The sequence below is a fragment of the Prevotella sp. P3-122 genome, from assembly GCF_002251365.1.
Lineage (GTDB): Bacteria > Bacteroidota > Bacteroidia > Bacteroidales > Bacteroidaceae > Prevotella.
Genome location: NZ_NPJH01000007.1, coordinates 57,672 through 115,342, shown reverse-complemented (window position 1 = coordinate 115,342; position 57,671 = coordinate 57,672). Strand labels below are relative to the sequence as shown.

Genomic DNA, 57,671 nt, shown 5'->3' with positions numbered 1-57,671 from the left:
GAGGCACGGAAATGCTCCGGCCACGGTCTGTCGACATTATAATCGCAGTATGCCCTAATCTCTGCTGCTCCCGTGGAAGCATAGTCGGTCACGAGCATCTTCGGTCCCTCATAGTAGTGGCATCTAACCTCATTTGCGCGCATGGTTGCCCATTCACCCTCATTCTCAACTGCGCTCCAATAGTTGTCGGTGTCAGGCAAGACGAGCGGCAAGAACGCCTTGGCACACCAGAATACGGAACCGCGGCAACTGTAGCCCTGGAGCACGGGGTCGAAAAGCCCGTAGAAGCCAGGTGTAGGCACGCCGTCGTCATAGAGAAAATCAGGATGCTGTATGAACTGAAGCAGACAGCCTGATGCTATTCGGCGCATCCAGCCATGGTTGCAGTTGTCACCCCATGCAAGAGGAGCTGTAGCGGCAAACCGGTACATATTTGACCTTCCCCACATAGGCATTTTCCCATCGCGCCCGAAAAGGTTTGGATAGCCCTCGTACATCTCATTAAAGTTCTTCTCAAACTTGGCAGCATACTCAGGCAGATATTTCTCGCCATAGAATTTCGACCACAGCTTTCCATACAGCTGGTAAGCCCACATAGAATAGAAATCGTAGTTTGGCACGTCGTAGTACCATCCGCTTCCCCTGTAGTCGCCCAGCAGTTCGTTGAGATAACGCTCCATGAGCTTCTGGTTGATTTTATATCCACGAGTATTGAAGAACGACATCACAAAGATGTTGAAGAAACGCCAGTTCTGTGCCACGGTCGGTCCGTCGGCATAGCTCTCCATCATGGCGTACAGAGCGTCACGCGTCTCCTTTGGGAGTGGGTCCCAAACGGCCTCTCCACAAACGAAGAAGCATACGCCAAGTGCACCAAACTCCACAAGGTCCTGGCAAGGTCCCCTGTTGCCCCGATGACTGATGAACTGCTCACTACCAGGTGTAACGAGAAGAGTCAGCTGACGGCGGTAGTAGTCAACAAGTCGGATGCCGTTGATGGTGATGGTTGAGTCCTCCCTGATGAGTGGAGAAGCCATGAATAGCGTGCGTGCCATGCCCTCGAGGGTAGCACCGCGTACCCTACTCTTGTTGGTCTCGTCCTTTGGATAGCACACATCTCCCAGACGGTCGAAGTACATAGGGTCGTCAAGACTTTTTATGTGCCGGAACGCGCCCTCAAGGAGATATTTGTCAGCCTCTACCCAGTGGTTCCTCGTCATTCCCGTAAAAGGACTGAGCTTGTAGTCCGGATTGTCGATTTTAAACACTTCGCCCGCATGTGATGTCATACAGAGCGACAGAACAGCGATAATCAGAGATAGTTTTTTCATCATGGTTGTAGTATGAATAAATCTGTTAGTATTGTCATTTGACCGTTATATGGAAGCATCCTTGCTTGACCTCATATTTCACATAGCATCTGTCAGCCTCTCGCAAGTCACGCAGCACCTCGCTGAGTATCCATTTCAGGGTGTCGTTCCTTACCTGTCGCCTGTTCTCTCCAGGAGCCTCTACGGTCTTGTACCGATTGTAGCAGACATCTACGGTAGTTCCGTGTAGGTGGCAGCTGTTTTGTGTGGCATTGCCATTGTGGCGGCTGAGTTTCGTAACATCCTCCTTAGTGCGCAGCACGCTTGTCACGATAATCTTATGAAGAGGCACGCCCTTGCATTGTAGACTGTCGAAGAAGTTGCGTCCGATGTCCTGAAGCAGTACTGCGGCGCGTGGAACGAGATAAGGAATGCTGTTGTTCAGCTTGTCTATGTGATAGAAAGGATTTGAGCCAATATATACAAGTTCGGATTTTCTCTTCTCCGCATCTTCTCTGTTGGCTACGGCTCTTACTCCCCATTTGGTGGCAGCAGCCAGCTGCACATCATTCTGGTCGGGGAAAGTCTTCGAGAAACCTGGCACGCTGAATATGCGGTTCTTGGTCAGCGTTCCGTCATCCTTGAAAAAGCGTGATTCCACCGCCATTGGTCTTGCATCAGCCGTACTCACGTCATGGCTTTCGCCAAGCATTGCCGCTACTCCGTTCCCATGGTATACGGAGTCATCGGGAGTCAGTGAGTCAGTAGCCGTTGACAGGCTGTCGGCCACGGCCAAATCCTTGCTGTGGCCGGCAATCTGGGGGCAAACACACCTCACTAATGCCAGCACAATAGTAACACTCAAAAATATCTGTAAATATCTTGTTTTGGAAATATTCATTTTGTAATATCCGAAATTTTGATGCAAAGATAATAAAAACTACACAATTCGTAGTCAACAGCAGAGATTTATTTGCAGCTTTTTTTTGTGTTTCGCAATTAAAATTGTAATTTTGCAGCGTTTAATAAACTATCAAGACATTGACGGAGAAACATATAATACTTGAAGACATAGACCCCATGGCGTTTTTCGGACCGGGCAACAGCCATTTGCTTATGGTGAAGTCGCTCTTTCCGAAGTTGCGCATCGTCGCACGCGGCAACGTAATAAAGCTTATGGGTGACGAGGAGGAAATGGCGAAAGCCGATGAGTGTATAGAGAAAATCAGATACCACATATCGGTACACAACAGCATAGCAGAAGAGGATATTTTAGATATAATAAAAGGACGAAAGACCAATGCCGGGGCAGCCAAGGGTGTTGTGGTTTACAACATGTCTGGGCGTCCTATCAAAAGCCGTAACGAAAACCAGCAGAAGCTTATTGACGCATTCGACAAGAACGACATGATGTTTGCCGTAGGGCCTGCCGGAACAGGCAAGACATACCTGAGTATAGCCCTTGCCGTGAAAGCCTTGAAGGAGAAAACTGCAAAGAAGATTATCCTTTGCCGTCCGGCCGTAGAGGCTGGCGAGAAGCTCGGTTTCCTGCCTGGCGACATAAAAGACAAGATAGACCCTTACCTGCAACCCCTTTACGATGCCCTTGAGGACATGCTGCCGGCTGTGAAGCTTCAGGACCTGATAGACAAGCATGTCATACAGATTTGCCCCTTAGCGTTCATGAGAGGCCGCACGCTGAGCGATGCCGTGGTAATACTTGATGAGGCGCAAAACACTACTGCCGCCCAACTGAAGATGTTCCTGACGAGAATGGGATGGAACACCAAGATGATTATCACGGGCGACCTGACACAGATAGACCTGCCAAGAGAGGAGAGAAGCGGACTGAAGGTGGCCTTGTCCATACTCAGCGACATAGAGGGCATCTCTGTTATAAACTTCACCAAGCAGGACATTGTGAGACACAAACTCGTCACACGCATCGTCGAGGCATATTCAAAATCGGAGAATAAAGACATTAAAGACAAAATATAGTATGAAAGCATTAACAACAACCGACTTCCACTTCGATGGACAGAAGAGTGTTTATCACGGCAAGGTTCGTGACGTGTATAATATCAATGACGACATCATGGTTATGGTTGCTACCGACAGGATTTCGGCTTTCGATGTTATCCTGCCAAAAGGCATACCATTCAAGGGACAGGTTCTCAACCAGATAGCAGCACAGTTCCTGGATGCCACGAGTGACATCTGCCCGAACTGGAAGCTGGCAACTCCCGACCCTATGGTTACCGTTGGTCTGAAGTGCGAGGGCTTCAGGGTTGAAATGATTATCCGAGGCATACTTACCGGTTCTGCTTGGCGCGAATACAAGAACGGATGCAGAGAGATTTGCGGTGTAAAGCTGCCTGAGGGCATGAGGGAGAACGAGCGTTTCCCAGAGCCAATCATCACTCCCACGACCAAGGCCGACGAGGGACACGACCTTAACATATCAAAAGAGGAAATCATCGCCCAGGGCATTGTCAGCGCAGAGGATTATGCCATAATGGAGGACTATACGCGCAAGCTCTTCGCACGCGGACAGGAAATTGCCGCCAAGCATGGCCTGATACTCGTAGACACCAAGTATGAGTTTGGCAAACGTGACGGCAAGGTATACCTTATTGACGAAATACATACTCCTGACTCGAGCCGCTACTTCTATGCCGACGGATATGAGGAGAAGTTTGCCAAGGGCGAGCCCCAGAAGCAGTTGTCGAAGGAGTTCGTAAGGCAATGGCTAATAGAGCACGACTTCATGAACGAGCCTGGACAGACCATGCCTGAGATTACAGACGAATATGCGGAAAGCGTGAGCGACAGGTATATTGAGCTGTACGAGCATATTACTGGAGAGACATTCGTGAAGACAGCCGAGGAAGGCGACATAGCTGCCCGCATAGAGAAGAATGTCAGCGAATGCCTGAAAGGTATTAAGTAATGTATAGGCAAGAGGAAATTAAACCATACGGAGGCGAAGGCGACAAGGGTGCGCTTGTCGAGAAAATGTTCGACAACATCGCACCCACATACGACAAGCTGAACCACAGGCTCTCGTTCGACATCGACAAAGGATGGAGACGGAAGGCCATCAGGCAGATAGCCCAATGGAGTCCGGAAACCATCCTTGACATAGCTACAGGAACAGGTGATTTTGCCATTCTTGCCGCGGAGATGCTACAGCCAAGGGCTATTATCGGCGCAGACCTGTCGGAGGGAATGATGGATGTTGGCAGAAAGAAGGTTGCGGAGAGACACCTCGACGGCATCATATCTTTTCAGAGAGAAGACTGTCTGGCGTTGTCCTTCGACGACAACACCTTCGATGCCGTTACGGCAGCTTTCGGAATACGCAATTTCCAAAATCTTGACCAGGGTCTGGCGGAGATGTGCAGGGTACTGAAGCCTGGCGGCCATCTGAGCATTGTCGAATTAACCAGTCCCGTCACATTCCCCATGAGGCAATTATTCGGTCTTTACTCTCACACTTTCCTCCCCCTGTATGGCAAGCTGATATCAAAGGACGATAGCGCATACAAGTATCTCACGGCCACAATAGAAGCATTCCCGCAAGGTGAGCAGATGGTAGAGATATTGAGGAAAGCAGGCTTTAGGAAAGCATTGTTCAAGAGACTCACTTTCGGCATCTGCACGATGTACCTCGGAGAGAAATAATGGAGTCTGTGACCAGTGAAAGATGATAATCAGACAACTATATATAATAATGTATAGTAGAATCGTTTGGAGACATAAGAATTTTAAATAAGAGTAGACAACAACATTTTTTAGGACATTATGGACAAATATGGACTTATCGGCTATCCGCTCGGCCATTCGTTCTCTATAGGCTACTTCAACGAAAAGTTCCAGAATGAGTGCATTGACGCAACCTATGAGAATTTCGAGATTCCCTCTATAGAGAATCTCACAGAGATACTTGACTCTAATCCAGAGCTCAAGGGACTGAACGTTACTATCCCGTACAAGGAGAAAGTGATTAGTTATCTTGATTCCATAAGTCCTGAGGCAAGGGCCATTGGTGCTGTCAACGTCATAAAGGTGAACCACAAAGGCAACAAGACAGAGCTCAAGGGCTACAACAGCGACGTGATAGGGTTCACACAGAGCATAGAGCCTCTGCTGGAGAGATACCACAAGAAGGCGTTGGTACTCGGTACTGGCGGTGCGAGCAAGGCCATCATCTTCAGCCTAAAGTCGCTTGGCATAGAGACACTTACTGTAAGCCGTTACGAAAGGCACGGATGTGTAAGGTACGAGGATATCACACCGGAAATGATAAAGGAATACAACGTGATTGTCAACTGTACGCCCTGCGGTATGTACCCGCAGACAGACGACTGTCCCAACCTTCCATACGAGGCTATGGACAGCCACACCCTACTCTACGACCTCATCTACAATCCTGACGAGACTCTGTTCCTGAAAAAGGGCAAGGCACAGGGAGCAACGGTGAAGAACGGTCTGGAGATGCTGCTGTTGCAGGCTTTTGCCAGTTGGAATTTCTGGAACTCTGATGCCGATAAGTAATTAACAAAAGCTATTTCACATTTACATTATTTTGATTATGGACAACCGATATATGATGCGCGGCGTAAGTGCGGCTAAGGAAGATGTACACAACGCCATAAAGAACATAGACAAAGGCCTGTTTCCACAGGCTTTCTGCAAGATAATTCCCGACATTCTGGGAGGAGACCCGGAATACTGCAACATCATGCATGCAGACGGAGCAGGCACAAAATCGAGCCTTGCGTACATGTACTGGAAGGAAACAGGCAACCTCGACGTATGGAAAGGTATTGCGCAGGACGCAATAGTCATGAATACCGACGACCTGCTTTGCGTTGGCGCCGTGGACAACATTCTTGTGTCCAGCACAATCGGACGAAACAAGATGCTGGTACCTGGCGAGGTGATTTCCGCTATCATCAACGGTACTGACCAGTTGCTGTCAGAACTCCGTGAGATGGGCATAGGCATCTATCCCACGGGTGGTGAGACGGCTGATGTCGGCGACCTCGTACGCACAATTATCGTAGACTCTACGGTAACGTGCAGGATGAGGAGAAAGGATGTCATCGACAATGCCAACATACGCCCGGGAGACGTTATTGTCGGTCTTAGCTCTACAGGCCAGGCTACATACGAGAAGAAATACAATGGCGGCATGGGCTCCAATGGCCTGACGAGTGCAAGACATGACGTATTTGCAAAGTATCTCGCAGAGAAATACCCGGAAAGCTTCGACCACAACGTGCCCGACGAGCTTGTCTACAGCGGCAAATACAAACTTACGGATGCTGTTGAGGGCGTGAGCGTTGATGCCGGCGAGCTTGTCCTTTCACCTACCCGCACCTATGCGCCCGTCATCAAGCGTCTGCTTGACGAGCTCCGTCCCGACATTCATGGCATGGTACATTGCACGGGCGGTGCGCAGACAAAGGTCCTGCACTTCGTTAACGACAACTGCAAGGTTGTAAAGGACAACATGTTCCCTGTGCCTCCACTCTTCAAGGCCATTCACGACTGCTCCGGCACAGACTGGAAGGAGATGTACCAGGTGTTCAACATGGGACACAGAATGGAGATATATGTACCGGCAGAGGTTGCGGAGAAGGTTATTGCCATAAGCAAGAGCTTCAATATCGACGCCCAGGTAATTGGTCACATAGAGGAAGGCAAGAAGAGCCTTACCATAAAGTCGGAGTTCGGTACTTTCGAATATTAATCAGCAAAATCATTTTATGTCAGAAAACAACAGTATACTACAGAAGCTCGATGGCCTTGAGGCACGCTACGAGGAAGTGTCAACCCTTATCACCGACCCGAGCGTGATTGCCGACCAGGAGCGATACGTGAAGCTTACAAAGGAATACAAGGACCTGGGCGATATTATGGATGCAAGAAAAAGATACATCGCCTGCCTGAACTCCATAGCCGAGGCAAAGGACATTCTGGCCAACGAGAGCGACCCCGACATGAAGGAAATGGCCCGCGAGGAGCTGGCCGTCAACGAGGAGCTGCAGCCGAGGCTTGAGGAGGAAATAAAGATATTGCTAATCCCCAAGGACCCTGAGGATGCCAAGAACGTGCAGATGGAGATAAGGGCCGGAACAGGTGGTGACGAGGCATGCCTGTTTGCAGGCGACCTGTTCCAGATGTACAAGCGCTATTGCGAGTCAAAGGGATGGCAGCTGTCTGTTACCGACGTCAGCGAGGGTGCCGTAGGTGGCTACAAGGAGATAGACTTTGCCGTTTGCGGCGCAGATGTCTATGGTACTCTGAAATACGAGTCTGGTGTTCACCGTGTACAGCGAGTGCCTGTTACAGAGTCCAACGGACGCATGCAGACGTCTGCCGCTACCGTTGCTGTTCTGCCCGAGGCCGACAAGTTCGAGGTGAGCATCAACGAGGGCGAGATAAAGTGGGACACCTTCCGCTCAAGTGGTGCCGGAGGCCAGAACGTGAACAAGGTGGAGTCCGGTGTCCGTCTGCGCTACATGTGGAAGAACCCCAATACTGGTGAGACCGAGGAGATACTCATCGAGTGTACCGAGACGCGCGACCAGCCTAAGAACAAGGAAAGGGCCTTGTCGCGCCTGCGTACGTTCATCTACGACAAGGAGCACCAGAAATATGTCGATGACATTGCCAACCGCCGCAAGTCACTTGTGTCGACCGGCGACCGCAGTGCGAAAATCAGGACATACAACTTCCCTCAGGGACGTGTCACCGACCACCGCATCGGCTATACGACCCATGACCTTCAGGGATTTCTTGGCGGCAACATCCAGGACATGATAGACGCTCTAACCGTTGCCGAGAACGCAGAGCGCATGAAAGAGGCCGAACTCTAACCTTATGGGCATAAGATATACAAAAACCGAGAAGGACGACGAGAAAAAAGAACGTACCGTTCCTGCCGAGGACTTCGTTAGCAGGCTGATAGCATCAGCACGAAAGAAAGAGACAATTATTGAATTACCAAAAACAGAAATAAAAAAGTAATGGACAAGCAGCATCTTATCAAGCAAATCAAGGATAAGAAATCCTTCCTTTGCGTAGGTCTCGACACAGATCTCAACAAGATACCTCAGCACCTGCTGAGCGAGGAGGATCCATTGTTTGCCTTCAACAAGGCTATCATCGACGCTACTGCACCCTATTGTGTAGCATACAAGCCAAACCTCGCATTCTACGAGGCGTATGGAGTAAAGGGACTGGTGGCATTCGAGAAAACCATTGGCTATCTGAAGAAGAACTACCCCGACCACTTCATCATAGCAGATGCAAAGCGCGGCGACATCGGCAACACATCGGCCATGTATGCCAAGACTTTTTTCGGAGAATATGATGTCGACGCCCTGACTGTGGCTCCATACATGGGTGAGGACAGCGTTACGCCATTCCTCACATACGAGGGCAAATGGGTAATTCTGCTTGCCCTTACGAGCAACAAGGGGTCACACGACTTCCAGCTTACTGCGGATGCCAACGGTGAGCGCCTGTTCGAGAAAGTGCTTGCGAAGAGTCAGGAATGGGGCAACGATGACAATATGATGTATGTCGTTGGAGCCACTCAGGGTGAGATGTTCAAGGACATCCGCAAGTATGCTCCCAACCATTTCCTGCTCGTCCCGGGTGTTGGGGCACAGGGCGGCAGCCTGCAGGAAGTGTGCAAATACGGAATGACCAAGGACTGCGGATTGCTCGTCAACTCCTCACGCGGTATCATATATGCCAGCAAAGAAGCAAATTTCGCAGAGGTTGCGGCAACCAAGGCAAAAGAACTGCAGCAGGAGATGGCTGTAGAGCTCGCTCGCATTGAATAACATGCAACCGGCCATTTCCTTAATGCCATTAAGACCAATCATCCAATAAAAGATATCACTTAGAGGGATAATATAAAAAAAAGAGCAAATATTATCCCTCTTCTGAGTATATTTGAACAAAAATTGCTATATTTGCAGCATATATAACAATTTCAATACAATAAATATGGAATTTTCAGCCAAACAGATAGCCCAGGTGATACAAGGCACCATAGAGGGCGATGAGAACGCCACTGTTCACACATTCGCAAAAATAGAGGAAGGACAGCCAGGTGCTATTTCTTTCTTGTCTAATCCAAAATATACTCACTACATATACGATACCAAGTCTACTATTGTACTTATTGACAAGTCGGTAGAATTGGAAAAACCATCACCAGCAACCCTTATTCGTGTAGACAACGCTTACGAGTGCGTAGCAAAACTTCTTCAGATATACGAGGCTGCCAAGCCCCGGAAGAGCGGCATCGACCCATTGGCAAGTATTTCTCCCAAGGCTACTGTAGGCAAGGATGTTTATGTTGGAGCTTTTGCTGTCATTGGCGACAACGCTGTCATCGGTGACGGTTGCCAGATTTATCCCCATGCCGTTATTGGTGACGGAGTAAAGGTTGGCGAGCAATGTCTCATCTATCCTAACGTGACAATATATCACGGTTGCGTTCTTGGCAATCGTGTGACCCTGCATGCAGGAAGCGTAGTTGGTTCCGACGGTTTCGGATTCGCACCATCAGCCAACGGCTACGACAAAATACCGCAGATTGGTATCGTCACAATAGAAGACGATGTGGAGATAGGCGCAAACACCTGTATCGACCGTTCTACCATGGGCAGCACATACGTCCGCAAGGGTGTGAAGCTCGACAATCTCGTCCAGATAGCACACAACACCGATATCGGCGAGAATACCGTGATGAGTGCGCAGGTTGGCATAGCAGGCTCAACCAAGGTTGGCCAGTGGTGCATGTTTGGCGGACAGGTAGGAATAGCCGGCCACATCACAATCGGCAACAAAGTTTTCCTTGGTGCGCAGTCGGGTGTTCCGAGCAGTTTAGGAGATAACCAGACACTTATCGGTACACCTCCTATGGAGAAACTTCCCTACTTTAAGTCACAGGCCATATTCCAGAAGCTGCCAGACCTTTACAAGCAGATAATGAGGCTTCAGAAAGAAGTGGACGAATTAAAGAAATCAAAATAACAATTATATATGGAAACAGCAAAACAGAAAACCTTAAAGGGTAGTTTCTCCCTTTTCGGTAAAGGATTGCATACGGGCTTGAGCCTTACAGTAGTATTCAATCCTGCACCTGAGAACTCCGGATATAAGATACAGCGTACCGACCTTGACGGTGCACCTATCATAGATGCAGTTGCAGAGAAAGTTATCGATACCCAGCGTGGTACCGTTCTCGGTGAGGGTAATGTCAGGGTGTCTACTGTTGAGCACGGCCTTGCCGCCCTCTATGCTCTTGGCATTGACAACTGCCTCATACAGGTAAACGGTCCTGAATTCCCAATCCTTGACGGTTCAGCCAGTCTATATGTTCAGAAGATCAACGAGGTAGGAATAGTTGAGCAGAACGCGCCCAAGGACTACTATATCATCCGCCACAAGATAGAGGTTAAGGACGAGGAGACCGGCTCTTGCATAACAATTCTGCCCGACGAGGAATTCTCCATCACGGCAATGTGCTCTTTCCAGTCAAAGTTCATAAACAGCCAGTTTGCGACCCTCGACAACATCAATAAGTTTTCCGAGGAGATAGCCCCTGCGCGCACATTCGTATTTGTCCGCGACATTGTTCCCCTTCTTGAGGCAAACCTCATCAAGGGAGGCGACCTCGACAATGCCATCGTCATCTACGAGCGCGAGGCTACACAGGAAAAGCTCGACCAGCTGGCCGACGTACTTAAGGTGCCACACATGGATGCCAAGAAGATTGGCTACATCCAGCACAAGCCTCTCATGTGGGAGAACGAGTGTACCAGGCATAAGCTGCTCGACATCATCGGTGACATGGCACTTATCGGCAAACCTATCAAGGGACGCATCGTTGCCACACGTCCCGGCCATACCATCAACAACAAGTTTGCAAGGCTCATGCGCAAGGAAATCCGCAAGCATGAGATACAGGCTCCTATCTACGACCCAAACGACGAGCCGGTAATGGACAACATCCGCATCAGGGAATTACTCCCACACCGCTATCCCATGCAGCTCGTTGACAAGATTATTTCCATTGGCGCCACGAGTATTGTTGGAGTAAAGAATGTCACCTCAAACGAGCCTTTCTTTGTCGGACATTTCCCACAGGAGCCCGTCATGCCGGGTGTCCTGCAGATTGAGGCCATGGCACAATGTGGCGGCCTGCTGGTGCTGAACCAGGTTGAGGAGCCCGAGCGGTGGTCTACATATTTCCTGCGCATAGACGAGGTTAAGTTCAGGCAGAAAGTGGTGCCGGGCGACACCCTTCTGTTCAAGGTAGAGCTTCTCCATCCCGTCCGCCACGGCATCAGCTCTATGAAGGGCTATCTCTTCGTGGGAGACCAAGTAGTGTCTGAGGCAACATTTACAGCACAAATAGTAAAGAATAAATAATTATGAACCAGATTAGTCCTTTAGCTTTCGTTCATCCCGAAGCCAAACTGGGTGACAACAACATAATAGGCCCATTCTGCTATATCGACCGCAACACCGTCATTGGTGACAACAACGTAATGCAGAACAGTGTGACAATACACGCTGGTGCCCGCCTGGGAAACAACAACGAGATATTTCCTGGAGCAAGCATAGCAACCAAGCCACAGGACCTTAAATACCGTGGAGAAGAAACGCTGTGCGAGGTTGGCGACAACAACAGCATCCGCGAGAATGTAACCATCTCACGTGGTACAGCCTCGAAGGGTACTACCATTGTCGGAAACAACAACCTGCTCATGGAGAACATGCACGTTGCCCACGATTGCGTTCTCGGCAACAACATCATTGTAGGCAACTCCACGAAATTCGCAGGAGAAGTGGAGGTTGACGACAACGCTATCATCAGTGCCGTCGTTCTCTGTCATCAGTTCTGCAAGATTGGAGGCTACGTGATGATACAGGGCGGCTGCCGCTTCAGTCAGGACATTCCTCCTTACGTCATCGCTGGCAAGGAGCCCACACGCTATTGCGGCCTGAACCTCGTAGGCTTGCGCAGGCGCGGTTTCAGCAACGAGCTGATAACGCTCATTCATGACGCCTATCGTCTGCTCTACTCCAAGGGTGTGCTCTCTGAGGGCATAGAGGAAATAAAGAGAAATCTGCAGATTACCCCAGAGATACAGTATATCATCGACTTTGTGTCATCATCCAAGCGTGGCATAATACGATAATAATGAAACAAAAAACCCTCGTTGTTGTTCTTGGGCCCACTGGTGTCGGAAAGACAGAGCTATGTTTGAGAATAGCGGAGCATTTGAATGTTCCTATCATCAATGCTGACTCAAGACAGATATTTGCGGAGCTACCTATTGGTACCGCGGCACCTACTCAGGAACAACAACGCAGGGTTCATCATTATTTTGTCGGTAATCATCACTTGGATGATTACTATAGCGCCTCCATCTACGAGTCGGAGGTTCTCCAGCTTCTCACTTCCATGTTCTCCAACGGTCGTGATACCGCCCTTCTCTCGGGTGGTTCCATGATGTATATTGATGCCGTTTGCAAAGGCATCGATGACATTCCCACTATCAACGATGATGTTCGTGAGGCAATGAAGAAAAGGTTAGCTAATGAGGGCTTAGAAGCTCTCGTAGAGGAACTTAAGAGGCTTGACCCTGAGCATTGGGAAATCGTCGACCGCAACAATCCACGCCGTGTTGTCCATGCGCTTGAGATATGCGTGCAGACCGGCCGCACCTATTCGTCGTTCCGTACCAATACCGTCAAGGAACGTCCCTTCCGTATCTTGAAGATAGGACTCGACCGCCCACGCGAGGAGCTCTACGACCGCATCAACCGCCGTGTGTTGCAGATGATGGCCGACGGGCTGGAAGAGGAGGCACGCCGCGTGTTACCCCTGCGCTCCTTCAACTCCCTGAATACCGTTGGCTACAAGGAGCTCTTTTCCTATTTCGACGGAGTGATACCACGTGACGAGGCCGTCAGGCAGATACAGTCCAATACGCGGCGCTATATGCGCAAGCAGCTCACATGGTTCAAGAAGGATAAGAGTATTAAATGGTTTTCACCCGAAAACATTGAAGAAATCCTAAAATATATCGACAATTCGATAAATTTTAGCAGTTAATTATTACTTTTGTACTGAAATCGCTAACATCAGTCAATTATGAACAAGGTAAAACGCTTTTTCAGCTTGTGTTACCGCAAGACTGGACAATTCATAACCTGGTACAAGAACCTATACAAAGGACGTCCATGGTACACGAAAGCCATTACGGCAATCGTATCCATGATAGTTCTTCTGTTTCTCTACCTTGGGGCGGTAGACATCAACTTCCTCTGGCTGTTCGGCAAAAGCCCGGGTTACTTCTCAGGCATCAGAGACCCGCAAACCAGTCAGGCTTCCGAAATCTATAGTGCAGACGGAGTGCTTATAGGAAAGTTCTTCAACGAGAACCGTACTCCCGTGAAGTACGATGAGGTTAGCAAGGATTTCTGGCGGGCACTAATCGACACCGAGGATGAGCGTTTCTATAGCCACATGGGTGTAGACCCCATCGGTATCTTTGGTGCCGTAAAAGATGCCCTGCTCCACCATGACGGCCGTGGTGCATCAACCATCACTCAGCAGCTGGCAAAGAACATGTTCCGCGTACGCTCGCAATACTCTACGGGATTACTCGGGAAGGTGCCGGGCCTGAAGATTCTCATTGTCAAGAGCAAGGAGTGGATTATCGCCACCAAGCTTGAGACCATATTCACCAAGGAAGAGATTATCACGATGTATGCCAACACCGTAGACTTCGGCTCGAATGCCTTCGGTATTAAGACGGCTGCAAAGACCTATTTCAACACCACTCCCAAGGACCTCACCACAGAGCAGGCTGCTGTGCTGGTAGGCATGCTCAAGGCCACTACATATTACAATCCATTGGCTAACCCTGAGAACAGCTTGCGCAGACGTAATGTTGTGCTTCAAAATATGGTTACCCACAACGACCTGACGCAGGAGCGTTGCGACTCTCTGATGCAACTCCCCATAAAGCTGGAGTATAAGGTAGAGAACAACTACGACGGCAAGGCGCTGTACTTCCGACAGGCTGTTGCCGACTACCTCAAGTCCTGGTGTATGGAGAACAACTACGACCTCTACAGCAGCGGTCTGAAGATTTACACTACCATCGACACTCGCATGCAGAAGTACGCTGAGGATGCTGCTATCAAACAGATGAGGCAGGTGCAGCGCAACTTCAGAAATCACTGGGGCAATAACGACCCGTGGATAGACGAGACCGGCAAGGTGATACCGAACTTCATTGAGGACATAGCCAAGCGGCAGCCATTCTACAAGTCACTCCTTGCCATGTTCCCCAATGAGCCCGATTCCATCAACTATTATCTCAACAAGCCCCATAAGGTAAAACTTTTCGACTATGAGAATGGAACCATAGAAATGGAGATGTCATCGCTTGACTCCATACGCTACATGGTGAAGTTCATGCACTGTGCCATGATAGCCATGGAACCTCAGACAGGAGCCGTTAAGGCATGGGTGGGCGACATCGACTATAAGTCGTGGAAATACGACAAGGTGACGGCGATGCGCCAGCCCGGTTCCACCTTCAAGCTCTTTGTCTATACCGAGGCTATGAACCAGGGGCTAACGCCTTGTGACAAGCGTCGTGACGAATATATTTCCATGCAGGTATACGATGCCAAGAAGCATGAGATGACCACCTGGACACCAGGCAATGCCAACGGTACCTTCTCCGGCGACTCCATGCCTCTGAAGAGTGCTTTTGCCAAGAGTATCAACTCCGTAGCCGTGCGTCTTGGCCAAGAAATGGGCATAAAGAGAATTATCGATACTGCACACAAAATGGGTATAAAGAGCCGTCTCGATGACGCTCCTGCACTGGCCCTTGGCTCCAGCGACGTCAACCTTCTTGAGCTTGCCAACAGCTATTGTACTATATCCAATAACGGCAAACATCATGAGCCTGTACTCGTAACCCGCATTGTCGACAAGGATGGTAACGAGGTATACAGGGGACCGGAAACAGAGGAGCAGGCGATTTCCTACAAGAGTGCATTCCTAATGCAGCAACTCCTCAAGGGTGGTATGCTTGAACCAGGCGGAACATCACAGAGTCTGTGGGGATATGTCGGCAACTTCAAGGACACAGAGTTTGGCGGTAAGACTGGCACCTCGAACAACCATTCAGACGCATGGTTTATGTGCGTCAGTCCAAAACTCGTTGTTGGTGCATGGGTAGGTGGTGAATATCGTAGCATACACTTCCGTACAGGCGCTCTTGGACAAGGCTCCCGCACGGCTCTCCCCATCTGCGGCTATTTCCTTGAGTCAGTACTCTCTGATCCGGCATTTGCTCAATATCGTGCTAAATTCGACAAGCCCAATGATGACAACATAACATCTGACATGTATACTTGCCAGAGCTATTATCATAGTGCAGTAGCTGACACTACCGAGACGGATAGTGCCATTGTAACTACAGAGGAGATAATACTCGATGAGAATGGTAATCCAATAGCAAGGCCCGTAAGGCAAGAGCCTGCCCAGGATGCCCAGCAGGGGGGCGGCGAGCAGAAATCGGAGAACAAGTCACAACGCAAGGAGCAGGTTGTGAACTTTGATGACCTTTAACAGTAGCATCATCCGTATAGTCAAGCATTATTGGCGAACAGGAAACATTACAGCAACAATGTAATAACGGCATGTCAGAAACGGAACAGAGCCTGATAGATACCGACAATAACGAACTACAGCAGGCATTGCAGATAATCTCCTATACCCGTCACTCGCTTTTCCTGACAGGAAAGGCGGGGACGGGTAAGTCCACATTCCTGCGACATATCGCCAGCACCACAAAGAAGAAAAACATAATCCTCGCTCCTACAGGCATTGCAGCCATCAACGCCGGCGGAGTCACCCTTCACAGCTTCTTCAAACTACCCTTCCATCCCCTCCTACCCAACGACGTACGCTACAGCGTGCGCAACATCCGTGACACCCTGAAGTACAACAAGGAGAAAGTAAAGCTTATCCGTGAGGTTGAGCTAATCATCATCGACGAGGTTAGCATGGTCAGGGCCGACATCATCGACTTCATCGATAAAGTACTGCGCATCTACAATCACAACATGCGTGAGCCTTTTGGAGGCAAGCAGATGCTCTTTGTCGGAGACATCTACCAGTTGGAGCCTGTACTGAAGGAGGAGGACAGACAGCTTCTCAGCCCGTTCTACAAGTCTGGTTATTTCTTCGATGCCCATGTCTTCAGGCAGATGCATCAGGTGTGCATAGAGCTCAGAAAGGTTTACCGCCAGACGGACAGACTCTTCATAGACATGCTCGACCACATTCGTACCTCACAGGTACAGAAGCAGCATCTTGACATGCTGAACACCAGGGTTGGCGCTGACATATGTAGCGATAGCAACCAGCTGTCAATTACCCTCTCTACCCTTCGCGACACAGTAGACCATATCAACCAGAAAAAACTTGATGAGCTGGATGGTGATCTGTCAGTATTCCAAGGACTCATAGAAGGCGAATTTCCTTCAAGCAGTCTTCCAACACCTATTGAACTGGAACTTAAAATCGGAGCACAGGTTCTTTTTGTAAAGAACGACAAGGAGAAAAGATGGGTCAACGGTACACTTGGAACAATCATAGATATCGACAATCACTCACATCAGTACATCTCCGTGATGACCGAAGCTGGTATTTCGTTTGATGTTGAAAGGGAGGTGTGGAGCAATGTCAGATACTCTTTCGACGAAACGGAGAAGAAGATTGTCGAGGAGGAGATAGGCACATATACACAGTTCCCCATCAGACTCGCATGGGCAATAACGGTGCATAAAAGTCAAGGACTGACATTCAACAATGTGAAAATCGACTTTACAGGTGGTGTATTTGCTGCAGGCCAGACATACGTGGCACTATCCCGTTGCCGCAGTTTGGAAGGCATCAGCCTCAGTAATGCTATAAAACGAAGTGACATATTCGTCAGACCAGAGGTTGTAGACTTTGCCAGAAACTACAACAACATGAATGTCATCAAGTCGGCGCTCTCCCAGTCCAAGGCAGACAAGCAGTACCATGATGCCATAAAAGCGTTCGACCAAGGGGATATGGGAACGGCTCTTGACAACTTCTTCCTTGCCATACATAGCCGTTACGACATAGAGAAGCCCATCGCCAAGAGGTTTATCCGCAGAAAACTCTCTGTAATTAACCAGTTGCGCAGGGAGATAGCAGAGTTGAAAGCATCTGCCGAAGAAAGAGAGAATTCCCTGAAACGTTTCTCAACAGAATATGTCATGCTCGGCAAGGAATGTGAGCGTGAAGGTATGCGTGATGCTGCCATCCGAAACTATGAGAAAGCCCTTGAATTATACCCCAGCCATCCTGTGGCAAGAAGGAAAATCAAGAAGTTGAAGGGGTAATGGGGTAATGGGGTAACCTTCGACCTCCTCGAACTCCTCAAACCCTTCGAATTCTTCGAACCCCTCGAATTACTGTTTCTTTTTACCAAATTCAGGGTCAATCTTGACAAGCGAAGCCACAAGGAAGGTGACTGTACAGCATGCCATGACGATAAGGAAAAAGTTCTGATAGCCGACGGTCTCCTGCAAGTCACCGGCGAACAGGCCAGGTATCATCATCGACAGTGCCATGAATGCCGTACAGATGGCATAGTGTGATGTCTTGTACTCTCCCCTACTATAATATATAAGGTATAGCATGTAGGCGGTAAACCCAAATCCGTAGCCAAACTGCTCCACGAAAACACAGGTGTTTATGATGAGGAAATTATCGGGGAGACAATAGCTGAGGTAGATATATACAGCATCGGGAAGCGTTATGGCGCATACCATTGGCCAGAGCCATTTTCTCAGTCCTCCCATTCCTGCGCAAACACCTCCAAGAATGCCGCCGATGGTAAGTCCTATCACTCCCACCGTCCCCTGAACGAGTCCGTACTCCTCCGTAGTGAGTGCCAGTCCTCCATTTGCGGAGCTGTCAACGAGGAACAGGGCAGACACCTTTACGAGCAACCCCTCAGGCATACGGTAAAGAAGCATGAAGAGAATACCAATTACGGTTTCTCTTACAGGAAACTTAGTCAGGAAGTCTTTGAGCAAGGATATTATGCTTTTGTCGTTCTCTGTAGCCTTTTGCTGTTGCTTGTCGGCAGGGCGAGGCAGTACGGAGCTATGCCAGAGCCATAGCAGTATGAACATGGCACATGTCCCGTAGAACATCAGGCTCCATGAAAGTGGAACGTCTAACCCGAAACGCGACTGCATAAAGCCTGCTATCATAATGAGTACTCCCTGTCCGAAGATGTTGGCGAAGCGGTAGAATGTGCTCCTTATTCCAACGAATACACTCTGGTCGTGCTCATCAAGGGCAAGCATATAGAATCCGTCGGCAGCAATATCATGGGTAGCACTTGAGAAGGCCATTAACCAGAAGAAACATAGAGTTCCCTGCAGCCAGAAATCAGTCGGAATTGTGAAGGCCACACCCCCCAATGATGCACCAACAAGCAACTGCATGGCCGTTATCCACCAGCGTTTGGTCCTAAGCAAGTCTACCAGTGGGCTCCACAGAGGCTTTATCACCCATGGCAGATAGAGCCATGAGGTATAGAAGGTTATGTCAGCATTCCCCAAACCTAACTGCTTGTAGAGTATCAGGGAAATGGTCATTACTGCGACGTAGGGTATACCCTCTGCAAAATAGAGTGTGGGAACCCATGCCCACGGCGAGCGGAATATTGATTTCATAAATAATTCATAATAGGCAAAAGCTGATGCAAAATTAATAAATAATTTAAACTTCGCATGTAGTTAAAAGGAGAAAAATGAAGATAAAAGGAGAAAAATGACGGTTTTGTTTTAATATTGGAAAACATTTTCCTTAATTTATTGTTCCGATTAGATAAAATTTCGTACTTTTGCAGAAATATTACAATTAACTAATTTTATGAGAAAGTTTATCATATCATCAGTCATTGCGTTAGCGTCGATGCCTACATTTGCCCAGGACAAGACTCCGGCATGGATAAATAATGTGAAGCTCTCAGGTTATGGAATGACCCAATACCAATACAGCTCACAGGAAGGAAGTGAGTCCAACTCCTTCAATCTTAGAATGTTGCGTCTTTCCCTTGAAGGAAGGATACTGGATGATTTCTACTGGAAAGCCCAGGTTCAGCTCAATGGCAACACGTCTACACTTGGCAACTCCCCACGTGTTGTCGACATGTTTGCCGAGTGGCAGAAGTACAAGTTCTTCCGGGTGAAGGCCGGCCAGTTCAAGCGTCCGTTCACCTTCGAGAACCCTATGAACCCCATAGACCAAGGCTTCATGAGCTATAGCCAGAACGTATCCAAGCTGGCTGGATTCAACGACAGGGCAGGCGGTCATGCCAGCAACGGACGCGATATTGGTGTTCAGCTGCAGGGTGACTTCCTAAAGAACAAGGCCGGACGTGAGCTGCTGCACTATCAGGTAGGCGTATACAACGGTCAGGGCACCAACGTGAAGGATGTGGACCAGCGTAAGGATGTCATCGGAGGAGTATGGGTGATGCCTGTCAAGGGAATGCGGATAGGTGTTTTCGGATGGGAAGGCAGCTATGCACGCAAGGGCACATGGACCGCTGATGACGGCACGGCGCAGAACGGCGTGAGAAGTCTCGACCAGCACCGGTATGCCATAAGTGGCGAGTATGTTGTTGACGATTGGACATTCCGCTCGGAATACATCCATTCAACGGGCAAGGCTTTTGCAAAGGCTCTCGTAAACACCAACGATGCCACATCGACAAACTGTGAGCTTTCATCGAATGGTGACAAGTCAGACGGTTTCTATGGACTGGTAATTGCCCCTATCATCAAGAAGAAGATACACGTAAAGGCACGCTACGACATGTACAGGCCAACAGCAGAATGGAGTAAGTCGAGAACACAATACGAGATAGGTGCGGACTACGTATTCCATAAGAATTTCCAGATAAATGCTGAGTTCGCCCGCATCAACGACCGCTCACTTGCTAAGCATAACTACAACATGGTCGACGTGGAAATAGATTTCAGATTCTGACAAATCCCTTTATGTTTTGCGCACAAATCTCAAACACTAATACTTATTATGAAAATATTTACTTCTAAGAACGGAAAACGTCATAGACACAGACATACGGATGACGCCGATGACTTCAAGCGTAGGCAGATGGCTTCAAAACGTAGAAAGGCCGTCTTTTCCAAACTCTTGTTCTACGCTTTATGCGTGATTGCACTTATTGTCCTTGTTGCCGTTTACTACGTATATACATCTTAAAAAGAAGACAACAATATTAGGCAACCTTAAGTTTCAGATAACCCTCCTACGGCATATCGCCTTCGCTCCTTGTGATGCGTAGGCGATATGTTTTATCATGGCAAATCCGCATCACTTTTGTAAAGACATCAAAAGCTGTAGGTACCGACAGCGCCACATGGCCCATGGTGCGCCGCAGGTTCAGCTCAACGCAAGGATGTAGCACCACATCATTGTTGCCATCCCTCACAACCATCATGTCAACACCAAAAGGCCCTGTGTATGAAGGCAGTATATTATCTTGTGCAAGTAAAGCTATATCCCGGGTAACACCCTCAACTATGTCCATGTCGATATACTTGGAAAGCATCTCAACCTTACGCTCCTCAGGCGCGATAATGTTGCCCGTATATGCTCCGTTCTTAGTCTCAAAAAGGGATAGCCCCTGATACTCCACCCTACCCCTGTAGGCATAAAACTCAACAGCCAGGTCCAACACCTTATTATATAGTGGCTCACGCATGAGGTAGCCCTGTCTTGAAAGAACGTTGGCTATCCATCCCCTGAGATGCTGGTCGGCCTCTCCGCTTTTGACATATCGCACACCACGTCCGCTACAGCTCCATGGCGATTTCAGTACCCAGGCCGCTTGTCCTTCCAATTCTTCAAGAGCCCCCTCAGTTGTAGTCACTACAGCAGCCTCGCCAACCAGTCTGGAGCTTGACGAGACAAGTGGCGACAGAATGTTCTCAGCCGCCCATGCCCTGCCGCTCATCTCTCGCCATCGGTCAAGCTGTGCGTCTTCAGGAAGAGGAACGTTCCCCGACAGTCCCCAACGGAGCAGCTGATGCTTCAGCACTTTGTTCCATCCCCATGGGCATATTGCGTCAATCTGTATATGGCCAAGAATATTACTCAGATGTTCAGGCTCAATAAAAACCGGACGACAGGAACCTATATGCGTACGGCGGAAAGCCTCCTTTGCCGTTTCCTTGTCCTCGACAAGTATAAGGTCGTTGTCATCCGCCCATAATGCAGCTATATATCCAAGGTCATGGCGCAGCTCCCTGGCGGCATGAGGGGGAGTAAACGGTATCTTGTCGGCAGCCATGGCCGTCTCGTGGTCTGGGTTGAAAATATGTAATTTCATGGTTGCAAAGTTACAGCCTTTTTTGCACTCAGACGAAAGCAAAAAGATTAAAAGTGCAAAAAAACTAAAAAAGCAAAGTTTTTGCAAACTTGACTTTGCAAATTTCAAAATAAGTAGTATCTTTGCACTGTATAACCATAAAGAACCAAGAATATACCCTATGGAAGCATTCTACCGGACCCATGCGTATCTCATAGAGCATACAAACGCACCAGTTCGTCGTACCCTTATGGACGAGATCGACTGGAACGACCGCTTGATAGGCATCAAGGGCACACGCGGTGTTGGCAAGACAACATTCCTGCTGCAGTATGCCAAGGAGAAGTTCGGGAAAGATGACAGGAAGTGCTTGTATATAAACATGAACAACTTCTTTTTCCAAGGCAGGGGCATAGCCGACTTTGCCGGCGATTTTGTTGCACAGGGTGGTAGGGTGTTGCTTATTGACCAGGTATTCAAGGAGCCTGATTGGAGCAGCCAGCTTAGGACATGCTACGACCTTTACCCAGAACTGAAGATTGTCTTTACAGGCTCTAGCGTAATGAGACTGAAGGAGGAGAACCCTGAGATTGGTGGCATAGTGAAAAGCTACAACCTTCGAGGCTTTTCTTTCCGTGAATATCTCAATCTGCAGACAGGCAACAGTTTCAGACCTTATACGCTTGACGAGATTATCAAAGACCATGAGCATATCATCAAGCAGATATTGCCAAAGGCAAGTCCGGTAAAACATTTCCAAAACTATATCCATCATGGTTTCTACCCCTTCTTCCTTGAGCACAGGAATTTCTCTGAGAACCTGCTCAAAACTATGAACATGATGATAGAGGTGGATGTCCTCTTCATAAAACAGATAGAGCTGAAGTATCTCGCAAAGATAAAGAAGCTGTTCTATCTTATTGCCGTGGATGGTCCAAAAACTCCCAACATCAGCAAGCTGGCCGAGCAGGTGGACACCAGCAGGGCAACGGTAATGAACTACATAAAGTATCTTGCCGACGCACGGCTTATAAACATCATCTACCCCGTAGGAGAGGATTTCCCGAAAAAGCCCACAAAGATAATGATGCACAATTCCAACCTGATGTATGCCATCTATCCGCAACATACTCTGAGGCAGGACGTCATGGAGACATTCTTTGTCAATGCGCTGTGGAAGGACCACACTGTCAACCAAGTAGGAAAAGACAACTACTATACTGTTGACGGCGGGCAGAAGTTTAGGATATGCGACGCACAGATGTCCAACAAGCTGAGATACAACAACGACACCATATACGTCAGGTACAACACCGAGGTTGGCCAAGGCAACAAGATACCCCTGTGGCTTCTTGGTTTCCTCTACTAAAGAAAAAATTGTTTTAACAAAACATCATAACATACTTAATACTTTTATCTATAACAAAATGGCAAAAGAAAAGAAATTTATGACTTGTGATGGTAATACCGCTGCCGCTCACGTAAGCTATATGTTTACTGAGGTTGCAGCCATTTACCCCATCACCCCGTCATCACCAATGGCGGAGCATGTTGACGAGTGGGCCGCAAAGGGACAGAAGAACCTTTGGGGACAGAACGTGTCAATCCAGGAAATGGAGTCTGAGGGCGGTGCCGCCGGTGCCGTACACGGCTCTCTGCAGGCAGGTGCGCTTACAACCACGTTTACCGCCTCACAGGGATTGCTGCTCATGATTCCTAACATGTACAAGATTGCCGGTGAGCTGCTGCCTTGCGTGTTCGACGTGTCAGCACGTACGTTGGCCTCTCACTCTCTGTGTATCTTCGGCGACCATCAGGACGTTTACGCTTGCCGTCAGACAGGTTTCGCAATGTTCTGCTCTGGCTCAGTCCAGGAGGTTATGGACCTTACAGCCGTTCCTCATCTGGCAACGCTGAAGACCCACGTTCCTTTCATCAATTTCTTTGATGGTTTCCGTACCTCTCACGAGTATCACAAGGTAGAGGTCATGGACATTGAGGACATCCGTCCGTTGGTTGACGAGGCCGATGTGAAGAACTTCCGCGACCGCGCCCTCTCTCCGGAGCGTCCTGTAACACGTGGTACCGCCGAGAACCCAGAGACATTCTTCACACACCGTGAGGCTTGCAACGCCCACTACAATGCCATACCAGACGTAGTAGAGCACTATCTGGGCGAAATCTCCAAGATTACCGGCCGCGAGTATCACAACTTCTCTTACTATGGCGCAGAGGATGCCGAGAACATCATCATCCTTATGGGTTCTGCCACCGAGGCTGCCCGCGAGGCCATCGACTACCTCATGGGTCAGGGCAAGAAGGTCGGTATGGTTTCCGTACACCTCTATCGTCCATTCTCCATCAAGCATCTCTTCGCGGCAGTTCCCAAGACAGTCAAGAAGATTGCCGTGCTCGACAGGACAAAGGAGCCAGGTGCCGAGGGCGAGCCTCTGTACCTCGACGTGAAGTCTGCATACTACGACCAGGAGAACCGTCCGGTAATCGTTGGCGGCCGCTATGGTCTCGGATCTTCAGACATCACACCAGCAAAGATTATCTCTGTTTACAACAACCTCGAGTTGCCAGAGCCAAAGAACCACTTCACAGTAGGTATCGTCGACGACGTGACATTCACTTCTCTGCCTGCCGTAGAGGAGATGGCACTTGGCGGCAAGTCCATCTACGAGGCCAAGTTCTTCGGTCTTGGTGCTGACGGTACCGTAGGCGCCAACAAGAACTCAGTGAAGATTATCGGTGACAATACCGACAAGCATTGCCAGGCATACTTCTCCTACGACTCAAAGAAGTCTGGTGGTTTCACCTGCTCACACCTCCGCTTCGGCGACGAGCCTATCCGCTCTACATACCAGATTACCACACCAAACTTCGTTGCATGCCACGTTCAGGCATATCTGAACATGTACGATGTCACACGTGGTATCCGCGAGAACGGCTCGTTCCTGCTCAACACCATCTTCGAGGGTGATGAGCTCGTCAAGTTCATCCCCAACAAGGTTAAGCGTGTGTTCGCTGAGAAGAACATCACCGTTTACTATATCAACGCGACAAAGATTGCACAGGAGATAGGTCTTGGCAACCGTACCAACACCATCCTTCAGTCCGCGTTCTTCCGCATCACGGAGGTTATCCCTGTAGACCTTGCCGTTGAGCAGATGAAGAAGGCCATCGTGAAGTCCTATGGCAAGAAGGGTCAGGACGTTGTTGACAAGAACTATGCGGCCGTTGACCGCGGTGGCGAGTACAAGCAGCTTGCTGTCGACCCCGCATGGGCCAACCTGCCCGACGATGAGGTTGTAGAGGATGCAGCTCCTGCATTCGTTAAGGACCTCGTTCGTCCTATCAACGCTCAGGCTGGCGACCTGCTGAAGGTTTCCGACTTCGTAAAATATGACACCATCGACGGTACATGGCAGAACGGCACAGCCCGTTGGGAGAAGCGCGGAGTGTCCGCCTTCGTTCCGGTATGGAATGCCGACAACTGTACACAGTGTAACAAGTGTTCGTTCGTATGTCCTCACGCTGCCATCCGTCCGTTCGTTCTCACCGACGACGAGCTCAAGGGCATCGATACACCGACCATGGAGATGAAGGCTCCTGCAGCCCTGAAGGGTATGCACTTCGTTATCGAGCCGTCTGTCCTCGACTGTCTCGGCTGCGGCAACTGTGCCGACGTTTGTCCTGGCAAGAAGAACAAGGAGACTGGCGAGGTTGAGAAGGCACTAAAGATGGTTGCCTACAACCCCGACGCAGAGGATATGAAGAAGCTCGCTGCCGACTGGGATTGGCTCGTTGCAAACGTCACCTCAAAGCAGGACCTCGTCGACATCAAGCTCAACCCGAAGAACTCCCAGTTCGCTCAGCCTCTGTTTGAGTTCTCTGGCGCCTGCTCTGGTTGCGGTGAGACACCGTATGTCAAGCTTATCTCTCAGCTCTTCGGCGACCGTGAGATTATAGCCAACGCTACTGGCTGCTCTTCCATCTATTCAGCTTCTATCCCGTCAACACCTTACACCACCAATGCCAAGGGTCAGGGTCCTGCCTTCGACAACTCTCTGTTCGAGGACTTCTGCGAGTTCGGTCTCGGTATGGTTCTCGGCAACAAGAAGATGAAGGAGCGTGTTGCCATGCTCTTCGCCAAGGCTATAGAGAACGAGGGCACGCCAGCCGAGTTCAAGGCTGCTGCTCAGGAGTGGATAGAGAAGCAGAACGATGCTGACGAGACAAAGCGTCTGGCAGCTGTTCTGAAGCCGATGATTGAGGCCGGTGCCAACGCCGGTTGCGACATCTGCAAGGAGCTCAAGACCCTCGACCACTATCTCGTTAAGCGCAGCCAGTGGATTATCGGTGGCGACGGCGCTTCTTACGATATCGGTTACGGCGGTCTCGACCACGTTATCGCCTCTGGCGAGGACCTCAACATCTTCGTTATCGATACCGAGGTTTACTCCAACACCGGCGGTCAGGCTTCCAAGGCTACTCCTCTTGGTGCCATCGCACAGTTCGCTGCCCAGGGCAAGCGCATCCGCAAGAAGGACCTTGGTATGATTGCCACCACCTACGGCTACGTATATGTTGCCCAGATTGCTATGGGTGCCGACAATGCACAGACACTCAAGGCCATCCGTGAGGCAGAGGCATATCCTGGACCATCACTCATCATCGCCTACGCTCCATGTATCAACCATGGTCTGAAGATCAAGGGCGGTATGGGTCGCTCACAGGAAGAGGAGCGTCGCGCTGTAGAGTGCGGTTACTGGCACCTCTGGCGCTACAACCCACTGTTGGCCGAGGAGGGCAAGAACCCGTTCTCACTCGACTCCAAGGAGCCTGACTGGGACAAGTTCCAGGACTTCCTCGATGGCGAGGTTCGCTATCTCTCTGTCAAGAAGGCATATCCTGCCGAGGCTGAGGAGCTCTTCGCTGAGGCCAAGAAAATGGCACAAATCCGTTACAAGTCATACGTTCGCAAGAGCAAGGAAGACTGGAATGAGTAAGCAAGCCAATACAATAAAAGTCCTTTAGACTAAATACCAAAGAGGGCGTGTCACAGCAGTTTGACACGCCCTCATTGTTTGTATGCTTTTGCCCTTTGCCTTCCCTTTGCCTTCCCTTTGCCTCCCCTTTGCCTTTCCTTCAGCCGGCGACCTTGGGTTCAGCCGGCGTTGCTACTGTGATATTTGTACGTCAAATTGTGCAATGCTTTGCGTTGGCTGATGCAATGCTTTGCGTTGGCAGATGCAAAGCTTTGCGTTGGCGGATGCAAAGCTTTGCGATGGCACATGCAATGCTTTGCGTGAGCGGTTGCAATGCTTTGCGTCTGAAAATGGCAAAACTGGCAGAGAAACCGTATATCCTTTTAGGATAAAAGAAAAGGGAGGAAAGACACACAATATGGGTCACTGTTGTCCTAAAAGAAATTACTCCCGAACCAATAAGGCAAGTATGTTGGGTGCGATATAGACATGAAATTGTAAGTGGGCCGTATGTTTCAGCATAGATATTGCCCTGTAAGAGCATTTGGCAGGAATACTTGCGTAGTCATGCTGTTATGTTCTTACAGGGCAAATTGTCAGACGGCCGATGATAGATGTAGAGCCATCAGTTGGCCAGTCGTTGTTTTTACTCGCTAACCTTGTCGAGTTTCTTGATGATAGAGAATATGAACAGTGCGCTAAGCAGACAGATGCCTGCAAGAACGCCCCAGATTACTGGCAGCGATACGTTCCATCCCCAGAGGAAGCCCGGTATCATCACGAGCTGATTGCCGATGGCTGTTGCGGCAAACCACAGTCCCATCATAAGTCCGGCATACTTCGGTGGCGCAACCTTTGTGACGAAGCTGATGCCGATAGGCGAAAGAAGCAGCTCGGCGAAGGTGAGCACGAGGTAAGTAGTAATGAGAAGATTTGCGCTGACACGTGCTGGGTTCTGGTTGTTCTCTATGGCAGCAGCCTGGTCTATCGGGTCGAGCAATCCCATAGAGCCTACAATCATGATGCAGAATGCCAGGGCGGCGACGAGCATGCCAAGTCCGATTTTGCGTGGGCTTGAAGGTTCTTTCTTCTTCTTGTTGAGCCATGAGAAGAGTGCCACGCTAACAGGTGTGAGGGCTACAACGTAGCAGGGATTGAACTGCTGGAAGATTGGTGCCTTGACCTCGATGCTTCCCTCGAGAGACATGTACTTGTATACAAGGAAGACGACAGCAAGCAGTGTGAGGGCTGCTCCAATGCCCTTTCCGCGGGCCGTTGTGCTCTGAACGATGCCAAAGAGACCGTAGACGATGAATATTACGGCCACGAGGTTGGTGACGTCGAAAGCCATGCTCTGCAGTCCCTCTGACATTGTCTGGGTATAGTCGCGTGCGAAGAGTGTCAGGGTGTTGCCGTTCTGATGGAAGGCCATCCAGAAGAAGATGACAACAGCAAATACCAGGCACAGGCATACGATGCGCTCTTTGGTCTCGGCCTTTGAGAGTTCCTTTACCTGTGCTCCGTCGGCAGCAGCCGCTCCCTTCTTACCCTCGTTTACGAGCACGTGCTTGTATGTTCCGCTGAATATGTAATAAATAGCTATTGAGACGATAAGGCTGGCGCATGCCACGGCAAAGGCATAGTGGTAGGACTCCTCCTCGCTTACGCCGAGAGAGGCCTGTGCCCATTCCATAATCTTGATGGCTGCGGTAGGCGCGAACATGGCACCGATATTGATAGCCATATAGAAGAGGCTGAAGCCGCTGTCGCGCTTGTCGGCATACTGTGGTGCGTCATAGAGCTTGCCAACCATAACCTGGAGGTTGCCCTTGAAGAGTCCCGTTCCGAGACCTATGAGCACCAGTGCCATACAGAGAGCTGCGATGGCAGGCGTGCCGGCTCCGAGAGGAATGGAGAGCAGCATGTAGCCGATGAACATGATGATGATGCCCGATGTCACCATCTTGCCAAAACCGAAACGGTCGGCTGCGATACCGCCAATGACGGGAAGGAAGTAGACCATCATCAGGAATGTGGAGTAGATGCCGCTGGCCGTGCCAGTAGCGAAACCGAAATTGGCCTGTAGATAAAGAATGAATACGGCCAGCATGGTGTAATAGCCAAACCGCTCGCCGGTGTTGGCCAATGCCAACGCATAAAGACCTTTGGGTTGTCCTTCGAACATAATGTTTTAGTTTTGATGTTATTAATAATAGTATATGTTATGTCTCATTGTCTCCTTGTACTGACAATATCGAAGAGATAGGCGAGCTTTACGGTTATCGTTCCGAAGTTGCTCGACCCGAAATAGTCTCGCTTGGAGTCACCGTAGATATTGCCAAGGCCATAATAGTAGCGTCCCTCAAGGAGGAAATGCCCGACCTTCGGATGGCTGAACTCAATTCCTGCTCCTGCCGCGATACCATAGTCGAACTTGTTCTCTACGGCCATGGTGTCCTGGGCGCATACGGGGTTCACCCTGTCGGCAGCGTTGCGGTCAGAGAAGTCGAAGTTGGTCTTGGTACTCTCGCTCATATAGATACCGAACTGTGGTCCGAGGTTGACGAAGAAGGCAAAGCCTTTCTGCTCCCTACCCCATGCCAGGTGTGCCATGAGCGGCACCTGTATGTAGTTTACCGTCCGGCTGTATTCCTCCGGCAGTCCTGTTGCCGTGTTTATTACTGGCATGTCGTTGACATCCACGATGTCCTCCTTCCATCCCATCTGGCTGTAGTTAATTTCTCCATACAGCGAGCAGACGGTGCTGAAATACTTCTCGCAGACGTATCTCACGGACAGTCCTCCGGTGATGCCGTTCAGCTTGGCTTGCGACACCTTTGGAGTGAAGCTTACGCTCGACATGTTCAGTCCGCCGTTGAAGCCGATGGCGAGGTCGTTGCGATGCTCGCCTATCTGCGCCGTCATGGCCACAGGGACGATAGAGAGTATTGCCGATATTATGAAATTCCTCATTAATGTGTTGAATGTGTTTTGGTCAATATGTTATCGACTCCAGTCCGTTGTCCTTAGTATAGTGTATGAGCATGAAACTCTCGTTCTGCATCCCTCCCGTAGGCATCCGGCGGAAATAGAGCGGGGTCTGCAGGGAGGTGTAGATGTCCTGGTCGCGCGTGCCCCAGAACTTCTCGCCGAACATCCTTATACCACGCACAAAATACTGGCAGTGGTCGTAGCCTGTCAAGGCAAACCTGGGCAGGGAATTCTGCATGTCTTCAGAGAACCACCTGCGGTAGCTCTTTTCTAATGACGTAGTCTTATAGTTCAGAGCGTTGTAGTAGAATGTCGTGGGAATGTATGTATCGAACTTGTGGAAATTGGCAAGCTGATACTTGGTGTACATCAGCCACTCGGTATATCCGAACAGAGAGATACTGATGTTGGGGTTGTTTGCCACGAGGCTGTTGAGCTTCGCCATAGCGACATTAAGCTCTGGCGATCGTCCGGTATTGAGAACAACCACGTTGGGCTGTGACTTAGAGAACGCCTTGGCGAACACCTCCTCAGAGTTGCGCAGGTTTGTGATGCTGTATTTCTTCCCCTTGTTCTCAAGCTTATTGCGCAGTCCGAAAGTGAAGATTCCCTTGTTGCTCGTGGTGTCGTTGCAGTCGATGAATACGGCATGATGGTTGGGGAACCTCTCCAGGAAAGCATTTATCGATGCGTTGTTAATCTGGTCCTTGGTCTGGTAAATCTGGAAGACGTTGACATTCTTCATTACCTCGTCGCTGCTGATGGAAAACGGTATGACCAGCTTGATGCCTTTTTCCTTGCAGAAATCGGCCATCTGCTTGACCTGGGGAGTATACAGAGGCCCGAAGATGATGTCGCAGTCGGCAGCTCCCGGCATTCCCACCACCTTGGCGGCATCCCCGTCAATGGGAAGGTTCCAAGCCTTGACGTCTGTGGAGATGCCTGCGGCCCTGAGTGAGTCGCATGCCATAAGAATGCCGCGATAATATTCTATCATCCGCTTGCCGTCGCCATCCACATTATGCAGCGGCAGCATTACGCCAATTCTCACAGGGTCTGTACTCTTCCTTGTACTTGATGGCTGTATTGGCGTCTGCTTCTGCTCTTCCTTTGGCTTGGCAAAAGGTATAAATATGGTATCACCTTTCTTCAGCTCGTAGCCCTGAGTTTTCATTACAGGGTTTGCGTCCATAAGCTCCGGCAGTGTAATGCCGTATTTCTTGGTAATGCCAAAGAGAGTATCCTTTTTCTTTACCTTATATATATCTTGCCATTTGTTTACCTGAGCCATGCTGCCAACAGAGAAGCAAAGTGCCAGAAGCAGCAATCCAAACCTAAAAATTTTCATCATAATATATATTTTTGATTGAATCAAGTGCAAAAATACAAAAAAAGTGTGGTTAAATCAACAATAATCCGTATTTTTGCATGAATAGAATGATTTTAGCAATGAAAACAAAGGCAATACTACTTATTTTTACTGTGATATGTGTCAATATTAGTGTCCTTGCGCAGGATGTGCCAACCATCTCTCCGCTCGTGACATATCTTAACAGTGACGGCGAGGAGCAACAGGGCACAAGCGTCTCGGAGTCAGCCCCACTGGAGGCCACTTTCACGTCGGGAACAGAGAACGCAGACGGATGGAACGCACATTACGAGTGGAGGTTCTACAAGGACGGCAAAAGGGACAGTCCGTATCTCATCAGATACGACGAGACCACCACATACACGTTCAACGATGCCGGAGCACACTATGTGGAGCTCTACGCCACCTTCACGCAAGGCAATGATACCGTATGTTTTACGGATGAGTACTGGACATCGGAAGGCTCGCCCATTACCATATCCATCTCCGAGAGCAAGCTTGAGATGCCCAATGCCTTCTCGCCAAACGGCGACGGCATCAACGACATCTACAAGGCCAAGGAGGGCTACCAGAGCATTGTGGAGTTCCATGCCTACATCTTCAACCGCTGGGGACAGAAACTATATGACTGGGACGACCCCGCAGGAGGCTGGGACGGCAAGTACAAGGGCAAGGATGTCGCACAGGGAGTATACTACTGCCTGGTGAAAGCCAAGGGTGCTGATGGCAGGAACTACAGCATAAAAAAGGACGTAAACCTTCTCAGAGGATATACAGAAGAGACAACAACGAATGAATAATCAGGAAGAGAAAATAGAAGTCTACGGCGCAAGGGTTCACAATCTGAAAAACGTTGATGTGGTGATGCCCCGCAACTCGCTGACCGTCATCACCGGCCTTTCTGGGTCGGGGAAGTCATCATTGGCTTTCGACACCATCTTCGCTGAGGGACAGCGCAGGTATATAGAGACCTTCTCTGCCTATGCGCGCAACTTTCTCGGCAACATGCAACGGCCCGACGTAGACAAGATTACGGGATTGTCGCCTGTAATCTCCATCGAGCAGAAGACCACCAACCGCAATCCCCGCTCTACCGTCGGCACGGTAACAGAGATTTATGACTATCTGCGTCTGCTCTATGCGCGTACGGCCGACGCCTATAGCTACGTCAGCGGGGAGAAGATGGTGAAATATACCGAGGAGAAGATAGTCGGCATCATCGAGACAGCATATTCCGGCAAGCGCATATTCATCCTTGCCCCGCTTGTCCGCCAGCGCAAGGGACACTACAGGGAGCTTTTCGAGAGCCTTCGCCGGAAAGGCTACCTTTATGCAAGAGTCGACGGAGAGGTACTGGAGATTACGCGCGGCATGAAGACCGACCGCTACAAGAACCATAATATAGAGGTGGTGATAGACAAGATGGAGGTCAGAGAAGGCGATGGCGAGCGGTTGCGGAAAAGCATTGAGACTGCCATGAGGCAGGGCGACGGTGCTATTGTCATACTCGACAAGGACAGCGACGAGTCACGCAGCTTCTCGAAGAAGCTCATGGATCCCGTTACTGGTATCGCATATAGCGACCCGGCTCCGAACATGTTCTCGTTCAACTCTCCCGAAGGTGCCTGCCCGCATTGCAAGGGACTGGGATGGGTCAACGAGATTGACATGGAAAAGGTTATACCAGACAACACGCTGAGCATAGCCGACGGTGCAATTGTTCCTTTAGGAAAATTCAAGAACCAGATGATATTCTGGCAGATAGAGGCTATTCTTACCAAGAGCGGCATGGCCCTCAGCACTCCATTCAAAGACATTCCCAAGGAGGCGGTCGACGAGATAATGTTTGGCAGCATTGAGAACGTTCGCATTCCGAAGGAGAGAGTCCATACGTCAAGCGACTATTTCGTTGCTTACGATGGCGTGGTGAAATATCTGCGTTCCGTAATGGAGAACGACGACACAGCGGCGGGACAGAAGTGGGCAGACCAGTTCCTGGCTGTCGCGGAGTGTCCCGAATGTCACGGCCAGCGTCTGCGCAAGGAGTCGCTGGCATACAGGATATGGGACAAGAACATAGCCGAGCTGTCGCATTTCGACCTCAACAACCTCAGGGAATGGCTCGACGAGCTGCCTGACCATCTTAGTTCCACACAGCAGAAAATAGGCAACGAGATACTGAAGGAGCTGAGGACGCGTGTCGACTTCCTGTTGCAGGTAGGGTTGGGCTATCTGTCGCTCGACCGTCCGAGCGCCTCTCTCTCCGGTGGTGAGAGCCAGCGCATAAGGCTTGCCACACAGATAGGCTCGCAACTCGTCAATGTGCTCTACATCCTTGACGAGCCGAGCATAGGCCTTCACCAGCGTGACAACTGCAAGCTGATAGAGTCGCTGAAACAGCTGCGCGACATCGGCAACACGGTAATGGTGGTCGAGCACGACTCCGACATGATGCTGGCAGCCGACTATATCGTGGACATCGGCCCGAAGGCAGGACGCAAGGGAGGCGAGGTGGTGTTTCAGGGTACGCCAGAGGAGATGCTTAGGGAGCATACACTGACAGCCCAGTACCTCAACATTGAGAAAACCATCAGCATACCGTCAAAAAGGAGGAAGGGCAACGGAAAATATATAAGGATAAAAGGCGCGTGCGGCAACAACCTAAAGAATGTCGACGTGGAGTTCCCACTGGGCAAGCTGATTGTGGTGACGGGTGTCTCAGGGTCGGGGAAGTCCACTCTTATCAACGAGACCCTACAGCCCATTCTGAGCCAACACTTCTACCGTTCGCTGAAAACACCCATGCCCTACTCCAGCATAGAGGGTATTGAGAATATCGACAAGGTGGTGAATGTAGACCAGAGTCCGCTGGGACGCACTCCAAGAAGCAATCCCGCCACATACACCGGAGTGTTCTCTGACATCAGAAATCTCTTTGTCGCCCTGCCTGAGGCTCAGATAAGAGGCTACAAGCCCGGACGTTTCTCTTTCAATGTCAAGGGCGGACGTTGCGAGACTTGCGGCGGCAACGGCTACAAGACCATAGAGATGAATTTCCTGCCTGATGTCATGGTGCCTTGCGAGGTCTGCCACGGCAAGAGGTACAACCGCGAAACCATGGAAGTGCGCTACAAGGGAAAGTCAATAGCCGATGTTCTCGACATGACCATCAACCAGGCTGTGGAGTTCTTCGACGCCGTGCCGTCAATATCTCAGAAGATAACGGCGCTGCAGCAAGTTGGACTGGGGTACATAAAGCTCGGACAATCGTCTACAACACTCTCGGGAGGCGAGAGCCAGAGAGTGAAGCTCGCAACGGAACTGGGAAAGAAAGATACCGGCAAGACCCTCTACATACTCGACGAGCCTACAACGGGACTTCACTTCGAGGACATACGCATACTGATGGATGTCCTGCAGAAGCTTGTCGACAAAGGCAATACCGTAATCATCATCGAGCACAACCTTGATGTGATAAAGCTTGCAGACCACATCATTGACCTTGGACCGGACGGAGGACGGGGCGGAGGAGAGATACTGACAACGGGAACCCCGGAGGACGTTGCCAAGTCGGACAAGGGATATACGCCAATGTTCCTGAAAAGGGAACTCGACAGGCAACAGAAAACCAACAGCTGAAAAATACTGCAATACAGGCATAAACCAACAAAATATATTTGTAATGAACAACAAAGAATTACATCAAACCTTTTCCTGCCATGCCAATTCCATGACAGGTGCGAGCACAAGAGAATGGCCAGGCAGAAAAGCCTGTGTCGTCACTACCCTTTTGCTGTTCCTCACATCAGCATTGACTTGGGCACAGCCAAACGGTACTGGCACGTACTACCAGAGCGCCGACGGCAACAAGGGCAAGAGTCTCAAGACGGCCCTGTATGATATAATCAAGTCGCCGAGCGTAAAAAGCTATAGTGACCTGTTTGAATGTTATAAGTCTACTGACCTGCGCCCCGACGGCAAGATATGGGACATGTACTCGAACATAACAAATTTCGACCCCGACAAAGACCATTCCGGCAACTACTCTGGCGAGGGCGATATGTTCAACCGTGAACATTCGTTTCCAAAGAGCTGGTTTGGTAACGCGTCACCGATGAACTCCGACCTCTTCCATGTAATCCCTACAGACGGCTATGTGAACAACCGGCGCAGCAACTACCCCTTTGGCGAGACTAATGGCGACAGCTACAAGTCGAACGGAGGCTTCAGCAAGGTGGGCTCATGTACCACACCAGGATACTCAGGAACCGTTTTCGAGCCAAACGACGAATACAAGGGTGACTTTGCGCGCATATACTTCTACATGGTAACATGCTATGAGTCGAAAGTGTCATCATGGAGCAGTCCCATGCTTGCGGGCAACTCATACCCTGCATACACACAATGGGCCATAGACATGCTCCTCCGATGGGCTGCCAACGACCCCGTAAGCCAGAAGGAGATAGACCGCAACAATGCCGTATACAAGATACAGGGAAACAGAAATCCATACGTCGACTACCCGGGACTGGAGCAGTATGTATGGGGCAACAAGACCGACATCGCATTCTCTTACGACAATTACGATGCAGAGGTAACACCTGACCCGGAGCCTAATCCAGACCCGGAGCCAGACCCAGACCCAGACCCAGACCCTAATCCTGACCCAATAGAGGGTGAGCAGACCTACGTCAAGGTAACTGACAACAGTGAAATACAGAGTGGAGCACACTGCCTGCTCGTATACGAGACCGAAACCAAAGGCTATGCCCTCGCAGACATGATTTCGTCTGGCAAGGCCTATAGCTATACAAGCGTGACCATAAGCAACGACCAGATTACTACCGAGGTTAACGCCGACGGCATGCCGCACGAGCTGTTGCTTGGCGGCGAACCGGGTGCATACACTATTTATGACACAAAGTCTAATGTTTACCTCTCGCTTCCATCATCCGACAACGCCCTAAAAACTGCTGAGACGGTAACAGGCGCAACGGAACAGTGGACAATAAGCATAACGGACGGATATGCTGACATTCAGAACAACAAATATACCAACCGGACGATAAGGTACAATAGCGGTAGTCCGCGATTTGCATGCTACTCGTCGGGACAGCAACCTGTATCGCTCTACAAGCGCAAGGCCACCAGCTCTATAGGTGTTATTGACAACGATGCCACTACTAATGGCAGCTGCGTCGTATATTCGGTTGATGGCAGACGTGTTGGAGTATACAAGAACGGACAAACCATAACAAGCGGACTCCGTAAGGGTATATATATAATAGGTGGAAGAAAGGTGGTCGTAAAATAGTCAGCCCCACCAACCTGATGCGTTTTCAACATTCAAAATAAATAGGCGAGATTATCCAAATTTCGCCTATTTGCTTTGTTTTCATTATTATTTATTGTGCAAAACCGAAGATTTATTGAATAAATTACTCATAATTGTACTATTTGTTATAACTTTGCACGGCTTTTGGTATTCTTGATAACTAACATACCGACAGATTACACATGTTACAATATCTACGAGTATATGGTATCAGGCTCTTACCTTCAACAAGTTACAACTATTTATTATTAATACACAAATAAAATTAAGGTTTTATGAGACAATTCTACAACATTATGTTGCTTATGCTCCTGAGCATGATAGGCTTTACGGCCAATGCCCAGAACATTAAGGTGACACTAAACATCGATGATCCTGACAAAGTGTCTGTTCAGGTTAATTATGTTGCTCAGACAATGGTTGCGGGTAACAACGAAATAGAGCTTGAGCCGACACAATACGGTTATTATCCGACGATTAACGTCAAGGCTGTCAATAACGCACTGCTGACTGCCGTAACAAAATCCAACGGCAACAAAGAGTATGTAAACGCCCTTAGTGAATGTAACATTTATCCAAGCTCTGCCGACGATGGAGCTACCTGGACTATAACTACATCTACAGAGGAGGAGTTCCGTACAGCATCTGTAATAGTGAAGTGCGACCATCCCGACCAGGTTCAGATACAGCGCAGCGGTTCCAATTCGTACGTCACTCTTACTGAGAACGAGCAGGTTGTGAAATACAATCCACAGTTGGAGAACACGCTTTATATATCTCCCAGAAATTATGGCACATCTTTCTACTCCGTAACTTTCAACGATACCCCAATAGCCATTAATTACAACTCCTATACTGTAAACCTCGATGGCAACAGCAATAGCGTTCTGGATATTCAGACAGCATACCCTGAGGACATGACCTACAATTTCAGGATTGAATATGCAGATGCTATTAAGGCCAACGGTTTCATCACTTCTGTAACAGCCGATGGCGAGACCGTAGACCTTGCACAATGCCTGAGTCAGGAGGGTGTTGAGCTGCCAGCAGGAAAGAGCGTTGTGGTAAGCGGAAACACACAGGACTACAAGTACGACTCCTTTACCGTAAATGACCAAAACCAGAATTTCTACGGCACCTACAGCTTCAATATCACATCGGCAACAGTCATCAAAATAGACGCGCATAAATACGGCAACGTTACAGCAACTGTAAATATTGATGACCCAAACAACATCTCTGTGTTCAATAACACTTACGATGACGGCAACCCATTGACACTGGAGGGCAACACCATAACTCTCTCAGAGAGGAATGCCAACCTATACTTCAAGCCTGCATCAGGATGCAGCATAACATCGTTCAAAGTGGGCGAAGAGGAGAGAACAGCCGACTATAATGGTGCCTACTTCGTTACTGTTGCCGACGGAATGGTTATCAACATCACTACCGAGGCCTCGAAGCGTGAGGATGTCCTCACTATATGGGTTGATGACGTTACTGCCATAACATCCGAATACGGCATTCCTACCCTTACTTTCAATGACCGCTCCACCCACAAGCTCTCGACAGGCGAGAACATCATCAACTTCAACAAGGACAAGGACGTGCCCATGCAGTTCAGCTCCTTCTCGTCACAGTACCAGAGCGTGTTCCTCAACGACACCAAGCTTGCTCCATTATATAGCGGCGGTACTTCATATCAAATCAATACCCTCAACAATGGAGACTACATGAAGGTTTACCTCGCCTCCTTGCCCGAGACCTACAAGGTTAACTTCAAGCTGGGGCTTCTCGTGAGTGCGGCCGACGTGGCAGCCGTTAAGTGCAACGGACAGGCTTTGGCCAACTGGAGCGAGGGTGTGGAAATCCTGAACGATGCCGCAAAGACCATTACCATTGAGCCTGCTGTTGCAGGAAGCATTGTGGTAAAGGTTGGTGACGAGACCATAGAGGCTACTGACGGTGCGTTTGTTGTAAACGTAAACGGTGATACAGACATAGAGATTACTGAGGCTGACGCTACCCAGGTAGAGACTGTCAACCTGAAGCTGGTATACAATGGTGAGGCTGAGGGCTGCGTCAGCGAGCTTCTCCTCGACGGCACACCATATAACGTTGCTGACTTCGCTACAACGGACGGCGTGAACATAAAGACTGGAAAGAAGATTACAGTCAAACTTAACAAGACCGACTACAACGTTACCTCGTTTACCGTAAACGATGTGACACAGTACTTCAATACCGAGTATACAGGTGAGATTTCTTCCGCTACTGTTATCAGCATTACAGCAACTAAGTACAAGACTCTGACGGCAACTGTCAACATTGACAACGCTGACAACGTGAAGGTATTCAATGCCTCCTACGACAACAACATGCCACTTACCATCGTGGACAACAAGATTGAGGTGAACGACAATAACCCCAACCTCTACATCAAGCCAAACACCGGCTGCTATATCATCTCCGTGACTGCTGACGGAAATGCGGTATCGAAAGATTATAATGGCGGTTATTCTATAACTGTTACAGACGGCATGGTCATCAACGTTGAGTCTGCCGTTATCAACCGCGACCAGAAACTTACCGTGTGGGTTGACGATGCATCCGCTACTACGTATGGTGCTCCACAGATTACATGGAACGACCGCTCGACCCTCAACTTGCAGACTGGTGAGAATGAGGCTATGTTCTACGAGGGAGATGTTCCTATGCAGCTGAGCGCATACGGCTCAACATACATGACCGTATTCCTCAACGACACCAAGGTTGCTCCTGCCTACACTGGCGCAACATACTATGTATTCAACACCCTGGCCTCAGACTCATACATAAAGATGTATCTCGCAAGCGAGCCATCTGTCTACAATGTCTCGGTGATTCTGAGCGAGAAGGTCAGCGCAACAGATGTTGCCTCTATAACCGTCAACGGTGTTGAGACAACAAACTGGAGCGAGGCTGTACAGGTGTTGGCTGACTGTAAGGCAACAGTGGTTATCAAGCCTGCTGACGAGAGTGCAATAGCCGTAAAAGTTGGTGACGAGGAGTACCATGCACAGGATGGCGTGATAACTGTTTCTGTCGATAACGAGGCTGTAGTAAATATTGTCCCTGAAATAGAGACTGGCATCGGCAACATCGGTAATATATTCAGCAACAATGGCAAGGTATACAACCTCCAGGGAGTGGAGCTTGGCAACAGCAAACTGACCAAGGGTATATATATCGTCAACGGCAAGAAGGTTGCCGTTACAAAGTAATCCTAATGATTATTAATGTTGATAACAACTTCTTAAAGTAAAGTGGGTATTGGCAGAAGAGTGAAATCTCTGCCAATTCCCCTTTTACGTTTCATAATAATAACAATAATATCATCAATAACAATAAATTATGAAAAGACAACTACTGTCAGCAGCCTTGCTTATGGCCACTTTGTCAGTGTCGGCTCAGTCGAAGCTCGACCTGTCGAGTCAGGCCACACTACGCAAGCTGCGCTTGGAGCAGAAGAATCCCTCGGCATTTGCCTTGGCGAAGGGATTGCGTAAGATTAAACAGGACGTCGGCGTGCCGGCATCGAGCGTTCTCGCCATTGCCAAACTCAGCGATGGCGTAACCGAGGACGACCTCAGGGCTCAGGGCGTAAACGTCATACGTACAAGTTTTGGGTTTGCCTTCATTGCCATCCCTCTCGACGATGTTGAGAGAGTAGCATCGCTGAAGAGCTTCAATGCCATACAGCTCGAAAGGGATGTCATGCAGCACATGAAGTACGTGCGTGAGGCTACCGGGGTGGACAAGGTCCAGCAGGGAATAGGCCTGAGCAAGGCTTACACGGGCAAGGATGTTGTGTGCGGTATTGTAGACAACGGCTTCGACATCAACCACATCAACTTCAAGGACGAGAATGGCCAGAGCAGGGTGAAATATTTTGAGACCGTGGCTATCAACAACAACTTCACAAGCTATGACGACTATCTGAAGATAACGTCATACAATACTCCGGAACTGATAGCAAAATACACCACTGACAACAACTCCACCTATCATGGTACACACACCATGGGTATCATGGCCGGAGGATACAAGGGTGCCACCAAGGCTGCCCTGCTGGCAGGCGATGACATGCATAGCGCGACTATCGAGGACAACACGTCCAACCCGTATTACGGTGTGGCTACAGATGCCGACATCATAGCGTCATCGTGCAGCTCACTTACCGACATACAGATAGCCAAGGCCGTTGAGGACCTTGCCATGTATGCGGACTATGTGAAAAAGCCCGTTGTCATAAACCTTTCCCTCGGTACCAACCAGGGCACCCACGACGGCAAGGGTGTGATATGCCAGTTCTTCGACATCCTTGCCGAGGAGCTGAATGCCAAGATAGTCCTTGCCTCCGGTAACGAGGGTAACCTGAAGATGGCCGTCCACAAGACGTTTGTAGCTGATGACACCACTCTGAGGTCGTTCATCGAGGGTGATGAGCACTCCGTCGAAGGAGGCAACAAAGCATACATTCGCTATGGTCAGATGGACTTCTACGGCAACGATACCAAGGCGTTTAAGATACAGGCTGTCATCTGCAATACAGAACGCAACACCATTATAAAGAGATTTGAGGTACCAATGACTGATGAGGCAAACAATGGCGTATGGCAGTACTGGTGCTCCTCGAATTTCAAGCAATATGATACCGACATCCTTGACACATCGTTCGACAAGTATTTCAGCGGCTATGTAGGAATGAGCTGGACCGTAGACTCCGTAAGCATGCGTAGGTATGCTACCATTGACGTCTATGTAATTGACAATCCTGAAACCAACGCCAACCATAAGTACCGCTTAGGTTTTGAGATTGTCGGTGAGGACGGACAGCGCGTTGACGGCTATGCCGCTACCTATACCGCTACCTTCGACAACAACGGCATAGCAGGATGGGATGACGGAACGGCCGACGGCTCAGTCAGCGACATGGCAACAGCCATGGGTACTCTATGCGTAGGCTCATACAGCACTACCGACAGCTGGGCACAGCTCGACGGATATGCCTACAGCCAGCCTGGAAGCGATGTTGTGCGTGGCGAGGTGACACCGCTCTCCTCGTATGGCACGCTTATCGACGGGCGCACCCTACCCCACGTGCTCGCACCTGGTGCGTTCGTTGTGTCTTCCATGAACAGATACTATATGCAGGCTATTGGCCTGGCCGATGCCGACACGCTGTTGTCTGCCGTTGCCCTGACAGATACCAAAGACCCATACGCATGGTCAGCCGGTACTTCCATGGCATGTCCTGTAGTATCGGGTATCATAGCTCTATGGCTTGAGGCTGACCCAACGCTCACCATGGACCAGATAAAGGACATCATCAGCAAGACATCCGTAATTGACGATGCCCTGCGCAAGGCTGACCCTGCACAAATTGGAGCTGGCAAGATAGATGCCTACGAGGGCATTAAGGAGGTGCTGCGCCGTAAGGGCGACAATACCGGCATCAGAAATCTGCAATCGGACAACAACCGTCTCGTGGCAACAGCTGTTGGCGACCGTAAGGTGAAGGTGTTCGTAGCAGGCGAGAAGCAGCTCAAGGTAGAGGCATTCGCAATGTCTGGAAACAGCGTGGCCACCGTAACTGCCAACGGTGACGAGGCTACAGTAGACCTGTCAGCCTTCCCCAAAGGCTCATACGTAATACGTGCCAACGGCAAGCTGTCAAAGTGTATTCTCGTGAAATAATAACATAAACAAATAAATATCAGCAACATGAAGAAAACGATTTCCCGATGGCTCGGCACGGCTATGGCTGTTGTGGCTGTGGCGTTATCGCCGCTGACGGCATCTGCCCAGGCCAGCCAAGAGCCTATCATCGAGTTCAAGACCACCATCAACACCCAAGATGTTGAAGCACCTGCGGTAACAATCCTTCTTGGCGGCTTCAAGCAGGAGACAGACTATATTGACATAGACTGCGGTTTCGGACCAGAGGAGCATGAGCTTATCCCGGCAACTATCAACACCGAAACAGGAGGATGGGATGGAGGAACACCGGTAACATGCACCGTAACGTCATCTGGTATTGTGAAGATTTATGGCGACGCATCGAACATTGCCGTCATTAACTTCGAGGGATGCTACATCTCCGACCTGAAGATGGCCGAGATGCCAAACCTCTATTATATCAACCTCGACCACAACGAGCTTCACCAGCTCGACCTTTCCGCCTACCCTGCCCTACAGGCCATATCGGTAAGCGACAACCCCTTCGACGCAGCACCTCTCAAGATTGGCGGCAACAAGCCCAACCTGATGCTTCTTGAGATGGGGCAGACCTCAAATCTCGACCAGTCGTTCAACCTCTCCGACTACCCTAAACTGGTGTCGTTCGGAGCTATGGCCAACAAGGGTCTCAGGACACTCGACCCATCAGGATGCCCAAACCTGCAGCGCCTGTCTATCGACGGTACAAACGTGCAGACGCTCGACTTGTCGAAGAACCCCAACATCACCATACTCAACATCAGCGAGACCGGCATCAAGGACATCGATCTGAGCAACCTTAAATACCTGCAGCAGTTGTATGTCGACCACCGCTCTGCTTCGGTCAACGCACAAGCCAAGCTGAAGAAACTCGACGTGAGCAAGAACAAGTCACTCGTTTACCTCTTTGCCAACGGCAACGAGCTTACAGACATAGACCTTACAAACAACATCTATCTGCAGCAGCTCTATATCGGCGACAACAACCTGACGAGCATCAACCTCGACAACAACACAAACCTGATTAACGTCATGCTGGCAAACAACAAGTTCACATTCGCCACCCTGCCCCTTCCCGGCAACTGGAACCAGTATGACTACTATCAGAAGAACATGGAGATAGCCAAGACCGTAAAGGTCGGTGACGTGCTCGACTATTCCGACAAGGTGCTCCGCGAAGAAACTACTACTACATGTGCTGTGTATTATGTCCCAGAGGACTCTGCAGGACAGGTTTATCCTCTGGCAGAGGAATACTACACCTATGCCGACGGAAAGGTGACATTCCTCATGGCTCCTGAGGACAGCGTGTTCCTGGCTTTTGCCAACGACAAGTTCCCGAACATACAGCTCGACAAGCAGCCTCTGCGCACGGACAAGTTCAAGGTGAAGACAGCAGAGGACTTCGGTAAGGACGACATGACCATCACGGTTATCACTCCTGTAAACCTTGCAGGCTCTGACATCGTCATGAAGGTCGGCATGGCCGGGGCAACTCCTGATAATCCAAAGACTTTCTACATCGTCGACGGCAACGGCAACAAGAAACAGTTCAAGGCTACTACTGACAGTCTGCCTGAAAGCCCGAACGTGAACATCCATGTGGCAAGCAACACAGCCTATGTATACGTACCACAGGATGAGGTTGCTACAGCTCTGGCCATAGACAACCAGAAGCTGCAGAGCATCAACCTCAGCATGGCCAGAACGCTGAAATATCTCAGCCTCACAAATACCGGACTCACTGATATTGACCTGGGCTACAACAAGGGACTGCTCAGCCTCACTCTGACAGGCAACAACTTCAACACTCTGAACATAAGGGGCGTGAACGACGCCTACCAGAAGACCCTGCTCCAGGACATCAACCTGAGCAACAACCAACTGACTGCCGTAACGCTCAACGACATGGGAACCATACACAACCTCAACCTGAGCAACAACCAGCTCACAGAGCTGTCGCTCAAGGATGCAGACAATATGGAGACCCTGGACCTGAGCAACAACCAGCTGACTGAGGTCAACGCTAACTACTGCACGCTGATGACTGACTTCAACATCGCCAACAACAACATCTCAAGCATTACCATGCCATCGGAGCTGTCGTTGCGACGCTTCCATTGCGAGAACAACTCTCTCTCGTTCGCCAACCTGCCGCTGCTGCCAAACATCGAAGAGTATGTATACGCTCCTCAGAACATCATAACCATTCCTGTGAAGTCGCCAGGAGTAGACCTTCAGGACCACAACATCAACGGACAGACAGTATACACATGGAAGAACATCGACGGTACGACGCTTACCGAGGGTACGGACTACTCAATCGTTGACGGTATGACACGCTTCCTCGACCCCATCATCGGCAAAAGCGTTTACTGTGAGATGACCAACGAGCTCTTCCCGGGACTCACACTCACGACCACCAAGGTGCAGGCTGCCGAGATGCCAAAGAACAAGATTGCCTCGTTCACCACATTGGCTGACGGCACGGCAACAATGATTCTCAGAGCCAAGGAACCAACCATCATCTGCATTGACTGGAAGGGTGCGGGCATGGCCGTTGAGACATACTCTGTCTCGGATGACATTCTCACAACGGAAATAAAGACCTACGCCAACAGCAATTGCGCTATCTACTCCTACGATGACAACTGCCCATTGTACGTGCTTAACATCACTGGTGCAAAGCTTGCTGATGTAGACCTGTCGAATATGAAGAACCTGGTTCTGGCTGCCGTTATCAACGCCGGCATAGACGCAATAAAGCTTCCAGACACCAACACCCTCACGGAGCTGAAGCTCGACTACAATAACTTCACTTCGATTGACCTGTCACGCTATGCCGCACAGCTTGGCCTGCTCTCTATGAACAACAACCAGCTGACAGCGTTCGACGCTACAGGTATGGACAACCTCTTCAGCCTGTCCTTGGCCAACAATGCACTGAGCTCCGTAAAGCTTAATGCACCAAGTGTATGGAACGTTGAGCTTTCAGGCAATCAGCTGGAGTCTATCGACCTCACGAATTTGCCTAACCTCTATCAGCTCTTCTTGAGCAACAACCGTCTAAAGACCATCGACTTGTCGAAGAATACCGGTCTAAGGATACTGCACATCGACTATAACCGCTTTACCTACAGCACCCTGCCTATACCAAATGCTCTGTATGGCTCATACCAGTATGGCAATCAGGAGCGCATAGACATCGTGCCCGACGCAAATGGTATAGTAGACCTGGCAAGCGAGGCAACTGTTGACGGCACTCCGTCGACATTCCGTTGGTTCGTTGGTGACCCATGGTACGATGAGAACACGGGTGAGCTTACAGGAGAGGAACTGTATGTTGACGAGGAGTACAACGTGAAGGATGGCATAACAACATTCCACAAGCCTATAACCGATGTAGTTTGCGCAATTCTCAACGACAAGTTCCCCAACCTAACCATCCTTACCAATCCTGTGGACATCACATCTACTCTTGGCATAGATGGCGTATCTGCCGGTAACGAGGTTGAGGTATCTGCAACAGACAGATGGATAACCGTCAAGGCCGCTACTCCTACAGAGGCTGCCGTCTATACAGCTGGTGGTGCCTTGATTGGCAAGACCAAGGTCAACGGCACTGCCTCGGTCAAGGTGCCCTCAGCAGGCGTTTACGTAGTGAGGAGCAACGGCACTGCCACAAAGATTGCCGTAGACTAACCTGACGACTTGCAAAATTCACAAACCAACATGAGCCGTATCAACAATGCCGCAAGCAGTTGATACGGCTCTGTTTTGTCTATATTTGTATTTTAAGGTGGGAATTAATAGAACCAACCTTAAGCGAAACATATCCACAGTATGGTAAAAACACGCTGCTCGTTTTTACAAAACATCTATGAAGATATTGTTTATGCAAAATGAATATAAATAATTTGGCTATATCAGAAAATAACCTTACTTTTGCATCTAATTAAAAATGATACCTTTGCAATCTAATGAGACAACTGAAAATATTGAAATCCATCACCAATCGTGAAAGCGAGTCTTTGGAAAAGTACTTGCACGATATTGGACAGGAGGAACTGATAAGTGTTGAAGAGGAAGTGGAACTTGCCCAAAGGATAAGGGGAGGCGACCAGCAGGCGCTGGAGAGGCTTACCAAGGCAAACCTACGCTTCGTTGTCTCAGTTGCAAAGCAGTATCAGAATCAGGGACTCAGCCTGGCAGACCTCATCAACGAGGGCAATGTTGGACTGATAAGAGCTGCGGAGAAATTCGACGAGACACGCGGTTTCAAATTCATATCCTATGCCGTTTGGTGGATAAGGCAGAGCATACTGCAGGCCATCTCCGAGCAGAGCAGAATTGTACGCATGCCCCTCAACCAGATAGGCTCAGCAAACAAAATCAACCGCTGGCTGAACAAGTTTGAGCAGGAAAACGAACGCAACCCCAGTCTGGATGAAATTGCTGACTGCACGAACATGCCACGCGAGAAAATAGCTGAGGCGCTATTGGCAAACTGCAAGCAGCTTTCTGTGGACTCGCCTATTGGACAGGATGACGGCAACTGCCTGCTCGACATCATGCCGGGTAACCCACAGACAAATACAGACCACGAGATGCTAATGGAGTCGCTACGCAAGGAGATTGGCAGAGTGCTGAAATGCCTTGAGGTAAGGGAACGAAACATCATCGAGGCCTGCTTCGGCATAAACCAACCGGAAATGACGCTTGAGGAAATTGGCGACAAATACGGACTCACACGGGAAAGGGTGAGACAGATTAAGGAGAAAGCACTCAGAAGGCTACGCGAAAGCACTAACAACAAACTTCTGAGATCGTTCCTTGGATAAGATTTATTAGTCAACACAATCATATAAGTAAAAAGATGAAAAGACAACTATTGGCTCTGGTCATAATGCTCGTTAGCACACTGTCGGCCAGCGCGAAACTTAACAAACAGGAGATTTACATCTATGGATTTGCCGCATCATTCAATGACTCGACAATCTATTTCGCTGACATACAGTTTATACCTGATGGGTGGATTGATACAAAACACGACTTTCTGTATGGCCGTGACACTTACTCGTACCAGTTGAGAGACTATCTGAAGACCATAGGATGTGATACCCCAACATGTGTAACAGGCTTTGCCAAGACAAGAAAGAAGGCTGAGGAAAAATATCTGAAACTCAGAAGCAAGTATCTTTCCAAAGGTACCTACAATATCAAGTACGTGAACATCTACGATTTCAGATATAAGACCGTATCACCTGACGAAAGTGAGCTGACAGAAGAACTTTCAGCTAAAAAGCTTGATAAGCAGAAAGCGAAGGGTGACAAGACCGATAGAAAAGCCGAACGAAAGGGCAAAAGACGATAAGCCATGTCCGACTACCGATCATATCTCTTCTGTGTAGCCGATCTGCCCATAAGGGTATCGTTTTCTACTAAGGACGCCAACGGCATACACCTGTTGCCATCGTTCAGTCCATTTGCTGCCTTCAGCGTAGAGGGCGAATTGTTCATAGACTTGGTGGTCGATGACTCTCTACAGCCTGTAGACAAGTCACACAGGGAAAGAATAAGGGTCTGCGATACTGGCAATGGTGATACTATCGTTGACCAGACGGATGACGGAGGATATCAGTTCATCATTAAGGACATCGACGGACAAGAGTGCTGCCTGCTCATTGCCAACAGCAATTTCTCCAAGTGCAGATGCGCCCTGAACGGCAACGAGGACCAGCGAACATTCGGACTGAACAACGCACTCATCCTTTGCTATGCCTTTGCAGGAAGCTTTCGAAACACCATTCTGGTTCATGCCTCGCTGGTGAGACAGAACGGATGGGGGTATGCCTTCATCGCAAAGAGCGGAACAGGCAAGAGCACACACGTAGGACTATGGCTCAGACATCTGCCAGGATGTGACCTTATGAACGATGACTGCCCTATAGTGAGGATTATTGATGGCACACCTTATATATATGGTGGCCCCTGGAGCGGAAAGACCCCATGCTACCGTAATGTAAAAGCACCACTTGGTGCTGTAACACGAATAGACAGGGCATCAGCCAACAGCATAGAAAAGCTCAATCCCGTAAACGCTTTTGCAAACTTGCTGCCAGCCTGCTCGTCGATGAAGTGGGATAAGCGCATTTTCGACAATATCTGCAACATAGTAACGAAAATTGTCGAGACCACAGGCATATACATCCTTCATTGCCTGCCCGACAAAGAAGCTGCCATAATATGCAACAGAGCAATATCCAAATAAGAGAGATTCAATTCTCCAATGCCGAACTGCTGCCGGAGATAGTGAAGCTTATCAATGAGGGACATACCGTGACGCTCAGACTGAAAGGCTTCTCCATGCGCCCATTCCTGGAGAACAACAGGGACAAAGCCTTGCTGACCAAGCCCAAGGACATAAAGGTCGGTATGCCTGTACTGGCACAAATCTCTCCAGGCACATACGTTCTGCATCGCATCGTTGACATCAAAGGAGATAGCATCACCCTGCTTGGAGACGGCAACCTAAATACAGAGAGTTGCTCGAGAAAAGACGTAGAGGCTCTGGCCATAGGCTTTTACCGTAAGGGAAGAAATAAGCTGGACAGCATATACTCAGCTAAATGGAAAGTATATTCCGCTCTGTGGACAAGGCTCCTGCCCATCAGACGATACCTGCTCTTCATCTACAGGCATCTGCCATTAGGCTGATGTCCGGCAACAATGACCATACAATACAAACAGGAAACAAAATTGGATAAATAATAATTGAGAAAAAATGAAAAAGAAAACCGGATTTAATCTCAGAACTATCTGCGGCGAGAGAATAATCGTTGCGGAAGGCAAGGAGAACATCGACTTCAGCAATATCATTGCCCTTAACGAAAGTGCCGCCTACTTGTGGGAGAAGGCTGCTGACAACGAGTTCACCGCTGAAGATATGACCAAGTGGCTCACTGAGGAATATGACATAGACGACGAGACGGCAAGACACGATGCCAACAGCTTAGCCACACAATGGATAGAGGCCGGAATTGTCAACCCTTAGCAGCCCCATTATTCATGAGTAACTCTACCCTATCAACAGATATTTAACATAACCGACCTAAAAAAGATTGCATATTTATTTGTCAATAACAAAAAAATGGCTAACTTTGCTATCGCAAATAGCTATTATACAACACTAACAACTAAAATTTGAGAATTATCATGAAGAAGAAATTTATCTGTACCGTTTGCGGTTACGTTCACGAGGGAACTGAGGCTCCCGAGAAGTGCCCACTTTGCAAGGCTCCAGCAAGCAAGTTCAAGGAGATGGCTGACCCAGGTGACGCTCCTACATTCGCAACTGTTCACACACTCGGCGCAGCCCGCAACGAGGGTGCTGACGAGGCTATGATTAAGGACCTTGAGGCTCACTTCAATGGTGAGTGCTGCGAGGTTGGTATGTATCTTGCCATGTCACGTCAGGCTGACCGTGAAGGTTATCCAGAGATTGCCGAGGCTTACAAGCGCTACGCTTTTGAGGAGGCTGAGCACGCCAGCAAGTTCGCAGAGCTGCTTGGTGACGTTCTGAAGGACACCAAGAGCAACCTTGAGGCCCGCATCGAGGCTGAGAAGGGTGCTTGCGAGGACAAGTTCCGCATCGCAAGAAACGCCAAGGCTGCCGGCATGGACGCTACTCACGACACCGTTCATGAGATGGCTAAAGACGAGGCACGCCACTGTGCTGGCTTCATCGGCCTCTACAACAGGTACTTCAAGTAATCATACATAAGAGTATCAAAAAAAAACAGCCCGACAAGCTCAATGCCTGTCGGGCTGTTTATTATCATATCAACTGCTCAAGTGCTCTTGCCAGCTGGTCGGGACAACTTGTTGGCTTACTTCCGCAAGTTATACCCCTTAGCCTGTTGACAACTTCCCGTGCTTCCATACCCTCTACCAGTTTGGATATTCCGCACGTGTTTCCTTGGCAGCCACCATAAAACTCTACATGCCGAATGATGTTATTATCATCAATAACAACATCAATCATCCTGCTGCACGTTCCATGAGTCTGATAAGCCAAATGCTTCTCTCCTGTCATGCCAATATTGTTTTTACTCTGCTATCTCAGCAGGTTTCATATTGGTGTAGACAGTCTGAACATCATCGAAGTCCTCAAGGCGCTCAACCATTTTCTCTATGGTCTCACGCTCCTCGTCGGTTACTTCCTTAAGGTCGTTTGGAATGTAGGTGAACTCGGCACCTGTAACCTCGAAGCCCTCAGACTCAAGATGCTTCTGTATCTCACCGAAGCTCTTCGGGTCACCATAGATTGTGATTTCTCCAGTCTCCTCGTCCTCATCGAACTCATCCTCTACTCCATAGTCTATGAGGTCAAGGATCATCTCATCCATATCAAGGCCGTCCTTCTTCTTAAATGTGAAAACACTCTTATGATCGAAGAGGAATGAAAGGCTACCTGTAGTACCAAGGTTACCGTTGAACTTATTGAAAATTGAACGTACATCGGCAACGGTACGAGTGGTGTTGTCGGTAAGAGTGTCTACAAAGACAGCTACACCATGAGGGCCATATCCCTCGTATGTAACCTCCTTGTATTCGCTCTGGTCCTTACCCATAGCGTTCTTGATAGCGCGCTCGATGTTGTCCTTCGGCATGTTCTCACGCTTTGCGTTAGCGATGATGGCACGCAATGTAGGGTTGTTTTCCGGTTCCGGACCACCAGCCTTTACTGCTATGGCAATCTGCTTGCCAATCTTGGTAAACGTACGGGCCATGTGTCCCCATCTCTTAAGCTTTGCAGCTTTACGATATTCAAATGCTCTTCCCATTGGAATAATGTGTTTAAATATTTTTATCTACAATGTTTGTCTTTCTCGTTATCTTAGCTCTGCCCCAAGCTTCGCCTTGAGGTTGGATATGAGCTTCTGCATAATAGCATCAATCTGCTTGTCGTTGAGCGTCTTCTGCTCATCCTGAAGAATGAAGTTTACGGCATAGCTCTTCTTTCCCGCAGGCAGGTTCTTGCCCTGATATACATCGAACAGCTCAACCTTCTTCAGAAGTTTCTTCTCACTCTGACGTGCTATTTCCACAATCTGCCCGAAGTTGACACTCTCGTCAATAAGCAAAGCCAAGTCTCGGCTTACAGCCGGGAACTTACTCAGCTCTACGTACTCAACCTTATTCTTGCGAATAGCCTTCATCACGTTTGTCCAGTTGATGTCAGCATAGAACACATCGGCCGAGATATCTGCCTGCTTGAGTATCTTTCTTGAGATGATGCCCAACTCGGCAAGTGTCTTTCCTGCACGTGTCCTAATAGCGATGGCCTTAGAGAAGATGTCGTTGTCGCAATTCTCGATTACAAATGCACCCTGTGCCACGCCAAGACGCGCAAATATGTTCTCAACGTATGCCTTAAGCTCGTAGAATGTAGAGTCCTCATTGGCATGTGCCCACGAGCCTTCTACACGCTTACCTGTAACCCATAGTGAGAGATGCTTCTCCTGAACGTATGCCTTGACTGGTTCCTCGGCAGTCCACTTGCCGGCATCATAATGATAGCAGTTGCCAAACTCAAAGAAACGCAAGTTGGCATTCTTTCGGTTGGCGTTGCGCATGATGCTCTCAAGACCTCCGAACAACAATGTCTGGCGCATAACGCCGAGGTCGGCGCTAAGAGGGTTCATAACCTTTACCGTAGTATCAGCAGAGAAGGTCTTGAGGTCTGTATAGTAAGCGGTCTTTGTAAGCGAGTTGTTCATTATCTCGTTGAAGCCGCAGCCGACAAGCTGTTCTCCGATAAGGTTCTCAAGCTTGTGGTTCTTGTCTTCCTCGCTGGGTATGGTGAGCGAAGACTTGAGCTGAGTAGGTATCTCAACATTGTTGTAGCCATAGATGCGGAGAATGTCCTCAACGACGTCGCACGGACGCTGAACGTCAACACGATAAGCAGGTACTACAAGATCAAGTCCCTCTGCATCCTCTTTCTCTATTCTCATCTCAAGAGTATTGACGATACTCTTTATTGTGTCTTTACCAATCTGCTTTCCTATGAGTGTGTCAACATAGGCATAGTCAAGCCTTACCTTGGCATCAGCGATAGGAGTTGGATATACATCCTTTATCTGCATGGACACCTTGCCGCCAGCAAGCTCCTTGCAGAGTATGGCAGCCTGTTTCAAGGCATAGATAGTTCCATTTGGGTCAACTCCACGCTCGAAACGGAAGCTGGAGTCCGTGCTCAGACCATGGCGGCGTGCACTCTTGCGAATCCATGTGGGATGGAAGTAGGCACTCTCAAGAACCACATTGCGTGTGGTATCATACGTGCCGCTACCCTTTCCACCAAAGATACCGGCTATACACATAGGTTCCTCAGCGTTGCAGATACTCAGGTCGTGCTCGCCAAGCTTGTGCTCCTCGCCATCAAGTGTTGTAAAGCTTGTGCCATCAGGCTGTGTACGGACAACTATCTTATGCCCTGTTACCATATCGGCATCAAAGCAATGCATTGGCTGACCGTATGCCATCATGACATAGTTCGTAATGTCTACGATATTGTTGATTGGGCGCAGACCGATTACACGCAACTTGTCCTGTAGCCATTCTGGGCTTTCCTTAACATCACAGTCTGTGATGCTGACACAGGCATAGCGCTTGCAAGCCTCTGTGTTCTCAATCTCCACGTCTATAGGCAGGTCGTTGTTGTCAACCTCAAACTTGTCACAGTCGGGGCGATGAAGACTTGTCTTATATCCATTCTGCACAAGCCAAGCATAAAGGTCGCGGGCCACGCCATAATGGCTCAGGGCATCAGCACGGTTGGCCGTTATGTCGACCTCTATTACCCAGTCGCTCTCCAAATGATAGTATTCAGCAGCAGGCATGCCAATCTGGGCATCCTCAGGAAGGACAATTATTCCAGAGTGGTCGTTACCAACCCCAATCTCGTCCTCAGCGCAAATCATGCCGAAGCTGTCAACGCCACGGAGTTTAGACTTCTTGATAGTAAACTCCTTGTCACCATCATAAAGCACGCAACCAAGGTCAGCGACAATGACTTTCTGTCCTGCTGCCACATTGGGTGCGCCACAGACAATCTGCTGAGGCTCTCCCTTGCCAAGGTCAACGGTTGTTACATGAAGGTGGTCGCTATTGGGATGAACGTCGCAAGTAAGTACCTTGCCGACAAAGAGACCCTTCAGGCCTCCCTTAACTGTTTGCACTTCTTCGAGTGCGCCTACTTCCAATCCGCATGATGTCAGTGCGTCTGCCGTTTCTTGCGGAGTAAGTTCGAAGTCTACGTACTCTTTAAGCCATTTATAGGATATATTCATTATAATGATTTGTATAAAAACTGTGCAAAATTACTAAATTCCGACAACTTATACAAATTTTGCAGACACATTTTAGGCAGGTTACAAAAAATCCTACGTAGCCCCATGTGCCTAAAAAGACAGTTTGTCAAGGCGAGAGCGTAACTCCTCTGCCAAACTGCGGCGGATGGAGAGTGTTATGGAGCATGTATTGTCAAACTGTTGGCTGATTACCCTTGGCTGCATGTCCTTGACAACTTTCATGACAGCATTCATCATTGGGTACGTAAAAGTGTACGTGATTTTCTCCTCTACAAGCCTCGTCTCCTCGACACAATGGTCCAGGCCGTCGGCAGCAGCTGTACGATAGGCAACGATAAGACCGCCTGTTCCGAGGTTTACACCGCCATAATAGCGTATGACGACAATCAGAATGTCGGTAAGCTCACGGGAATTGATTTGTCCCAGAATGGGCTTGCCGGCTGTGGCAGATGGCTCACCATCATCGTTGGCACGAAACTCCAACCGCTCGGGGCCAAGCATATAGGCATAGCAAACGTGTCGGGCATCGTAATACTCTTTTCTATAACGTGCTACAATGTCCTTTACTTCTGCCGCTGTCTCGACATGATGACAAAAGGCGAGGAACTTACTCCGTTTCTCGGTATAATATCCCTCGCCCACTATTTTTTCAGAGATTGTCTTGTAAGAGTCCATTTATAATAATTATCTTTCCTCTTATCACCTTACTCTTCCGTCAGTTTGTGAATTACAAGTCCTGACCTTAATTTCGGCTCAAACCACGTAGCTTTTGGTGGCATGATATTTCCGCTGTCGGCAATATCCATAATCTGCTGCATGGATACAGGATACAGGGCAAGCGCCATGCGCATCTCACCGCTGTCGACCCTGCGTTTCAGCTCTTCAAGTCCACGTAGCCCGCCAACAAAGTCTACCCGCTTGCTACTGCGCAAATCCTTTATGCCAAGAAGGTCGTCAAGGATAAGCCTGCTTGAGATATCTACATCAAGCACCCCAATAGGGTCGTTATCATCGTATGTGCCTTCTTTGGCAACAAGAGAGTACCAATGTCCGTCAAGATACATGGAGAACTCGTGCAAACGTTGCGGCTTGTATATATGCTCGCCCTTGTCCTCGACAACGAAACTGCGTGACAGCTTGGCCTTGAATTCAGCAGAGTCCATGCGGTTGAGGTCGGTGACAACACGGTTGTAGTCCAGAATGGTTAGCTGTGATGCCTGGAAGCATACGGCCATGAAATAGTTGTATTCCTCATCGCCACGATGGTTGGCATTCTGCTTGGCCTTTTCTGCTCCGACAAGAGCGGCGGCAGCCGACCTGTGGTGGCCGTCGGCAATATACAGGCTTGGCATCTTGGCAAACTCGGACGTAATGGTTGCTATGTCTTTGTCGTCGGATATCACCCAGAACTTATGTCCAAATCCGTCAACAGGCGCGATAAAGTCGTATTCAGGCTCGGTGGATGCATAGCGCATGATAAGTTCGTTGAGGACTTCGTTGTCAGGATATGCAAAGAATACCGGCTCTATATTGGCGTCGTTCACCCTTACGTGCTTCATCCTGTCCTCCTCCTTGTCACGGCGTGTAAGCTCATGCTTCTTGATGACACCTGTCATATAGTCGTCAACAAGTGCTCCAACAACAAGTCCGTATTGAGTCTTGCCGTTCATGGTCTGTGCATAGATATAGTATTGCTCCTTTGAGTCCTGAACGAGCCATCCGTTGTCCTGGAACTTACGGAAATTATCGGCGGCCTTCTCATATACACGTGGGTCATATTCGCTCGTTCCAACAGGAAAGTCTATCTCTGGCTTAATGATATGGTATAGACTCATCTCGTTGTCGCCTGCCTCGGCTCTCGCCTCTTCCGATGACAGAACATCATAAGGTCTTGACTCTACTCTCTCAACAAACTCTCTTGGTGGTCTTATTCCCTTAAAAGGTTTAACAGTAGCCATAGTGTTATTGTTTAGGTATAATATAATAAAAAAAAGCCCCATGAACTACAGGTATCTATATCCTTAGTTCACAGAGCTTTAATATTTAAATCTTTTAGTTAACCTTAAACTTGGTGCATCCGTCACTAAAGAAGGCATTGATTTGTCTTGCTGCAGCTATTCCTGCATTGGCATTAGCCTCGGCGGTCTGTGCACCCATCTTCTTCGGCGTGCTGAAATATCTTCCCTCAAGCTTGGCAAACTCCTCGTCAGCATCAGGTTTGATATCCGTTACGAATTTCAGGTCTGTACGCTCGGCCATAAGAGCGAGAAGCTCAGGCTCGTTCACAACCTCCTTGCGGGCTGTGTTGACGAGTATGCCACCCTTCTTCATCTTTCCTACCAAAGCGGCATTGATGCTCTGCTTAGTCTCAGGTGTTGCCGGGATATGGAGAGATACTACGTCGCAAGTCTCAAAGAGAGCATCCTGACAGTCTACGGCTTTTACTCCAGCTGCCTCGATAGCCTCTTTCGGACAGAAGGCATCGTAAGCATACACCTCCATGCCAAATCCTGCTGCTATACGCGCAACGTTGCGGCCAACATTGCCAAAGGCGAGTATACCCAGTTTCTTACCCTTAAGCTCAGTACCGGCCTTGCCGTTATAGAAATTGCGAACAGCAAATACAAGCAGGCCGAATACCAGCTCTGCCACAGCATTTGAGTTCTGGCCAGGAGTATTCTCAGCCACTACATTATGGGCAGTTGCGGTAGCAAGGTCAATATTGTCATAGCCTGCTCCTGCGCGAACAACAATTTTCAGCTGCTTTGCCGCTTCAAGTACTTCGGCATCAACCTTGTCCGAGCGAACTATCATGGCGTCAGCATCCTTTACGGCATCAAGAATCTGTTGTTTTTCTGTATATTTCTCAAGCAGAGCCAGTTCATGACCTGCTCCCTCTATTTCTTTTCTTATACCCTCAACGGCTGCTGCCGCAAAAGGCTTCTCGGTTGCAACTAATACTTTCATAAGTTATCCGTACAAAAAATTAATGTTGTGCCTCGAAATCCTTCATGGTCTCAATCAGCGCATTCACACCTTCCATAGTCATTGCGTTGTAGCAGCTTGCGCGGAAACCGCCTACTGAGCGATGTCCCTTAATACCAACCATGCCACGCTCTGTAGCGAAATCGAAGAATGGCTTCTCCAGCTCTTTATACTCATCGTTCATAACGAAGCAGATGTTCATAAGCGAGCGTGAGCCCTCTTCAACGGTTCCACGGAACAGCTTGTTACGGTCAATCTCTGCATACAAAGCCTCTGCACGTTCGTGAGCACGCTTGTCGGCAGCCTCAAGACCGCCATTGCGCTTCAGCCAACGAAGGTTTTCAAGCATGGCGTAGATAGGTACTACAGGAGGAGTATTGAACATTGACCCCTTCTCAACATGTGTGCGATAATCTATCATAGTCGGCAACTCACGTGGAGCCTTGCCAAGTTCATCGTCCTTAACAATGATGACAGTAACACCAGCCATAGAGATATTCTTCTGAGCGCCAGCATATATGGCCTTGTACTTCGACACGTCAACAGGACGGCTCATAATGTCTGATGACATGTCAGCGATAAGAGGGACATTTACATCAAGATCCTTACGTATCTCCGTTCCATATATAGTATTGTTCGTACATACGTGCAGGTAGTCTACGTCAGCTGGAACCTGAGCCTCAAAGCCCTTGGGGTAGAACGTGTAGTTTGAGTCGGCCGAGGATGCGACCTCTATCACCTCACCAAAATGCTTAGCCTCTTTCATAGCCTTCTTGGCCCATGTACCAGAGTTCACGTAAGCAGCCTTCTTCAGCAGGAAGTTTGCAGGAATCTGCATGAACTGCAATGAGGCTCCTCCACCGAGATAAATCACAGAATAGCCTTCTGGAATGTCGAGCAGTTCCTTGAAGAGAGCTACGCTTTCGTCAACAACTGGCTGGAAATCTTTTGCCCTATGACTAATCTCCATAAGAGAGAGACCAGAGCCGTTGAAATCCAAGATTTGCTTTGCCGTGTTCTCAATAACTTC

Annotated in this window: 44 protein-coding genes (2 of these 44 cut by a window edge); 30 read left to right on the top strand and 14 right to left on the bottom strand. The window is 49.2% G+C overall.

Annotated features, from left to right (window positions below; translation table 11 throughout):
* A protein-coding gene (locus CIL02_RS01690) for a DUF2264 domain-containing protein (RefSeq protein WP_094398752.1) crosses the window boundary here: on the bottom strand, positions 1–1,334 show its 5' portion. The gene continues 610 nt to the left of window position 1, outside the view; 1,334 of the gene's 1,944 nt are visible here — the first part of the coding sequence; the start codon lies at positions 1,332–1,334; its stop codon lies off the left edge, out of view.
* A gap of 31 nt (positions 1,335–1,365) precedes the next feature.
* Positions 1,366–2,211 (bottom strand): DUF5715 family protein, encoded by an 846-nt coding sequence (locus tag CIL02_RS01685; protein ID WP_094398751.1) that lies wholly within the window; start codon positions 2,209–2,211, stop codon positions 1,366–1,368.
* A gap of 140 nt (positions 2,212–2,351) precedes the next feature.
* Here CIL02_RS01685 and CIL02_RS01680 point away from each other — a divergent pair, with 140 nt between their 5' ends.
* The 14 genes from CIL02_RS01680 (at position 2,352) to CIL02_RS01620 (ending at position 17,816) form a co-directional block, all read left to right on the top strand.
* Complete coding sequence (locus CIL02_RS01680; protein WP_094398750.1) at positions 2,352–3,308, top strand: PhoH family protein; 957 nt, start codon at positions 2,352–2,354, stop codon at positions 3,306–3,308.
* A gap of 1 nt (position 3,309) precedes the next feature.
* The gene (locus CIL02_RS01675) at positions 3,310–4,260 is read left to right on the top strand and encodes a phosphoribosylaminoimidazolesuccinocarboxamide synthase (protein WP_094398749.1); all 951 of its coding nucleotides are present in this window, start codon (positions 3,310–3,312) and stop codon (positions 4,258–4,260) included.
* Entirely contained in the window at positions 4,260–4,994 is a 735-nt protein-coding gene (ubiE, locus tag CIL02_RS01670; protein WP_094398748.1) for a bifunctional demethylmenaquinone methyltransferase/2-methoxy-6-polyprenyl-1,4-benzoquinol methylase UbiE, read from the top strand. Before CIL02_RS01675 ends, ubiE begins: the two co-directional genes overlap by 1 nt.
* Positions 4,995–5,114: 120 nt before the next feature.
* On the top strand, positions 5,115–5,867 hold the full coding sequence (locus CIL02_RS01665) for a shikimate dehydrogenase (protein ID WP_094398747.1): 753 nt from the start codon (positions 5,115–5,117) through the stop codon (positions 5,865–5,867).
* Between the two features lie 37 nt (positions 5,868–5,904).
* Positions 5,905–7,068: an AIR synthase-related protein gene (locus tag CIL02_RS01660; protein ID WP_094398746.1), complete on the top strand. Its 1,164-nt coding sequence runs from the start codon at positions 5,905–5,907 to the stop codon at positions 7,066–7,068.
* A gap of 16 nt (positions 7,069–7,084) precedes the next feature.
* A complete protein-coding gene (gene prfA, locus CIL02_RS01655; RefSeq protein WP_094398745.1) occupies positions 7,085–8,197 on the top strand; it encodes a peptide chain release factor 1 in 1,113 nt (370 codons plus the stop codon).
* A 4-nt stretch (positions 8,198–8,201) separates the two neighbouring features.
* The gene (locus CIL02_RS16205) at positions 8,202–8,348 is read left to right on the top strand and encodes a hypothetical protein (protein WP_170934979.1); all 147 of its coding nucleotides are present in this window, start codon (positions 8,202–8,204) and stop codon (positions 8,346–8,348) included.
* Positions 8,348–9,172: an orotidine-5'-phosphate decarboxylase gene (gene pyrF / locus CIL02_RS01650; protein ID WP_094398744.1), complete on the top strand. Its 825-nt coding sequence runs from the start codon at positions 8,348–8,350 to the stop codon at positions 9,170–9,172. The genes CIL02_RS16205 and pyrF overlap by 1 nt, the downstream gene beginning before the upstream one ends.
* Before the next feature lie 166 nt (positions 9,173–9,338).
* On the top strand, positions 9,339–10,373 hold the full coding sequence (lpxD, locus tag CIL02_RS01645) for a UDP-3-O-(3-hydroxymyristoyl)glucosamine N-acyltransferase (protein WP_094398743.1): 1,035 nt from the start codon (positions 9,339–9,341) through the stop codon (positions 10,371–10,373).
* A 9-nt stretch (positions 10,374–10,382) separates the two neighbouring features.
* Positions 10,383–11,774 carry a bifunctional UDP-3-O-[3-hydroxymyristoyl] N-acetylglucosamine deacetylase/3-hydroxyacyl-ACP dehydratase gene (locus tag CIL02_RS01640; protein WP_094398742.1) on the top strand — a complete coding sequence of 464 codons (1,392 nt, stop codon included), beginning with the start codon at positions 10,383–10,385 and terminating at the stop codon, positions 11,772–11,774.
* Positions 11,775–11,776: 2 nt separating this feature from the next.
* The gene (gene lpxA, locus CIL02_RS01635) at positions 11,777–12,547 is read left to right on the top strand and encodes an acyl-ACP--UDP-N-acetylglucosamine O-acyltransferase (protein ID WP_094398741.1); all 771 of its coding nucleotides are present in this window, start codon (positions 11,777–11,779) and stop codon (positions 12,545–12,547) included.
* 2 nt (positions 12,548–12,549) lie between these two features.
* Positions 12,550–13,467 carry a tRNA (adenosine(37)-N6)-dimethylallyltransferase MiaA gene (gene miaA / locus CIL02_RS01630; RefSeq protein WP_094398740.1) on the top strand — a complete coding sequence of 306 codons (918 nt, stop codon included), beginning with the start codon at positions 12,550–12,552 and terminating at the stop codon, positions 13,465–13,467.
* 39 nt (positions 13,468–13,506) lie between these two features.
* Entirely contained in the window at positions 13,507–16,008 is a 2,502-nt protein-coding gene (locus CIL02_RS01625) for a transglycosylase domain-containing protein (RefSeq protein ID WP_094398739.1), read from the top strand.
* A gap of 71 nt (positions 16,009–16,079) precedes the next feature.
* Entirely contained in the window at positions 16,080–17,816 is a 1,737-nt protein-coding gene (locus tag CIL02_RS01620; protein ID WP_094398738.1) for an AAA family ATPase, read from the top strand.
* 69 nt (positions 17,817–17,885) lie between these two features.
* Here CIL02_RS01620 and CIL02_RS01615 read toward each other — a convergent pair whose 3' ends face one another.
* Positions 17,886–19,163, bottom strand: a complete 1,278-nt coding sequence (locus CIL02_RS01615; protein ID WP_094398737.1) for an MFS transporter — start codon at positions 19,161–19,163, stop codon at positions 17,886–17,888.
* Between the two features lie 199 nt (positions 19,164–19,362).
* Here CIL02_RS01615 and CIL02_RS01610 point away from each other — a divergent pair, with 199 nt between their 5' ends.
* Both CIL02_RS01610 and CIL02_RS15960 read left to right on the top strand, forming a co-directional pair.
* The gene (locus tag CIL02_RS01610) at positions 19,363–20,484 is read left to right on the top strand and encodes a porin (RefSeq protein WP_094398736.1); all 1,122 of its coding nucleotides are present in this window, start codon (positions 19,363–19,365) and stop codon (positions 20,482–20,484) included.
* A 48-nt stretch (positions 20,485–20,532) separates the two neighbouring features.
* On the top strand, positions 20,533–20,721 hold the full coding sequence (locus tag CIL02_RS15960; RefSeq protein WP_141210080.1) for a hypothetical protein: 189 nt from the start codon (positions 20,533–20,535) through the stop codon (positions 20,719–20,721).
* 46 nt (positions 20,722–20,767) lie between these two features.
* Here CIL02_RS15960 and CIL02_RS01605 read toward each other — a convergent pair whose 3' ends face one another.
* Complete coding sequence (locus CIL02_RS01605; protein ID WP_094398735.1) at positions 20,768–21,850, bottom strand: hypothetical protein; 1,083 nt, start codon at positions 21,848–21,850, stop codon at positions 20,768–20,770.
* Positions 21,851–22,010: 160 nt separating this feature from the next.
* Here CIL02_RS01605 and CIL02_RS01600 point away from each other — a divergent pair, with 160 nt between their 5' ends.
* Together CIL02_RS01600 and nifJ are read left to right on the top strand one after the other, a co-directional pair.
* Positions 22,011–23,198, top strand: coding sequence for an ATP-binding protein (locus CIL02_RS01600; RefSeq protein WP_094398734.1), 1,188 nt, complete (start codon positions 22,011–22,013; stop codon positions 23,196–23,198).
* 58 nt (positions 23,199–23,256) lie between these two features.
* Positions 23,257–26,844 (top strand): pyruvate:ferredoxin (flavodoxin) oxidoreductase, encoded by a 3,588-nt coding sequence (gene nifJ, locus CIL02_RS01595; protein WP_094398733.1) that lies wholly within the window; start codon positions 23,257–23,259, stop codon positions 26,842–26,844.
* Positions 26,845–27,469: 625 nt separating this feature from the next.
* Here the strand turns inward: nifJ and CIL02_RS01590 are convergent.
* From CIL02_RS01590 to CIL02_RS01580, 3 genes are read right to left on the bottom strand one after another with little or no spacing between them, the layout of a single operon-like run.
* A complete protein-coding gene (locus CIL02_RS01590; RefSeq protein WP_094398732.1) occupies positions 27,470–29,008 on the bottom strand; it encodes a peptide MFS transporter in 1,539 nt (512 codons plus the stop codon).
* 44 nt (positions 29,009–29,052) lie between these two features.
* On the bottom strand, positions 29,053–29,796 hold the full coding sequence (locus CIL02_RS01585; RefSeq protein ID WP_094398731.1) for a porin family protein: 744 nt from the start codon (positions 29,794–29,796) through the stop codon (positions 29,053–29,055).
* Positions 29,797–29,818: 22 nt separating this feature from the next.
* The gene (locus CIL02_RS01580) at positions 29,819–31,165 is read right to left on the bottom strand and encodes a LysM peptidoglycan-binding domain-containing protein (RefSeq protein ID WP_094398730.1); all 1,347 of its coding nucleotides are present in this window, start codon (positions 31,163–31,165) and stop codon (positions 29,819–29,821) included.
* Positions 31,166–31,263: 98 nt separating this feature from the next.
* Between CIL02_RS01580 and CIL02_RS01575 the strand changes: the two genes are divergently transcribed.
* The 12 genes from CIL02_RS01575 to CIL02_RS01520 all read left to right on the top strand — a co-directional run bounded on the left by CIL02_RS01575 (position 31,264) and on the right by CIL02_RS01520 (position 50,051).
* Positions 31,264–31,983, top strand: a complete 720-nt coding sequence (locus CIL02_RS01575; RefSeq protein ID WP_094398729.1) for a gliding motility-associated C-terminal domain-containing protein — start codon at positions 31,264–31,266, stop codon at positions 31,981–31,983.
* Positions 31,976–34,822, top strand: a complete 2,847-nt coding sequence (uvrA, locus tag CIL02_RS01570) for an excinuclease ABC subunit UvrA (RefSeq protein WP_094398728.1) — start codon at positions 31,976–31,978, stop codon at positions 34,820–34,822. The genes CIL02_RS01575 and uvrA overlap by 8 nt, the downstream gene beginning before the upstream one ends.
* 43 nt (positions 34,823–34,865) lie before the next feature.
* Positions 34,866–36,497 carry an endonuclease gene (locus tag CIL02_RS01565; RefSeq protein ID WP_240513491.1) on the top strand — a complete coding sequence of 544 codons (1,632 nt, stop codon included), beginning with the start codon at positions 34,866–34,868 and terminating at the stop codon, positions 36,495–36,497.
* A gap of 296 nt (positions 36,498–36,793) precedes the next feature.
* Positions 36,794–39,781 carry a hypothetical protein gene (locus CIL02_RS01560; protein WP_094398726.1) on the top strand — a complete coding sequence of 996 codons (2,988 nt, stop codon included), beginning with the start codon at positions 36,794–36,796 and terminating at the stop codon, positions 39,779–39,781.
* 130 nt (positions 39,782–39,911) lie between these two features.
* Positions 39,912–42,257, top strand: coding sequence for a S8 family serine peptidase (locus CIL02_RS01555; protein WP_094398725.1), 2,346 nt, complete (start codon positions 39,912–39,914; stop codon positions 42,255–42,257).
* 27 nt (positions 42,258–42,284) lie between these two features.
* Complete coding sequence (locus CIL02_RS01550; RefSeq protein ID WP_141210079.1) at positions 42,285–45,980, top strand: leucine-rich repeat domain-containing protein; 3,696 nt, start codon at positions 42,285–42,287, stop codon at positions 45,978–45,980.
* A gap of 278 nt (positions 45,981–46,258) precedes the next feature.
* Entirely contained in the window at positions 46,259–47,119 is an 861-nt protein-coding gene (locus CIL02_RS01545) for an RNA polymerase sigma factor RpoD/SigA (protein ID WP_094398723.1), read from the top strand.
* A 35-nt stretch (positions 47,120–47,154) separates the two neighbouring features.
* Positions 47,155–47,652 carry a hypothetical protein gene (locus CIL02_RS01540; RefSeq protein ID WP_206073457.1) on the top strand — a complete coding sequence of 166 codons (498 nt, stop codon included), beginning with the start codon at positions 47,155–47,157 and terminating at the stop codon, positions 47,650–47,652.
* A 3-nt stretch (positions 47,653–47,655) separates the two neighbouring features.
* Complete coding sequence (locus CIL02_RS01535; RefSeq protein ID WP_094398722.1) at positions 47,656–48,549, top strand: hypothetical protein; 894 nt, start codon at positions 47,656–47,658, stop codon at positions 48,547–48,549.
* Complete coding sequence (locus CIL02_RS01530; protein ID WP_094398721.1) at positions 48,525–48,995, top strand: peptidase S41; 471 nt, start codon at positions 48,525–48,527, stop codon at positions 48,993–48,995. Before CIL02_RS01535 ends, CIL02_RS01530 begins: the two co-directional genes overlap by 25 nt.
* Before the next feature lie 67 nt (positions 48,996–49,062).
* Entirely contained in the window at positions 49,063–49,332 is a 270-nt protein-coding gene (locus CIL02_RS01525; RefSeq protein ID WP_094398720.1) for a PqqD family protein, read from the top strand.
* A 161-nt stretch (positions 49,333–49,493) separates the two neighbouring features.
* Positions 49,494–50,051, top strand: coding sequence for an NADH peroxidase (locus CIL02_RS01520; protein WP_094398719.1), 558 nt, complete (start codon positions 49,494–49,496; stop codon positions 50,049–50,051).
* A gap of 64 nt (positions 50,052–50,115) precedes the next feature.
* Here the strand turns inward: CIL02_RS01520 and CIL02_RS01515 are convergent, their stop codons facing one another.
* From CIL02_RS01515 to serC, 7 genes are all read right to left on the bottom strand, one after another.
* Positions 50,116–50,373: a TIGR03905 family TSCPD domain-containing protein gene (locus CIL02_RS01515; protein ID WP_094398718.1), complete on the bottom strand. Its 258-nt coding sequence runs from the start codon at positions 50,371–50,373 to the stop codon at positions 50,116–50,118.
* Positions 50,374–50,386: 13 nt separating this feature from the next.
* The gene (locus tag CIL02_RS01510; protein ID WP_094398717.1) at positions 50,387–51,124 is read right to left on the bottom strand and encodes a YebC/PmpR family DNA-binding transcriptional regulator; all 738 of its coding nucleotides are present in this window, start codon (positions 51,122–51,124) and stop codon (positions 50,387–50,389) included.
* Between the two features lie 48 nt (positions 51,125–51,172).
* On the bottom strand, positions 51,173–53,635 hold the full coding sequence (gene pheT, locus CIL02_RS01505) for a phenylalanine--tRNA ligase subunit beta (RefSeq protein WP_094398716.1): 2,463 nt from the start codon (positions 53,633–53,635) through the stop codon (positions 51,173–51,175).
* Between the two features lie 111 nt (positions 53,636–53,746).
* On the bottom strand, positions 53,747–54,331 hold the full coding sequence (locus tag CIL02_RS01500) for a YigZ family protein (protein ID WP_094398715.1): 585 nt from the start codon (positions 54,329–54,331) through the stop codon (positions 53,747–53,749).
* A gap of 29 nt (positions 54,332–54,360) precedes the next feature.
* On the bottom strand, positions 54,361–55,614 hold the full coding sequence (locus CIL02_RS01495) for a DUF1015 domain-containing protein (protein ID WP_094398714.1): 1,254 nt from the start codon (positions 55,612–55,614) through the stop codon (positions 54,361–54,363).
* A gap of 94 nt (positions 55,615–55,708) precedes the next feature.
* Entirely contained in the window at positions 55,709–56,623 is a 915-nt protein-coding gene (locus tag CIL02_RS01490) for an NAD(P)-dependent oxidoreductase (RefSeq protein ID WP_094398713.1), read from the bottom strand.
* 19 nt (positions 56,624–56,642) lie between these two features.
* A protein-coding gene (serC, locus tag CIL02_RS01485; RefSeq protein ID WP_094398712.1) for a 3-phosphoserine/phosphohydroxythreonine transaminase crosses the window boundary here: on the bottom strand, positions 56,643–57,671 show its 3' portion. Its footprint extends 45 nt past the window's final position; only the last 1,029 of its 1,074 coding nucleotides appear in the window; the start codon falls outside the window, past its right edge; it ends in the stop codon at positions 56,643–56,645.

Coding starts and splice junctions, on each gene's coding strand:
- CIL02_RS01685 (WP_094398751.1), bottom strand. CDS start 2,211: ATGAATATTTCCAAAACAAGATATTTACAGATATTTTTGAGTGTTACT.
- CIL02_RS01675 (WP_094398749.1), top strand. CDS start 3,310: ATGAAAGCATTAACAACAACCGACTTCCACTTCGATGGACAGAAGAGT.
- ubiE (WP_094398748.1), top strand. CDS start 4,260: ATGTATAGGCAAGAGGAAATTAAACCATACGGAGGCGAAGGCGACAAG.
- CIL02_RS01665 (WP_094398747.1), top strand. CDS start 5,115: ATGGACAAATATGGACTTATCGGCTATCCGCTCGGCCATTCGTTCTCT.
- CIL02_RS01660 (WP_094398746.1), top strand. CDS start 5,905: ATGGACAACCGATATATGATGCGCGGCGTAAGTGCGGCTAAGGAAGAT.
- prfA (WP_094398745.1), top strand. CDS start 7,085: ATGTCAGAAAACAACAGTATACTACAGAAGCTCGATGGCCTTGAGGCA.
- CIL02_RS16205 (WP_170934979.1), top strand. CDS start 8,202: ATGGGCATAAGATATACAAAAACCGAGAAGGACGACGAGAAAAAAGAA.
- pyrF (WP_094398744.1), top strand. CDS start 8,348: ATGGACAAGCAGCATCTTATCAAGCAAATCAAGGATAAGAAATCCTTC.
- lpxD (WP_094398743.1), top strand. CDS start 9,339: ATGGAATTTTCAGCCAAACAGATAGCCCAGGTGATACAAGGCACCATA.
- CIL02_RS01640 (WP_094398742.1), top strand. CDS start 10,383: ATGGAAACAGCAAAACAGAAAACCTTAAAGGGTAGTTTCTCCCTTTTC.
- lpxA (WP_094398741.1), top strand. CDS start 11,777: ATGAACCAGATTAGTCCTTTAGCTTTCGTTCATCCCGAAGCCAAACTG.
- miaA (WP_094398740.1), top strand. CDS start 12,550: ATGAAACAAAAAACCCTCGTTGTTGTTCTTGGGCCCACTGGTGTCGGA.
- CIL02_RS01625 (WP_094398739.1), top strand. CDS start 13,507: ATGAACAAGGTAAAACGCTTTTTCAGCTTGTGTTACCGCAAGACTGGA.
- CIL02_RS01620 (WP_094398738.1), top strand. CDS start 16,080: ATGTCAGAAACGGAACAGAGCCTGATAGATACCGACAATAACGAACTA.
- CIL02_RS01615 (WP_094398737.1), bottom strand. CDS start 19,163: ATGAAATCAATATTCCGCTCGCCGTGGGCATGGGTTCCCACACTCTAT.
- CIL02_RS01610 (WP_094398736.1), top strand. CDS start 19,363: ATGAGAAAGTTTATCATATCATCAGTCATTGCGTTAGCGTCGATGCCT.
- CIL02_RS15960 (WP_141210080.1), top strand. CDS start 20,533: ATGAAAATATTTACTTCTAAGAACGGAAAACGTCATAGACACAGACAT.
- CIL02_RS01605 (WP_094398735.1), bottom strand. CDS start 21,850: ATGAAATTACATATTTTCAACCCAGACCACGAGACGGCCATGGCTGCC.
- CIL02_RS01600 (WP_094398734.1), top strand. CDS start 22,011: ATGGAAGCATTCTACCGGACCCATGCGTATCTCATAGAGCATACAAAC.
- nifJ (WP_094398733.1), top strand. CDS start 23,257: ATGGCAAAAGAAAAGAAATTTATGACTTGTGATGGTAATACCGCTGCC.
- CIL02_RS01590 (WP_094398732.1), bottom strand. CDS start 29,008: ATGTTCGAAGGACAACCCAAAGGTCTTTATGCGTTGGCATTGGCCAAC.
- CIL02_RS01585 (WP_094398731.1), bottom strand. CDS start 29,796: ATGAGGAATTTCATAATATCGGCAATACTCTCTATCGTCCCTGTGGCC.
- CIL02_RS01580 (WP_094398730.1), bottom strand. CDS start 31,165: ATGATGAAAATTTTTAGGTTTGGATTGCTGCTTCTGGCACTTTGCTTC.
- CIL02_RS01575 (WP_094398729.1), top strand. CDS start 31,264: ATGAAAACAAAGGCAATACTACTTATTTTTACTGTGATATGTGTCAAT.
- uvrA (WP_094398728.1), top strand. CDS start 31,976: ATGAATAATCAGGAAGAGAAAATAGAAGTCTACGGCGCAAGGGTTCAC.
- CIL02_RS01565 (WP_240513491.1), top strand. CDS start 34,866: ATGAACAACAAAGAATTACATCAAACCTTTTCCTGCCATGCCAATTCC.
- CIL02_RS01560 (WP_094398726.1), top strand. CDS start 36,794: ATGAGACAATTCTACAACATTATGTTGCTTATGCTCCTGAGCATGATA.
- CIL02_RS01555 (WP_094398725.1), top strand. CDS start 39,912: ATGAAAAGACAACTACTGTCAGCAGCCTTGCTTATGGCCACTTTGTCA.
- CIL02_RS01550 (WP_141210079.1), top strand. CDS start 42,285: ATGAAGAAAACGATTTCCCGATGGCTCGGCACGGCTATGGCTGTTGTG.
- CIL02_RS01545 (WP_094398723.1), top strand. CDS start 46,259: ATGAGACAACTGAAAATATTGAAATCCATCACCAATCGTGAAAGCGAG.
- CIL02_RS01540 (WP_206073457.1), top strand. CDS start 47,155: ATGAAAAGACAACTATTGGCTCTGGTCATAATGCTCGTTAGCACACTG.
- CIL02_RS01535 (WP_094398722.1), top strand. CDS start 47,656: ATGTCCGACTACCGATCATATCTCTTCTGTGTAGCCGATCTGCCCATA.
- CIL02_RS01530 (WP_094398721.1), top strand. CDS start 48,525: ATGCAACAGAGCAATATCCAAATAAGAGAGATTCAATTCTCCAATGCC.
- CIL02_RS01525 (WP_094398720.1), top strand. CDS start 49,063: ATGAAAAAGAAAACCGGATTTAATCTCAGAACTATCTGCGGCGAGAGA.
- CIL02_RS01520 (WP_094398719.1), top strand. CDS start 49,494: ATGAAGAAGAAATTTATCTGTACCGTTTGCGGTTACGTTCACGAGGGA.
- CIL02_RS01515 (WP_094398718.1), bottom strand. CDS start 50,373: ATGACAGGAGAGAAGCATTTGGCTTATCAGACTCATGGAACGTGCAGC.
- CIL02_RS01510 (WP_094398717.1), bottom strand. CDS start 51,124: ATGGGAAGAGCATTTGAATATCGTAAAGCTGCAAAGCTTAAGAGATGG.
- pheT (WP_094398716.1), bottom strand. CDS start 53,635: ATGAATATATCCTATAAATGGCTTAAAGAGTACGTAGACTTCGAACTT.
- CIL02_RS01500 (WP_094398715.1), bottom strand. CDS start 54,331: ATGGACTCTTACAAGACAATCTCTGAAAAAATAGTGGGCGAGGGATAT.
- CIL02_RS01495 (WP_094398714.1), bottom strand. CDS start 55,614: ATGGCTACTGTTAAACCTTTTAAGGGAATAAGACCACCAAGAGAGTTT.
- CIL02_RS01490 (WP_094398713.1), bottom strand. CDS start 56,623: ATGAAAGTATTAGTTGCAACCGAGAAGCCTTTTGCGGCAGCAGCCGTT.